This window comes from Faecalibacterium sp. AF28-13AC (assembly GCF_003478405.1).
GTDB lineage: Bacteria > Bacillota > Clostridia > Oscillospirales > Ruminococcaceae > Faecalibacterium > Faecalibacterium prausnitzii_E.
The window spans coordinates 8,907-54,630 of record NZ_QUFG01000015.1; the positions used below are offsets into that span (position 1 = coordinate 8,907).

A 45,724-nucleotide genomic window follows, 5' to 3' on the forward strand; every position below is an offset into this window, starting at 1 on the left:
CCCGGCGGGCGCTGCTTATTTATTATATGTTTTATTGTATCCAGAACGGTTCGCCTAAGCCGAGGGCCGCGCTGCACGCTTCTGACGTTCCTTTTCCCTGTACATCCGGTCGTCGGCTTCGCGGAGGAAGGCGGGCAGGTCTTCGACCAACGACTGCCAGAACGAGCCGATGGCTGCATCCACCTGATGGCGGACCAGTGCCGCCCGCAAAGCTTCCACCTGCTGTTCAAATTTTTCCTGCGTGACCGGGCAGCAGATGACCACGAACTCGTCCCCGCCAATGCGGCAAGCTTTACCGGGGAACACATCGTTCAGCGCATCCGCTGCACGGCAGATCAGGGCGTCGCCCGCTGCATGGCCGAAGCAGTCGTTGCAGCGCTTCAGGCCGTTGAGGTCCATGTAAATGCCGCCCACCTGTTTCAGCGCGTTCTCCTTCCCTGCCTCCAGCAGCTCCATATACCGGTTGCGGTTGTCCAGCCCGGTCAGGGTATCCCGATAGCTCAGGCGATACAGCTTTTCCTGCACCTTTTTCTGTTCCAGACTGTTGGTGACGAAGAACTGGATGGAGGACAGCAGCGTCGGGTCATGCGAATGCTCTCTGGGGTTATCGACGCCCAGAAAGCCGATGATGCGCGTTTCCCGCCGCAGTGGCACCGCCAGCAGGCGCTGCACATTCTGCTGCTGCATCATCGCATACAGCTCCGTGCCTTTTACCTGCCCGACATCCTCCATGAAATAGATCCCGTCCCGTTCAAAGGCCTCCAGCCAGGAGGCAATGATCTCCACCGGAACTTTCTGCAAGTTGTCCTTTTCGGCGCTCACACCATCCCGGACGAACTCGTGGGTATTCACAGCGATGCCGTTGGCTGCGTTCAGCTCATAAACATAGCTGCGGTCTGCACGAAAATAGTCATTGATGACACCCAGCAGGTCATGGGTCGCTTTGTCCAGATCGTGCCCGCCGCCGGAGAGCTTCTCGACGCAGCGGTTCAGCACCGTGGCGATGTCCAGCTTTTCCGACAGATGCGCCCGGCTCGTTTCCAGCCGGAGCATCTCTTCGTTCTGCTCCTTGATGGAGACCAGGAACATCAGGACCATCGCAACGCCAATGGCCAGATCGACCAGCGCCAGACCGTAGTGCACGATCTGGATCGAGATCGCGAGCAGCGGCAGCACCAGATAGGACCCCGTCGCCAGAAACATGCCCCGGCTGATGCGCGCCCGGTATTGCAGCAGCAGGCTGCCGTCCAGCGCCATGGCCACCACCGGAACGATCATGGAAATGGGATACCCTGCAGTGCGGTGGTAGACATTGGACGCATCGAACGTATAGTACAGCCCGGTGAACTGCGATACGATCACCAATGCAAGGCCCACACAGCAAATAGCCCGCACCACCTTCACCCGCTTGAGGGCTGCGTTTTCTTCCGGCGTCAGGAGCATTGCACAGATGTAATAGTGAAAAAACAGCAGCGTCAGCTCCACGAGGAAAAAGGGCGTCCCACCCATACACAGGCAGGACGCCCTTTCCTCAGAACCAGATCAGGACAGGATCATGCGGTCGTTTGCAAACTCGCCGCCGCTGGCGATCTGGAACTTGGCCAGCAGGTCGGAGACCTGCAGCTTCTTCTTCTCCTCCCCGGAGACATCGTAGATGATGTGGCCCTCGTACATCATGATGAGGCGGTTGCCGTACTTGATGGCATCCTTCATATTGTGGGTGATCATCATGGTGGTCAGGTGGTTCTCCTCCACGATCTTGGCCGAGAGGGTCAGCACCTTGAGCGCCGTCTTCGGGTCAAGAGCGGCGGTGTGCTCGTCCAGCAGCAGGAGCTTGGGCTTGTTCATGGTCGCCATCAGCAGAGTCAGCGCCTGGCGCTGACCGCCGGACAGCAGACCCACGCGGGCGGTCAGGCGGTCTTCCAGGCCCAGGTCCAGGCTCTTGAGCAGTTCGCGGTAGCGCTCCCGTTCGGCCTTGGTGATGCCGATCCGCAGGCCGCGCCGCTTGCCGCGCCGGGCGGCCAGAGCGAGGTTCTCTTCGATCTGCATGGTGGCGGCCGTGCCGGTCATGGGGTCCTGAAAGACGCGGCCGATGTAGGCGGCGCGCTGGTGCTCGCTCAGTTTGGTGACGTCGATGCCGTCGATTAGGATCTTACCATCGTCTATAGGCCAGACACCGGCCACCGCGTTCAGCATGGTGGATTTACCCGCACCGTTGCCGCCGATGACGGTAACGAAGTCGCCCTCGTTCAGCTTCAGGTTCAGCCCGTTCAGGGCCGTTTTCTCATTGACCGTGCCTGCATTGAAGGTCTTGGAGACATTCTGGATCTCAAGCATTTTTCGCACCCTCCTTCTTTTTTGCAGTCGGCTTTGCGAAGTACCGGCTCTTCCAGTAAGGCACCGCCAGGAAGATGGCCACCACGGAAGCGCTGAGCAGCTTGAGCAGGTTTGCGTCAAAGCCGAGGGTCAGCACCAGCTGGATGACGATGTAATAGATGATCGCACCCAGCGAAACGGACACCAGCTTGAGTGCAAAGTTCTGGAAGATGCGGCCAAACACGGCCTCACCGATGATGACAGCAGCCAGACCGATGACGATGGCACCGCGGCCCATGCTGACATCTGCAAAGCCCTGATACTGGCTCAGCAGCGCACCGGACAGTGCGACCAGACCGTTGGAGACGGCCAGACCCAACACCACATTGAAGCTGGTGTTGATGCCCTGTGCGCGGGACATGGCGGGGTTGGAGCCGGTGGCACGGATGCCGCAGCCCAGCTCGGTGCCGAAGAACCAGTACAGCACCCCGATGAGTACCGCCGTGACGAGGATGACCATCACGATGGGGTTGTGCAGGGCAAATTCCTTGACCCAGCGCAGCGAGATGAGCAGGTCGTACTTGTCCACATTGATGGACTGGTTGGCCTTGCCCATGATCTTCAGGTTGATGGAATAGAGGGCCAGCTGGGTCAGGATGCCGGCAAGGATGGCCGGGATGCCCATAAAGGTATGGAGCAGGCCGGTGACCAGACCCGTGGCAAGGCCCGCCAGCAGCGCCACGAAGAGCGCTGCCCAGACGTTCATGCCGGAGAGCAGGCACATGACGCAGACCGCGCCGCCGGTGCCGAAGGAGCCGTCCACGGTCAGGTCTGCGACATCGAGGATGCGGTAGGTCAGGTACACACCAATGGCCATGATGCCCCAGATGAGGCCCTGTGCACAGGCGCCGGGCAGCGCACCGGGCAGGTTGGCAAGTCTAGCAAGCAGTTCCAAAATAAAACCTCCAAACGATACACTTTTTTCGTTCCCGCGTTCATACGGGAACAGCGGAGAAGCGCATTTTCCGCTCTCCTCCGCTGTATTTTATCCGGTTTTCCGCAGCAGCGGAGCCTCTGCTCTGCCGCCCGCTGTGCGGATCACCCCTCGATGGCCTCGTAGCCTTCCGGAACGGTCAGGCCCAGGTCCTCGCAGATGGTCTTGTTGTACTTCTTGGTCACATCGGTGTACTCGATGGGCATCTCCGAAATGTCGGCCTCGCCGATCAGGATCTTAGCGGCCATCTCACCGGTGGTGTAGCCCAGATCGTAGTAGCTGATGGATAGGGTGGCCACGCCGCAGCCGGAGCAGATGCCCTCTTCACCGGCGAACACGGGCTTCTTGGCCGGGCGGCAGATGCCGTCGATGATGCCGGTGTTGGCAGCGCAGGTGTTGTCAGTGGGGACATAGACGGCGTCGTTCTCGTCCGCAGCCTTCTGGCAGACGGAAGCCAGGTCGTTGGAGTCGGAGAAGGAATACTGGGTGGCGGTGACACCGGCAGCCTCCAGATACTTCTGGACCTCATCCACCTGATACTGGCTGTTGGCCTCGGCGGAGCAGTAGAGCAGGCCGACCTTCTTGGCGTCGGGCAGCCACTCGGTGATCATCTCAGCCTGCTGGTCCAGCGGGGCCAGGTCGGAGGTGCCGGAGACGTTGCCGCCCACGGTGCCGTCAAAGTCGGTCAGACCCAGCGCCACGCCGTATTCGGTGACAGAGGTACCCAGAATGGGAATGCTGTTGGTGGCAGCCTGTGCAGCCTGCAGAGCGGGCGTTGCGTTTGCCATGATCAGGTCCACGCCTGCGGAGACAAAACCGTTGGCGATGGTGGCGCAGGTCGCGGAATCGTTCTGTGCATTCTGGAAATCGAACTTCACATTGTCGCCGAACTGCTCGGTCAGGGCATCCTCAAAGCCCTGCGTTGCAGCGTCCAGAGCGGCATGCTCGACCAGCTGGCAGATGCCGATGGTATAGCTCTTGCCGTCAGCTGCGGCCGAAGCGGCCGTGGAAGCCACAGACGAAGCCGTAGAGGAGGCTGCGCTGGAGGCGGAACCGCCGCAGGCAGTCAGAGCAGCAGCTGCGCCGCAGACAGCGGCAGCAGACAGGAACGAACGGCGAGTGATTTTACGCATAATGATTACTCCCTCAATTTCCATTCTGCGGCCACAGGATGCCGCAGGAAAGCGTTTTCTCAAGCGGTTTTTCACGTCCGCTTTACACTCGTGAAGTATAGCACATTTCCTGCCCGAATACAATCCGTCCGCAGCCCAAGTTATTGATGGAAGTAATTTTATCGTTCGATTTTTTCGATGGATTTATCAAAACGCACGTTCCTGCGCCGTTGCAGCGCGGACAACTTTTCGAGTTCCGTCTCCAGCCAGACGAGATTTTTCTCCAGTTGCGGCAGGAACGGCTGTGTGATCTCATATTGATAATAGAGCGCCTGCCACAATTTCTGCTGCATCCGCCGTTGGAAGACCGGTTCAAAGAGCGCTTCCAGCGCCTCCACCCGGTCTTCCAACGCAAGGCAGGTCTGCGCCCAGCGCACATCCGTCGCCTCCCGCGCCGGGACATCGTACCGGGCCAGATAGTCCCCCACCTTTGCCTCAAACACCTGCCCGCCGCAGCGGGTGGGCTGCAAAAAGTAGCCGACCTCCCCTTCCCTGGTGATCTCCTGTGCCAGCGGATAGAGCGCACAGACCAGCGGTTCCGCCTCATGGATGGCGCAGTGGTCTTCGGTCAGGAAAGGGCAGTTGTTCCCCTCCTCCCGCACCGGGGCCAGCCGCAGCACCGGCAGACGGCTCACCTGCCCGATGGACGCCTTGCAAAACGCCCGCGCCACCGTCCGCGTCGGCAGCCGCAGCCGCGCCGCGATCCGCCACAGATCGAATCCGGACAGCACGATGTCCTCCCGCCCCCGGCAGCAGTCCCCGCAGCCCGCGCAGGCAAACGAAAACGCCTCGTCCCGCCCCAGCAGCGGCACTTCGCGGGTAAAATCCACCCGCCCGCAGAGGTCAATCTGACTTTGTTTGAGCATCCTGGTTCTCCTCACTTCCGGTTTGACGGCCCGCCGGGGCCGTGCAGTTTTGGTTGGACTTGCTTCCAGCTTACCGCACTTTTCCGGAAATTACAACCATTTTCATCCGCTTCCCTTCGCCGCCTCACAAAACTCCTTGACAAACTCTCCAAAAAGAGGTAAACTAACAGCGTCGCAAATCATCTTGTCAATATGGGCCTATAGCTCAGTTGGGAGTGCAAGCGTATCGCTTTTGTGCCCCACAGAGTTGTGGGCATTCAAATGGGGAGTATGTCGGTTGGTCGCCCAACCGCGTCACGCCCCTAAATATGGGCCTATAGCTCAGCTGGGAGTGCAAGCGTTGCATTCCCGATCTGGTGTTATAGCTCATTTGCCCCCATTAGAAATTGGGTGCTTTTTTGTGGGCTCGTAGCTCAGTTGGGAGTGCAAGCGTATCGCTTTTGTGCCCCACGGAGTTGTGGGCATTCAAATGGGGAGTATGTCGGTTGGTCGCCCAACCGAGTCACGCCCCTAAATATGGGCCTATAGCTCAGCTGGGAGAGCGTTCGGTTCGCATCCGAGAGGTCAAGGGTTCGAATCCCTCTAGGTCCACCAATTTGCCGCATCGTTTTGTACGATGCGGCGTTTTTTATGCCTAAAAAACTTTGGCAGACCGTGCCGGGCTCCGAACCCTGAAGTCGGATGCGAACCGGGCGGGGTCATCCATGTACTTTTTGAAAATCCATCGGTTTCACGCTTCTTTCTTTGCATTTTGCAGAGTGCTGCGGGCAAGCGCATCGCTTTTATGCCCCCTTCTCGGAAATTTCTTCAAAAATTTCCGCACCATCGTAGGTTGACACAGCCTTGAGCTGTTCCACTTGGTTGAAGCTGGCGTTCAGGGTGATCGAGATTTCGTAGTCTTTTCGGACACGAATCTCCGTAATGAACTGCTGCAAGATAGCGCGGCGTTCATCGTGGTTGGCGGTGTCGTACACATCCGCCCATGTAAACAGCTCGTTGCAGATGTAGTTGCTGCGCTTTGCCGTTTTGGTGGCTTCTTCGTATTCTTCCTGTGCCTGCACGAGCTGCTTTTCCAGAGTTTCCAAAGTCTCTCTTGCCTCGGCTACCAGTGTGCCGAGCAGTTCTTTGTCCAAGGCACTTACGCCCCGGATGACGAGGATGGTTTCGGCTTTCAGGTCGTCCAGTTCTTTCTGCTTGCTTTCCAAGTCTTTCTGGATTTTCTTGACCTTCTTCTGGATGCGAGCGGCATCGTTGGTCTTGACCGATTCCAGCAGCTTCTTCCGGGAAACCTCCCGGAACTGTGCGAAGATCTGCCGGACAACTTCTTCTACAATGGAATCCAGCTTAGAAACACCATAGCCGGACTGCCCATCGCAGTCACCCGGATGCCGGATCTTATAAAAGCAGCTATACCGGGGCCGGACTTCTTTCACCGTATGCCCATCTGCGTAGGTGTGTGTCCGTCCGCTGCTGGTCAGGCTCAAGCGGTTGCCGCAGTGACCGCAGTAAACCAGCCCGGTCAACAGGGCTTTGGAGCTGGTGCCCAGTGAAGTGCCGCCACGCTCACAGGTGCGTGCCTGCCGCAGTTCCTGTGCCTGTTCGAACAGCTCTGGTTCGATGATGCGGAGCTGTGGGCATTCGGCCTCCACCGCACCGTTGATGAGGTATCCCGTGTATCCTTTGTTCTTGATCATCCGAACGATGCTGGTGTTGGGAATGTTTTTGTTGTTCCGTCCTACGACTCCCTGTTCATAAAGATAGTGGCTCAACTTCTGTGCGCCGTAGCCCTCGTAAACGTACTTGTGGAAAATCAGCCGGACGATCTCCGCTTCCGCTTCGTCAATCACAAGGTCGCAGACTTCTTGATTTTTCTTATTTACCCGGCCAAGCCGGACACGCTTGTAGCCGTAAGGCACAGTTCCGCCCGTGTAGTGTCCTTCCCCGGTGAGCTGTTCCAGCCTTGTCCGGGTTCGTACAGAGGTTTTCAGGCTTTCGCCGGATGCCTGCCAGTAGCGGATGTAGTTCATCAGCTTGTCCACATGGGTGTCAAATCGCTGCTGTCCCTCGTTCACGCTCCAGACTTCGATGCCCTGCTTCGTGAACCACTCTACGATAAAGGGCGTTTCATCATCACGGCGACCGAGACGGTCAAACATGAACACCAGCAGGATGTCAAACTTGCCCTCCATCGCGGCCTGTTGAATTTTCTGGAGTTCGTCACGCTCTTTGGCAGATTTTTTGAAGCCGGAAACGCCTTTTTCGGAAAATTCCTTGACGATCTCCCAGCCCTGACTTTCTGCAAAGTTGCGGCAGGCTTCTTTCTGCATGGGGATGTCGTCTTTCTCGACCTGTCCCTTTGTCGAAACACGGTATAAGGTATAGACACGTTTTTTCATTTCAATCTCTCTTTCTTTGAGTGAGAAAGGAAAAATCAAACGTGTTTCGTCCATATTTTGTTTTCAAGGTTCAGTTCGATTTTATCTTATCTCACGCATTCAAGGAACACAAGGATGTCAGGCAGCGGTGTGCCCTGCCGTGCGCAGGATGGTGGTTTGCAGCAGCTTCTGGATCGCATCCAGACAGTCCGTATCCGCAGGCGCATAGGTGATCTTGACTTTGCAGCCTTTGACGGAAAGAGTTTCAGATTTAGCGGTGGTATCGCAGATAGCGTTCATAGGCCTCCTTTCTCCATACCCATTCGTTCAGATCGAGCTGATAGAGCAGCGCATAATTGAGCCGAATGAGTTCCGGGATGCTCAACCGCCCCATCGGGCGGATCAGCCGTCCCTTGCTGATGGTCTGGACAGATTCTGCCAAGATCATAGAGGGCTGCAAAAAAGCCCGATTACCGTCCACAAGAACGTGGGCTTGGTGATCGGGCTTCTTTGCAGTATTTGATGTGACAGGCGCAACAATGAGGTTGGGCGAATAGCAGTTTGCGGTGTTGTTCTGCACCACGACCACAGGGCGGATACCGCCCTGCTCGGAGCCAAGGTGCGGCTCCAGATTGGCGTAGTAAATATCACCGCGCAAAAATTTTCGGTTGACTGGGATCATGCTCATCACCGCTTGCAGGGCAAATTGTGGGTACGGCCAGCACCGTTGTAGATGGACAGGATCTGTTTCATGTGGCGGTCTGCCACATTGCCAGTGTCGTTTTGTGCCAACCGGGTGATGGTCTTGGGATGCACCGTGCGCAGCCGACCAACCAGCCGCTCCCGGCTGTATTCGCCCTGATACAGAGCCAGAAAACGAGCCATGCCGTGCAGGATGCCAGACAGGAACGAATCCGAATCTCCATCCCACGCATCCACAAGGATACTCAGCATTTCCCGGTAAAGGGCAGCGCCGTAACTCTTGTAGATGTAGTAAGCCGAGCGGATGCAGTAGATTTTCCACGGGGCACGAATCCCATCCAGTGCAAAGCGGACACCTGTGTCCTCCGTTACCGAAACAAAATCGCAGGCGTTTTCTTCGTGTGCCACCAGTTTGGCACGAAGCTGTTCACCAGCGGTCAGTTCGCTGGAAATGCCTGTCTGCACAGCAAACAGCAGAGCTTCATGCTCTTTAGAAAGGCCGTAGAAGACCTTGCAGCGAATCGGGAGGTCACGCCCACCGTTGCACGTTTTCCGTGCCTCAATGGTGTTCTGACCATCAAAGACGAAGTAGCGGCCATCCCGGTAGCTGACCTTCGGCTCATTGGCGATGTACTCCGAAAAGTTTGCTGCGATTCGTGCAACCTTGCCCATGCGGAGCAGCCGCTGATATTCGGCGCAGGGGTTCAGCAGAACGCTGTCAACGTACCGCACCTCGAAGTTGCACTCCGGCAGGCTGGAAAGGTTCAGGTTAGAAAGCATCATAGCGTTTTCTCCTTTATTTTCAGAAGATACTGTACGGCATCTTCGGTCAAGTCATGAATGATCTTGCGGCAGTCCGAATCTTCAAAAACATCCGGGTATTCTTTGAAAATGCTATTCCAGCGGCGAATGAAGTCCTCTTTCGCACCCTGCACTTCGCACATCATCAGGGAACCGTTTGCAACGGCTCGTTCCTGATAGCGGTTGTCAATGGATGCTTTCAGAAAGGTTCTTTCTTCGGTAGTAAGCTGGCGTTGATGCCCTTGGATGCTTTTGCTGATTTCAGAAAGCGTTTGTTTTGAAGAAGTTGTTTCGGCTTTTCGGGGCTGACGTTCCTGCTTTGGCTTCCGCAATTCTGCAAGAGCAGCAGGAATTTCTGCCTTTGGCGTTTTTGCCAAGGCGGTGATTTCTGCATCCGTTGCCTTAATGCGCCCGGTCAAGATTTCTTCTCTTGCACCGGGGACTGCATCTTCCGCAGCGTCTACGCCTTTGGCATACTTCTCTGCTCTCTTTACGGTAGCCGCCCCAACGCCGTTTTGTGCGGCAATGCGCTCACAGGTGGAGAGCTGCTTTGCCCTCAATGGATCATTTTGAACCATTGAGGTGAACCGTCCGTTCTCATCGTGTGCCCGCTCTTTGGAGCCGCCCCGTGCCATCTTTTCGGATTCATACAGCTTGCCCATCAGAAACTTCTTCCGTTCCGGGTCGAGATTTCTGCGTCCAAGCTGGTTCTGGCAGATCCATGAAAGAGCCGCGTAACGGTTATCCAGTCCGATCTCCTGTATCTGGTAGGCGATGAACGGATGCTTCCGCAGGATGCGGTAGCGGGTATGCCCGTCCAGAATAAAGCCATTCCAGATGATAATGGGATTCAGCAGCCGCCCTTCGTGGAGAATGTTCTGCTCAAGCTGTTGTTCTTCTTCAAAATTCAGGGGCGGGATCTTGCCCTGAAACTCCGGGTCGATTTTAAGCGCATTCAGATTCATCATCGAAATGGCCTCGCTTCACATACTGCCCAGCGTTCTTATCGGGCTGTACATAATAATCGAAACCATAGCGAATCTGGCAGTAGGTGCAGACATCCTTGATCTTCTGCTTAGGGTCTGCGCGCCGGACGCGAACGCCCTTTGCCCCCTGAAAGGAATCCAGACAAATCGGGCAGAGGGTAGTCAAGCTGGCTTCGTCTACGCAGTTATTATAAAATCGACTCATATAGATTTCCTCCATATCGGTATTTTGATGGGAAATGTAAAACCACCAGCCAAGAAATCCTCAACTGGTGGTTTGAAAAACACTATTTTTCTCCTATTTGTCCTCGACACCCCGGAGGTGGGAACTTTTCGGCGGCGGATTTGCACCGCTCCATTGGCATCTCAGCCACCCCGTCTGCTTTCTGACCGGGCCGCGAATTACGGAAGTATCATTGTCTGGAAGTACCGAAAAGCTGCTTCTTCAATTTTCAAGGTACACGGTACAGTTTCGGACTTTTCGCCCCCCCTGTGAGGGGGCTGCCCTTGCTGTGACCATAGTGTACTTGAAAACTGAAGTTCTCGTTAGGAACCAGTAGTTCCGGTTTTGCCATTTTCACCGGAACCAATCGTTCCGGTTTACAACAGTAAAACGTTTGATCAAGCAGATTCGCCCAGCATTTCCAGCATAACAAGAATCCGCCGCTGCATTTCTTTCAGTTCTTTGCGGAGCATTTGCAGCTGATCTTGCAGTTCCTGCTCCCGCTGGGACGCAGACACACCTAAGACGATGTAGTCCAGCGAGGAGCCAAATCGCTCCCGCAGCTCCACAAAGAGGTCGACAGACGGAACTTTCTCACCCTTCTCCAGATTTCTCATGTAGCGGTCACTGATGTTCAGGTCGATGGCAAGCTGTTCTTGTGTCACTTCACGGTCTTTTCGGAGGTTTTGGATTCGTTCACCCGTTGCAGCAGGATCATAATACATCACTCCCTCCGTTTCTTCCGCCGGGAGTGGGCGGAGCTTCATCTCCCATGCCGGATACGGCCAGCACATGATTTTTCACCAACATGAAAATACAGTCGGCATCAGCACTATGATTTTTGGTGCGCTTTTTGACGTTGGAAACTTCCAGCAATCGAGACAGTCGGAAGTACCATGTGGTCATCTTGAACCACGGAAGCAAATAGGTCGATTTCATTATCAATAATCCTCCAGTTATTTTACGGAATGTGAGCATTCGGACAAAAAGGATCGTGGTGGCCCACGACACCTTGCCCTTAAAAGCGCAAAAACGCCAGCCTCCCATGGCGGGAAGCTGGCGCAATATTGCACATCGGCATGATTATGGGTTGTGAAGTAGAACAATTGTGCCGGTTTGTTGGCATTCTGGTCTACAGCAACAGACAGGCTTTTTTTGATGCGTTACCCCAATAAAAAATCACAGTTACCTCCACAAACGGCAACTGTGATCGAATAGCGCGTGAAATCGCCCGGACGAGTTACCGTTTTTTTATAACTCGACCGGGAAACGCAAAATCGGCACAATAGGACAAAATCGCGGGAACGATGATGTTATACCGCTCTTTCCGCAAGAACGATACAATACTATTGAGGTGATGATGATGCCGAATGCGGATGCAATCGCTCTGGGGATGCATATAAAGGCTGTCCGAAAAGCGATGAAAATGACACAAGAGCAACTGGCACTGAAAAGTAATGTTTCGGTGAAGTATATCGCCAATATTGAAAATGGAAAACAGAATCCTTCTTTTGACATTTTAAGTGCAATTCTCCATGTTCTGCCACTTTCCTTGGATTCGGTTATCAACCCGAACTTATCAGAAGCAGAGCGCGAATGTCGAGAGTTAGAATCGATTTATTTTGCTTGTCCGCCAGAAATGCGAAAAACGCTGTTGGATGCCACAAGGTCACTCGCAATCCATTTGACAGAACTTTCAGAACAGAACAAAAACACCTAAGCTGCCAGAGTGGACGTTACGCTTCTCTCTGGCGTTCTTTTGTCTGAATACGCAATATTCTAACAGGTCATTCAATAAAATCACGTGAAAAGCAAACGAATTACACAATAATTTTCTCGTAATCAGTCTCGTTGTGGATTTTGAACCTCTTTTTCAATGGCAAGATCATTTTCTAGCGTATCATATAGTTCTTGTGGGGTACGGCATAAGACTGCGTAGAAGTTGATAGGAGCACCCTCATTAAAAAGCCGTACATACCCCCATCGACATGGGAGAACCTCTAAATAGGATGCCGTTTGCAAAAAATCTTCAAACTCTCTCAGAACATCTTCGAAGGATTGCATCTTACCGCCTCCTAAAATCTTTTTTCTATATTTTAGAAAAGATTATTTCCGATTGCAAGGATGTCAATTTTTATCTATCCAGCTAACGATAAAAGCCATACTCAAGGTTTAAGTTACCCATTGAGTATGGCTTTTATCGTTATAAGGAATCTTTTTTCACTGAAATGTTCGGCATAAATTGGTAGCCGAGGTTGGAGATCGTTCGGATATAGACAGGTGCAGCTCTATCATCCTCGATTTTTTGCCGGATGCGTCCAATTGTATTGGTAACAGCAGTCAGGCAGCTTTCACTATCCTGATGCCACACGGCTTCAAATATCTGCTCTTTTGTAAACAATTGTCCCGGATGCCGTGCCATTAAACTTAAAACGCCATATTCGTAACGGCTCATGTACACTTCCTGTCCGTTTTTGAAAACACGACGGTGTTCTAAGTTTATTTCCAGACCGGGATAATTCAAAGTGTCTGGCGCAGCACGGTTCATTTCAATCCACTCAAAAATCGTCTGCTCTTGGGGAGGGCAGTGGCCCTTCGTGATACGAACAATAACTTCAATTTTTTGCATAGAATTCTTCTAGAATCTTTGGTGAACAACTTCTCACAGACATTTAATGCTCCGCATCGCATACGCTGAATTTTGTTAAGCAAGGCTCCATCCAGCCGCATTCTTTCGGATGTTGACAAACTCCTGATAAATGCCGGGCTGCTTCAAAAGTTCTTCGTGCGTGCCCTGCTGTGCAATCTGACCGTTGTCAATGACCAAAATCTGATCGGCATTCTGGATGGTATTCAGACGGTGGGCGATTACGAGAAGTGTCTTGCCCTTTACCAGTTCCGAGATGGCCTCCTGAATATAGCTTTCATTATCGGTATCAACACTTGCAGTCGCTTCATCCAGAATGACAATCGGTGCGTCCTTCAAAATGCAGCGGGCGATAGAGATTCTTTGCTTTTCGCCGCCGGACAGAGTAGCACCGCCTTCACCGATGACTGTCTGGAATCCATCTGACAGCGCCATGATAAAATCATAGCAGCGGGCTTTTTTTGCAGCCTCATAGACTTCTTCCTCGGTAGCGTCCGGTTTACCCATGCTGATATTGTTGTAAATGGTATCCTGGAACAAGTACACCCTCTGGAAAACCATGCTGATCTGTTCCATCAGTTCGGCGAGAGGTACATCCCGAATATCTGTACCACGGATTGTCACTTTGCCGGATTTCACATCCCACAGCCGCGCCAGAAGGTTCGCAATCGTGGATTTGCCACCGCCAGACGGTCCCACAAGTGCGGTCATGGTATTCTTCTGCATAGAGAAGCTGATGTTGTGCAGGACTTCCTTGTCCTGATAGGCGAAGCCCACATCGCTAAATTGTACTTCTGGCTGATCCGGCTGTGCCTGTGACAGAATATGTTGATTTCCGTTATCGGGAAGTTCGGGCTCATCCAAAACAGCTTCAATGCGGTCTAATGCGGCATTCATCACGGTCAGTCGGGTTGCTTCTCCATAAAGAGCTTTCAGAGGTCCAAAGAGATCAAAGACAAACAGCAGCACGCCCAAAAGATAAGCCAGGGAGAGTACGCCTTCCTGATGTAAAAAAACGGATAAACCGAAGATAGCGGCAATACCCACGCCATAGAGAATGTTTAAACCAGTGGTCCACGGTGTCATTTTCTGCTCAAACTTCGTATTGACATCCCTTGATTTTTTGAAGTTTTCCGTTAATTCGTCAGATTTTTCTCCGAGCAGATTGTAACTTTTGATAACCCCAATTCCTTCAGCAAAAGACAAGACCGCATCCGTCAAATTCTCGCTTTGGTTTTGACGCCCGACAGCCTCCTTGAAGGAAATCTTATTCATATATTTTGCAACCAGTGATGCCAGCAAGGTAATGATTACCGCAATCAGCCCAAGTCTCCAATCCAGTACGAACATAAAAACAGCTAAAACCAAAGTAGACAGCATATAGCTCATCATGTTGCCAATGGTACTCATAGAAACTTCCTCAATGAATACCATATCCGTACTGAGAACAGAGCTGATTTTGCCAATATTCCCCGATGTAAAGTAACCCATCGGCATTTTTCTTAAATGATTTCCCAACTCCATCCGTTTATCAGCAAAGATCATAAATCCAGCGGCACTTTGCAGACGGTCGCTCAAATAGTGAACCACTGTCTGAACCACTACAACAGCTAATAATCCAAGTCCGACAAACAGACAGGTCTTTCCAGTCAGCGTATTATCAGCAAACCCGGCCAAGACAATAAACGCCATGAAGATCGGCATTTTGGAGAGAATGGACTCGACAAATGCACATAGAAATGCAGCCTGAATACGGCTTTTATACCTCCCGGAGAGGTTCAGGATTCTTGAAATCAATGCAAACATTTATCTTCCCTCCTTTGCAGTAGATACTTTCCACTCGGCGCTGTCCTGAGCCGCTTTCCACAACTTTTGGTATTCTGGGCAAGCTTGAATCAGCTCCTGATGTTTTCCGGTTGCCACCATCTTTCCGTGATCCATAACGCATATTTGATCTGCGTTCATTATAGCGGGAAGTTTGTGAGCGATAACCACCAAGGTTTTTCCCTCCACCAGCTCCGCAATAGCAGCCTCCATTTTTTCCTCATTTTCTGGATCAGCATAGGCCGTGGCCTCGTCAAGCACTACAATCGGGGCATCCTTCAATATTGCCCGCGCCAGGGAAATTCGCTGGCGCTGCCCTCCGGAAAGCATTTTCCCCGCATCGCCCGCCATGGAGTGAATACCTTGCGGCAGCTTTTCCAGAAACTCCATACACTGGGCTTTCTTCGCCGCCTGCATTACTTCCTCATCGGTAGCATCCAAACGTCCAAGACGGATATTTTCCAGCAGGGAGGTGTTAAACAGGTACTGATCCTGAGCCACATAGGAAATGCGGCTGTTCAATGCCTCCAGGCTCATATCACAAAGTTTCTGCCCGCCAATGGAAATGCTCCCTTTCTGCGGGTCATAGTAGTGGATCAACAGTTTTGCAAGGGTGCTCTTGCCAGAACCGGATTCACCAACTAGGGCAGTTTTTTGTCCTGCTTGTGCCACAAAGGTAATATCGTGGAGGACTTCGTTTTCCGCTATTATCGGTTTCCCATCTGGGCCAGGCTGTGTCGTCTGATACGCAAAGGAAACATGATCGTAAGAAATGTTAAAATCCTGTCCGTGGAAATCATCCTCAGCAGCTTGCAGCGGTGCCGCATTTAACATCTGTTCAAGTGCCGTGATCTTATAATTCAGATTCGGAATCGTCTCCATAAAGCTCAGTGCTTTCAGGAGAGGAATCCCAATGCTGAGGGAAAGGCAGAGGACTAAAATCAAATCAGGTAAAGTGCTTATGCCACAGAGAACAAACCATGCCCCAAGAGGCAAAGTCAGAATAACAGTGCAGGGCAGCAGACTTCCGTATATCGCCATCCAGGGCCAGGCGGCCTTATACCATGCCAAGGTATAATCCCGATAGTCCGTTACATCCTTGCGGAAGTTCTCGTAAGATTCACTCTCCCGGTTGAAAACCTTGACAACCTCCATACCATTGATGTACTCAATGATCGTGTTGTTCATTTTCTGTGCAGACTGATAGTAGGGGCCCATGCGCTTCATTCCAACAGAGTACATAATGACCATGGAGAGCAGGCTGATCGGGATAGAGGCCAAAGACATAAGAGCCAGTTTCCAGTCCGCACAAAACATAGCAACATAAATCACCAGCGGAATCAGTAAATTTGCGATACCCTCCGGGACTGAATGAGCAAGGAGCAATTCCAAGCTGTCCACATCATCGACAAACAGCTTTTTGATTGTCCCTGTCCCTTTTTCCTCCACAATGCCAAGGGGAAGTTTCTCAAACTTCTCTTGCAGAGATACCCGCAGCCGGAACAATGTGTTATATGCTGCTTTATGAGAAATTGATAATCCCCATCCATATAAAACCGCCTGCAAAACAAGACAGATCAAAACCCCTATAACACGCAATAAAACAAATTCTGTCTCAACAGAATCGCCCATAACCAATGGTGAAATGACCTGATAGGCCAGCACAAAAGGCAGGACGCCCATAAGAACGCTGACCAGTACAACGACCGTGGCCACATACATATTTTTCTTGTATGGCCCTGCGTACTCAAAGATTTTTTTGAACATAAGCCCTCCTTATATTGAGCCGTACTGTCTGTGCTTCAAAAACAAGAGGCCGCCAAAGTAAAGCGGCCTCTTATCATTATCTTTCTGCCCAGTCAAGGCGGCCCTGACATTCATAATTTCTAAAATTCACTGGCGGATTCGGAAAAAATCCAAAACCTTTTTACTGCCGGATTCGTCCAATGGATAGCTTTCTTTTATTTGCCCTTTTTCCATATGGACTACATACGAACATCCCGCCATCACCAACTCCGGATCATGCGTAATAACAAGAAGCGTTTTGCCCTGATCCGCGAGTGACTTCAAACTCCGCGCAACTTCCCGCATATGTTTGAGATCAAGCCCGCTGGTTGGTTCGTCAAACACAATGATCTCCCGGTTACTCACAATGGCAGATGCGATCGCTACCCGCTGTTTTTGCCCGCCGGAAAGAGAAAGCGGGTGCCTGTCTTTATATTCCAGCAGATCAAACTGTTTAAGGATTTCATCTGCAACAGTTTCATCCTCGTTGTCCATGCTCAGAAGCACTTCATCCATCACGCTTTCGGTAAATAGCTGATGGCTGGTATCCTGCATTACCATGTAGCAATGTTTGAGCCGGGCTTTCCAATCAAGAGTTTTCCCGTCAACCTGCAAAAGGCCACACTTCTTTTCCAGTCCGCAAATACAGCGGGCCAGAGTAGATTTTCCAGCGCCATTCAGGCCGATAATGGCAATCGTTTCTCCAACAGGCAGTTCAGCACTCGGAATATGGAGGCTTTCCGGTTCCCGCTTTTTATACGCAAAGCAGAAATTTTGAAATTCCATCAGTTTAGCTGTATGCGCCTGATACTGATTCGCGGGTTTCAACTTCGAGAGAGAAAACGGCCGCAGCCCCATTTCTTTTCGAGTGCTATCCGATAAACTGTCAAATTCAGCAGGCGTGTATTCCCGTTCAATCTCCCCATCTTTTACATACAGCACACGATCTGCAAGATCGTGAAGGTAGTAAAGGCGGTGTTCTGCAATCAGAATTGTTTTGCCCTGCTTTTTCCAGAGGCTCAAGACCTGCCGCAGGTCATCAATAGCAGCCACATCCAGATTAGAAGATGGTTCGTCAAGGACCATAATTCCCGGTAGCAATACACTTGATGAAGCACAGGCTATTTTTTGCTTTTCGCCCCCGGACAGAGCAAACACGCTTCGCCCCATCAAATCTTCAATATGATAATCGGAAACTGTACGGTCAATCCTTTTCAGGATATCTTCTTGGGGATAGCCTAAATTTTCACAGGCAAAGGCTAATTCACTATCCGTATCCACGTTGAAAAACTGACTTTTGGGATTCTGGAATACAGATCCCACCATAGCAGCCAAGTCATAAAGCGGCGTATCTGATACGCTTTTTCCGTCCAGAAGGACATCGCCCTCTAAATTACCTTCGTAATAATGAGGCACCAGCCCGTTTACCAAACGGGTAATCGTTGTTTTCCCGCAGCCGGATTCTCCCGTGAGTAAAACAAATTCCCCTGTGTTTATGGTGAGATTGACATTTCTAATCCCTCCGCCGCTGGATTCTTCACCATAAGAAAAAGAAACATTTTGAAAATCTATCATGGCAAAATCCCTCCTGCGGAAATTATCGGGGAAGCAATCGCCCAAAACACTACAAAGCAACAAAACAAGATCAGCACCACATCGGCAAAATTGAATTTAAGCTGGCAAATGTTTGTGCGTTTGACAGGAGCGCCGAGGCCACGGGTAATTGCCGCAGCGGAAAGTTCCTCACCGATTTTCACGGAGCAGGTAATCATCGGGATCAGCTTATACTCCAATATTTTTGAAGTTTTTTTCCCTCCAAGTTTAATCCCACGCATTTTCATAGCGTCACTGATTGCTTCTGACTCCTGAAAGACAGTTGGAAAGAAGCGGAACATGACCGTTAAGGGGATCGTCACTTCTTTAGGCATATGGATTCTTTCCATGCCGGAAATCAATTCACTGACCGTTGTTGTTTTCACTGCATAGGCAGCAATCGCAACACTGGGAAGGATTCGGCAGAAGAATCCTGTTGTAAACAGAACGAGGAAATTCAATATCCCCGTAAGGTGCGGCAAAACATAAATTTGAACAGCAAAAAAAGCAGAAAACACAGCAATATAGCCCACAGCTTTTGCACATTGTTTCGAGGTAAGCAGCAATATAGCCGGAACCGTACAAAGAACAAGGCGGATCAGCCCCATAGCTTCTCCGCCTGTTCCACCCATGACAAAAATGCTTATGATGAAGATGAGCAACAGTTTTGTACGCGGATCGAGCCGTAGCCCTTGTTCTGTTTTTTTGCTGTGCAGAATTTCCCGCGCCATTATGCAATACCTGCACGCTGGAAGTGCTTTTTGCAAATGGCTTTCCCAATCATACCTCCGACAAGGCCAAACACAAAGCAGGCAACCAGCAGAATAGGCGCAATCCACATAGGCATATATGTATTAAGGGTAGCTGCATATTCAGCGCCGTATCCTTCAGTCAACATTACCATATAGCTTTCACGGTTCAGGAAAATGGGAGCAAAGTTGCCAAACACCCAGATGCTGAACACGCCGCAGGAAAGAACTGTACTCTTTGCACTTTTGTAGTCCGCCTTTTTCAGGATCACGTCGGCCAACAGGCCGCCAACAAGACCAGTTACCATAGTAAGATAGCCGTTGCCGAAGAACACCATGATTAGGCCAATCAGGAAACCCATGATTGCAGTCATCCCGAATTTTTTAGCCTTTGTAACATACAGCATATAGGGGATGCCGCCAATCAAAGGGCACAGCACCGCCATCAGCGGAATAAAAACGGGGATAAAGCCAAGCATCGCCACCAGCATAACAATCACGACATAGATGACGGTGTAGATGCCGATAGTAATTAAATCTTTTCCCTCAAGCCGGGAACTTTTTTTCTGGGAACTCATACCAGTATCCTCCTTATCTCTGAGAAAATGAAAATGTGGTGTAGTTAGCTTTTTCTAACCACACCACATATAATAGCAATTTGCGCCCACGATTCCACCCCAAAACCAATTTTATTCTACCCAAAATCAGTATTTTTGCGTTTATCCAATCGTAGCTTCTGCTTTATAGTTTTTCGGATTCACTCCGTATTTCCTTTTGAACGCCGCTGCGAAATTGCTTGCTTTTGAATATCCCACCAGTATAGCTACCTGGCTGACATTCAAATTACTTTCTAACAGCAGGCTTGCCGCCTTTTCTAACCGCTGGTCGATGACATACGCATGAACCGATGTTCCGAACAGGGAGGAAAAGCCCTTCGTCAATTTTGAAGTGCTGATATTGACCTGCCGCGCCAATTCCTCGCAGCTCGGAGCCAGGGCAAGCTGGCTGTCAATAATTCGCTTTGCCTCTATGATGGAATCCCGGTCACTTCTGGAAATTGCAACGTAGGTTGACGCGAGAATACTCAGCTCCAGGACCTCGCTCAAATATACCGACAGCAACTCAAAGACCTTGCTTTCCAGAAACAGGTATCCCAACCCGCCGCGATATTGCGTGAAGTCTTTCAGCTCCGCAAAAATGTGTTCCATATAGGGCGTGATATTCACCTTTGATATACCGTCCAATAATTTTTTCTGATAGACCTCAATCTCACCGGCCTCAAAGTAGTCATTCAGAATCTTATAGAAATAGGATAGAGGTATTTTCACATTTTTGAAAAGGAAATCGCTCTTTTTAGAATAGCACAGATATTCCATTTTCCCGTGGCCGCGATAAATACAGGATTCACCCTTTTGTATGCTGGCACTTTGCCGGTTGTCTGCAATATTCCAGGAAACGCCGTCATTGAAGCAGAACAGCATTTGTATGTATTCTTCACTGCTCACTCCCTGCACGTTCATATCCGAAAAGTAATTCATTCTCCAGTCTGAAACAACTGCTCCCTGTTTCGTGACGATCTGCGAAATCTGACCGGTTCCCATGTCTGTCGGAATATCTATGGTGATCGTCTGCGGTGAATTAGAGAGCAGATCACGATAAAGATTATTCATGTATTGATTTGTCATGTATGAGCGCCCTCCTTATGGTTAGCTAAAGCTAATAACAGTTTACAACACCAACCCGGAAAAGTCAATTTGTATTCCTTGTGTAGCCAGAGCCATGATGGATCACACCATGAATGGAGGTTCAGCCGTGGCCTTTTTCTGTTTTTCTTTGCGGATACAGCCATTTTACCCTTTCCAGATTGTAGTATTAGTAGAGGGAGAAATAGAAGGTAGGGTTTCGATAGCAAGCAGGGCAAGTTGGTACCAACTTGCGATTTTTGAATCGGATTTTTCAAATCTAAATTCAAAATGCTTGTTGGGCTGTGCCCAAACCCCTTTCGATCTGCATCGTGCCGATGCAGGCTGCGCGTTTGTTCCAAACACTTCTATAACAAAAAGGACAGCCTAGGACTCTCCCACAAGGAAGAATCCTAGGCTGTCATCGTTTATCGGGACTGTGCTTTTTCGGTGGGGTTCTTTTCTTCGGCAAAGAACAAATCTACGTTACGCTGCGCACGAAGAAGTTCCTGCATCTCGTCTTTCGCTTTACGGTAATCCGGGTAGGCTGCTTTCTTCTCTGTCAGCAGCTTGGAATATTCTGCGTCCAGTTCTTTCACTTTGGGGAGCTTTTTCAGGTCGGCTTCATTGAAAGCCGCTTTTGCGGCCTTGTGCAGTGTGATCTCCGCACGATGGCTTTCCAGAAACCGCTTGCTGTATCCGGCCTTGCGGTAGGCATCATAAGCAGGCCGGGTCTTGGCATAGTTGACAATGTGCGCTTTCAGCACCGCAATTTCTGCCATGCGTGTTTCTGCCGTCTTGATGGAACCGCCCAGCTCGTGATAGCGGGCAGTAGCAGCGTTCACGCGCTCCTGCATTTCCGCTACGCTGCCGATTTTCTTCTCCTGCAAGAAAATCAGCGTCTTGGACATTTCTTTCAGATTGTACTTTTTCGCCCACTGCGCATAGCCGCAGCTCTTGCCCTCGGCCAGCTTTGCCTGCACATCCACCAGAAGATTGAACGGTTTTTCTTTCACCGTCTGCTTCTGGCGCGGACGATGTTCGGCTTCTCCAGCAATCACAGCTTTCATTTCTTCTTCGCTGTATCCTGCACCCAGCGTTTTGAAGCGGATGAAGCGTTTCTGCCGCTTTCCCTTGACGGAAGTATATTTTCCGCGTTTGACTTCATAGCCCTGCTGCTCCAGCTTTTGCAGAAAATCTTCGTAGCCTTTAGGCTTGCCGGCCAGAATGGTGTCGATCACGCTGCATAGACGGTCACGATTGCTTTCTTTGGGCGGGTAGAGTGTCCGCTTTTGCCGTTCCCGGTAGGGCTTTGTTTCAATGACAGAAAGCTGATGCTCCAAGCAGATCAAGTCGCTCAATCGCTGCACGGCCAGCCCGGACAATAAAAAATCCCGGAATTTCCGGGTGCTGTCCAGTGCAGTGGAGTTGTAGATAATGTGGTTATGAATATGCTCCCGGTCTGTATGGGTGGCAACGATAAAAGCATATTTGCCTTTGGTAAACCGCATCGCAAGTTCGTAGCCCACCTTGTTGGCTTCCTCGGCGGTGATCTCACCGGGCTTGAAAGATTGCCGAATCTGATAGGCGATCACATCACTTTTCTGCCTACGACCCGTGGCAAGTTCATACTGCCGCTTGGACAGCATAAATTCTTCATCTACTGTTAGAGGGCTGCACTCGTAGCTGCTGACCAATTCGCCCCGCTTGGTTTTGTCTGGATTCTGCGCATAGTCCGTGCGGCTTTTCAAGCAGGCCACAACGGTTTTCCCCTTATTTTTGTGCAGCGCAATCAAACGTGTTGCGGCCATGTCCACCACCTCCCACAGTTTTATCTTTATAATATGTAGCCCCACAGCCGAAGCCGCAGGGCAAAAAATCAGAGGTCAGCCAGCCGGGAAAGAATCTGCTTGCCAATATCAATCAGTTCATCCAACCGAGTGCGCAAATCCTCCAAATCGGCGGCATAGACCTGACCGTTTTCATTGGCGGCTTTGGCATACTGGTTGAGATTGTTGCTGCACATTTGCAGGAGATAGGCCATGCGGCGCAGCTCCTGCAAATCGAGATGCAAACAGTAGCCATCCAGTGCCATCTTGCGCAGATAAGAACCGATGCTTAAAATGCCGCTGGATTCCATCTTCTTCCGAATCCGTTCCAGCTCCTGCTTGCTGACCCGGAAATGAAGCTGCTGGTCGCGGCGGTCATTCATCGGGCATCACCATCCTTGTCGAGATAGCTCTTGAACGGCTTGACGATTTCTGTTTTGTCTGCCTTTTCTTCCAGAGCTGCCAGCACCGAGGGGCGGCGAGGTTCATCCTCCCTTTCTTCCTCATCCTGCTCCGGCTCATGGTGCTTTTCGTCCACATCTAACTGGGCATTCAGTTCGGCAAGACGAGCCGACTTTTCAGCCAGTTCTTCTTCCTGCGGGAACGGCTTTTCCACTTCGATCTGCGCCGCCGCTTGCTGCTGTTTCAGCGTGGCCAGTTCATATTCAGCAGAAGTGATGCGTTCCGGGAAATCGTTCAGAGAATGATCCAGACGGATGATACAGCCAAGAGGGTCTTTGCCCAGTGCTACCGGGTATTTCCGCTGACCTTTCAAAAGAGCCTGATATTCGCTGTGGTAGGTGTCGAACCGCAACGACAGTTCAAAGCCGCGATAACTGCCGATCACTTTTTCCTCACTGTTAGGCAGCTCGGAGCAAGCGAGAAGAAGCCGCTCGCCAGCAGTCTTTTTTTCATCGTAGGCCACGCCCCTGATGGTCATGCCGCAGAATCCCTCTTGCACCTGTGGGTGTGCGGCGGCAAGTTCGGCATCCGATTTCACGCCAGCAATATAGGCGGTGGTTTCCTGAATGTCAGCCGGGAACTTTGTGAGCAGCTTATCTTCCAGACGGAACTTCTGGCTTTGGTGGTCGGCTTTCAGCACTTTCAGTTTCGCCACCTGCACATCCAAATCCATCTTTTCCTTGATGAGCGGATTTCCAGCACACAATGCCTTGATCTCTGCATAAGACAAAGCCTGTTCGTCCACATCATCGCAAGAGCGTACCGGGGATTTTGAAGTCATGATTTGGCTGATGAATCGCTGTTTATTCTCCAAAGTTTGGAACAAGTAGCTGTCAAAAGTTCCCTCTGTGACGTAGTTGAACACCTTGACTTCCTTATTCATATTGCCCTGCCGGATAATGCGTCCGTTGCGCTGGGTCATGTCGCTGGGCTTCCAGCCGACATCCAAGTGATGCACCGCCGCAAGCCGCTGTTGGACGTTTGTTCCGGCTCCCATTTTTGCGGTGCTGCCGAGCAGAATCCGCACATCGCCGGAGCGCACTTTGGAGAACAATGCGGCCTTTTTTGCTTCGGTGTCGGCATTGTGGATGAACTCAACTTCACTTTCCGGCACCCCGGCGGCGACCAATTTCTTGCGAATATCATCGTAGACATTAAAGTTGCCATCGTTCTTTGGTGTCGAGAGGTCGCAGAATAGAAGCTGCGTCAGCTTTTGCTCCTTGCCATCCGCCCAGATTTGCAGCACGTTCCGAACACAGGTGTTCAGCTTGCTGTTGGGGTCGTCCGGCAGGATGGGGTTCATCAGGCGAACATCCAGACCGATCTTTCGGCCATCGTTGGTGACGCACAGCATATTGTCCTCGGACGCATCCACCGTGCCGGAGTGGATTTTCGCAGCGCGTCTGCTCAGCTCCTGCACCATTTCTTTCTGAATCTCGGACGGTTTCGCTACCACGGTTTCAAACTTTGCATCCGGCACAGGCAGATGAAGCTGATCGCTGGTTTTAATGTCGGCAACCTCTTTGAACATCGACATCAGTTCCGGGAGGTTGAAAAACTTCGCAAATCGAGTGCGCGCACGATAGCCCGTACCCTCGGGCTGGACTTCGTCAAGAGGTTTTCGGTAATTTTTCTAAATTCATCAGGTTGTCTGCAAGGAAGTCCCTTGTGACCTCATGTCTGCACATATCCTTGAACATCTTTTCAATCGGCTTTTTGGCGGTTTCGGACTGCTTCACACACACAATAAAGGTGGTTTTACCAATCTGCACCGAATAACTCGAATTCTGATTCTCCATTCGATTTCTCCTTTTATCGTCACTTTTTGAATTTGGCTGGCAGACTGGCAACTGTGGGTGTACCATGATTTTCTTGCCAGCCAAATTTTTCTGCCAGTCAAATGGCTTATTCCATCCAAAAGACCTTTTTGCGGCCTTCCACGATCTTGCTTTTCAGGGCATCGCCCAGTTCCCGCTTGGCATCTCGGACAGTTCTGCCGGGGATGCCCCTTTCCAGTGCAGCCTTGTCGATGTCCTCGCTGAGCACCTGCTTTCCTCCGGCAAGCAGGGTGCAGATCAGGTCTTTGGCTTGCTGGGTCTTGGTTTCCCGCTGCGGCTCGATGCCGGACAGCATCTCGTCTGCGGTAATGTCATACTCGCCGACCCAGTGGAATCCACTTTCATCGCCCAGCGAGAACGCCAGCGATGCACCCGGCGGGGCAAGCGAACTTTTCTCATGGGTCAGGATTCGCATAGTCGGGTCGTGCTTCAGCTTGCCGATGAACATGACGCTGCGCACAGCGGCGGCAATGTCGATGGAGCCGAGACCACGTTGCAGGCTCTGCATCCCGGCTGCTTTGTTCAGGTGCCCAATCAGCAAAATAGCGCAGCCTGTTCGCTGCGCTACCTGTCCCAGCCGCATGAAGATGGGCCGGACTTCGTTTGCCCGGTTCATGTCTACATCGGCACCAAGATATGCCTGAATCGGGTCGATAATGACCAGTCGGGCGTTGTTCTCGATGATGGCTTTTTCAATTCGTTCGTCCGAAAGCGTCAGCTGCACATCGCTGTCGTCAATGACCAGCACCCGGTCAAGGTCTGCGCCGGCTTCGATCAGGCGGGGCTTGACCGTATCGCCCAGACCGTCCTCTGCGGTCTGGTAGATTACGTTGAAGGGTTCCATACGCTCCATGTTGGGCAGCAGCTTTCCATTGGTGCAGGCAGCGGCAAGGTGCATGGCAAAATAAGTCTTGCCCTCGCCCGGATTGCCTTGCAGAACACTGAGCTTTCCAAAGGGCAGATACGGTTTCCAGAGCCAGTCCACCGGGGTCAGCTCCACGTCGCTCATGCGGATGATCTTCACCGTTTCCGGTTTTGCCGGCTCTTTCAGCACGATGCTCTTGAAATAATTGCGGTTCGGAATCTCTGTCCGATGCACCAGAACATCGTTCCAATCCTTCATACAGGGCTGATCACGCTCATAGTTTCCGGCAGCAGAGCCGCCAGCCGCTTGCAGGCATCCTCTCCGGCTTTGTCAGAATCCAAACAGAGGAACACACGTTCCATGTCCGGGCGTTCAGAAAGGAACTGCTGCAATGCCTTTGCAGACACGCCGCCCAGTGCCAGATAACTGTGCTGCTGCCAGTTCTTTGGAAACAATTCGATGAAGGAAAGCAGGTCGATGGGGGCTTCAAACACCATCAGCTGCTTATCCGCACCACGGTGCGCAAACCCGAAAGACTTTTCTGACCCGGCTACGTCTTGCCGGAACTTCTCATAGATGCCTCGGCAGCTTGCATAGCGTGGGTGTCCGTCTGCATCCCGTCCGACAAACACCGCATTGTGATGGGTTGCATCCTCATAGATGTCACCGGTAGAAACAAAGAAGTTCACCAGTGACGGGCTGAGTTTCCGTTCCTGCGTCAGATAGTTCAGGATGTTGGCATTGGTGACATTTCGCAGCGGCAAGCGAAACGCAGGAGAGGGGGCGGGGGCGGCATCTTGCCGGCTCTCGCCCTGTTCTCCGGTCAACAGCTGCACCGCTTCAGGGAAGGACTTGCCGTAAAACTCCATCACAAAATCGACCGGATAGCCGCCTTTGCTCTGGCTGTGCCGGAACCATTTGTTTCCGCACACGGTCAGGCTGTCGTGGGCTTTCCAGCGGTATTCTTTTCCGCTGCGCACCAGCATTTCGCCCTGCGCACGGAGAAAATCTTCCAGATTGGCGGCGTTTGCACGGTCGATCTGGGCTTGCGTGTAGGTCATGTTCCTTCCTCCTTATAATTCCGGTGTGTTCTTCTGCTGCTCCGGTTTCTTCGGGGCGGCGGTGGCTTTGGCTTCATGCAGCTTTTTCAACACAGATTCCTTTTCCGGGGTCTTGCCGTCCGATGCGGAAAGCTGCTGCTTATTCAGCACCATGTCGATATACTTGCGGATATTTTTCAGCGCGGTCAGGTCGGGTTGCAGGGCTTCAAGCTGGCTGTGCAGCTCGGCGCTGCCCGATTGCAGCGCCGAAAATTCGGCATCCAATGCCGAAAAATCCACCGCTGTGCTGCCGTTCAGTTTCATCAGAGTGCGGACAGCTTTATTGAACGTGTCCAGTTCATCCTTGTGCTGGGCGGCGTAAGCATCCTTGGCGAGTTTGAAGTTCTTCTTTAGAAAGGCATCGTGGATGGGCTTCAGCTTGGCATGGATGGCAGCAGCATCCTTGATCTGGGCGATTGCCCGCATACGGTTCTCGTTCTGCTTCAGCTGCTTGCGAAACGGGGCGGCAGTCTGGCTCAGGTCTTTGATTGCGGCGTTCAAATCCTCGATGGTGTTCAGAGAATGAGCCTTCAGGTAGTCCACTGCCTGCCGAATCCCCTCAAAGTCCCGGACGGTGCATTTCAGTTTTGCCTTGCCAGACCAATCGCTGCGCTGCTCGTTGCGGAGGTTGAAGTAATCCACCAGTAAATCAGAAAGCGTGGGTTCTTTCGCCTTTTCCAGAGCGTCCAGAAGAATCTGCTTCTTTTCGTTCAGGTCTGCGATCCAGCGTTGCAGTCCCCGGATGGTGCTGCGGATGGACTGCATCAGGCTGTTGGCTGCACGAATGTCCCGGTTGAGATTTCCGAGAAAGGTTTCTATCCCACGTTTTTCCATCTGGTGAGCAGCGGGGCCGAGATGCACGGTCGGAATCTGCTGCACTCCCTGCCGCTCGAATGAGCGGAGGTCAACACGTTCCGGTCTGCCAGCGGCTTCAAGGTAACGGTTGGTAACAACTTCCCAACCATGCCGCCAGACCTCGGCGTACTTCTGGTCGTTCCAGTCCACCGTGTTTTCCTTGTGGCACTTCCAGTTGCCAGAGGGGAGCTGAATGCGCTCACCGTTTTCGTCAAGGTCGTATACCTTTCGGGCTTTTGGGAGCCACCTGCCGTGTTCATCCATCGCCCGGAGCGTCAGCAGAATGTGGGCGTGTGGGTTGCCATCTCCTTTGTCGTGGATGGCAAAGTCAGCAATCATACCCTTGGAAACAAACTGCTCATTGCAAAATTCTTTGAGCATGGGAAGATACTGGTCTTTCGGAACTTCTCTTGGAAACGCCAGCACGATGCGGCGGGCAAGCTGGGAGTTCCATTGATTCTCCACGGCCTCCACGGCGTTCCAGAGGGTGGCACGGTCTGCATATCCGGGCAGCGCATTAGGTGGAAGCATAATTTCGGTGTGGACAAGTTCTTTTTTCTTGTTGTAGAATTTTGTTTTCTGGTCGTATTCGCTGAACAGCCGTTCGCCGCTCTGGTAAGCGGCCCCGGCAACAGCGGACTGCCCTTGGCTGCGTTTTACGATGGAAATTTTGAAGTGCGGACACGGAATCGGAATCACCTCCAAACAAAAAGACCGCCCAGCAAGATAGCTCTTGTTGAACGGTCGGAAATCGTATTCGGTTTTGCTCGCCGCCTTGGAACGAAGTGCTGTGCACATCGGGGCAAGGCGGGAGCCGCAAAAGGATAGCTGCAAAGCAGCGCAAGGAAAATGCAGTTTTCCTTGGGATGGAATCGGGCTGGCGCACAAACGCCAGCTTCGATTTCATCGAGCCGTCTGCAAGACCGCAATTTCACCGGAACGGTGTATAATTGCGCCCTTTATTCTAAAGGGTTTTGGACGTTGCTGCGTTCGTGAACATCATGCACCATCTTTGCAAGTGCCAGCACGACTTCCGGTTGACGGAACGAGATCTTCAAAAGCTCCATCACCTGATCATCGGTCAGCTCTCCCGGACAGACCAGAAAGCTTTCCAGCATTCCGGCACGGGTGCAAAGACGATGCACACGCTCTCTCCGGTTCAGCTCTGACATCTGGCGTTCAAGGATTTTCTCCCGGTGCTGACAAGAGCGCAGCTTCTGTTCTGCTTTGGCTTTTTCGCTGCGGAGGTAGGCAAGGTCGGTTTGGGGTTGGGTCATGGCATCACGCTCCTTTTTCAAAAACTTTTATTCGTTTACAAACATTTTATAATTCATATTTACCGCCTTGTATTCTTTGAGATAACGAATATAATACGTCTAGGAGAATAGATAAATAATTGAAAAATGATTGCTATATTTGCTGTTAGGAGGTGAGCATAATGAATGCAAAGATACTGATTGCTGATGATGAAAGCGATATTGTTTCTATGCTCGGTAACTTTTTTGAAAGCAAGGGCTTTCGTGTCCTGCCCGCTTTCAATGGTGCAGAAGCACTAAAGCAAGTGGAAAAACAACCGGATATTATTTTGCTTGACATCAATATGCCCGGAACAGACGGGTTAGAAGTTTGCAAGCGTATCCGTGATCACATATCCTGCCCGATCCTTTTTCTGACTGCCAGAATCGAAGATACAGATAAGGTAAAAGGCTTTGCTGTTGGCGGTGATGATTATATTGTAAAGCCCTTTTCCCTCGTAGAGCTTGATGCGCGGGTACGCGCTCACCTGCGCCGGGAAGCACGACACAATTTTGAAGCACAAGTCAAGTTTTCCGGTGATTTGACGATTGACTATTCAGAACGTTGCTTGTTCTTTGGCGATAAGCGTGTCGGTCTTGCAAAAAGGGAATTTGATATTGTGGAACTGCTTTCTCAAAATCCAGGACAGATCTTTGATAAAGAACGGATTTATGAGCGTATTTGGGGCTATGACAGCGAGGGGGACAGCAGTGTTGTAGCAGAGCATATCCGCAGAATACGGTCCAAAATCGCGGCATACACCGACCGCATATATATTGAAACGGTTTGGGGGTGTGGATACAAATGGGTCAAGTAAATTGCCGCAAGCACTATTTATCTCTCCGAAAAAGCCTTGTTCTCTATGTAATTGCCTTTGTTGTACTCGCAGTCTTTCTATCCGTAACGACTTTTTCAATCTGTGATGGTGCTGCCGAGGGTATCAGCGCATCTTATCCTCCGTCCGGCGAAAAATATTATTTGACAAATGAGCAGGGGGAACAGTTGGGCGACGGCGCTTACATCGGGACAGTGCCCGTCCCGATGTCTAAAGAGGACGAGCGTACCATTGCGCTACTGGAGAAACTTCCCATTGTTGCAACTCCTATCTATTCTGCATTCTGTATTATCGCGGCTGCGCTGCTATTTTACAGAAACAGGCTGAAAAAGCCGCTTGCGGAACTGCGGACTGCTTCTGAAAAAATAGCGAACAATGACTTGGACTTTTCAATCGACTATGATAACAACGATGAATTGGGACAGCTTTGTGCGTCCTTTGAAATCATGCGGACAACCCTTGCGGACAATTTCTCTAAAATGTGGCGGCAAGTTGAAGAACGAAAAGCACTCAACGCCGCTTTTGCTCACGATTTGCGTACCCCTCTGACGGTACTAAAAGGCTATAACGAAATGCTGCAAACCAGCGATAATTCCCAAACGAGGGAAACCGCCGCCACAATGGGAAAGCATATTTCCCGTATGGAAAACTATGTAAGCAGTATGAGCAATCTTAGGCGTATGGAAGATACGCAGCCAGAGTACAAGTTGATTGACTTGCAACCATTGGTATCTTCTTTGTATGATAGCGCAAAAATCGTTTGTGCGAAAAATGCAAAAGAGTTGATTTTACAAAATCATATACCCAATTCACAGTTGCCTCTTGATAGCGCATTTGTTTCACAGGTCAGCAATAACCTGCTCGCCAATGCGGTTCGATATGCCCAGACTACGGTAACAATATCTTTTGCCTTGCATGACAACGGCTTGTTGCTTTCCGTATCAGACGATGGGAAGGGTTTTGACAAAAGCAGTCTGCAAAAAGCCACCAGTCCATATTACACAGAGGAAAGCAACCATTCCGAGCATTTTGGACTGGGGCTGTATATTTGCAAGCTGCTTTGTGAACACCACAACGGCTATTTGAAGATCGAAAATACTGCATTCGGGGCAAAGGCATCTGCCTACTTCAAATCTCCTGCCTTGTAGATAAAAAGTAGATGTTTTCCCTCTATACTCTCCATGAAAACACATGGAGAGTATTTTTTACTCCCTATGGAGAAAGGGGCTTTTTATGGAATTAAAAACGATTGGGCTGACAAAAAAGTTCGGTTCCAAAACCGCCGTGGACAATTTGAATATCACCTTAACAAATGGCGTCTACGGCTTACTGGGTGCAAATGGTGCAGGGAAAACAACGCTTATGCGGCTGCTCTGCAATATCCAAAATCCTACTTCCGGGAGAATTCTGCTTAACGAGAAAAACATTGTGGGGCTGGGTGAACGCTATCGCAATCTTTTAGGCTACTTGCCGCAGCACTTCGGATATTACCCCGATTTTTCAGCGTATGACTTTCTGCGCTACGTTTCTGCTCTAAAAGGCTTGGACGAAAAGGCGGCGCGGAAGAAGTCAAAAGAACTGCTGGAAGCAGTAGATTTATCAAAGGAAAGTAAGCAAAAAATCAAAACTTTTTCGGGAGGCATGAAACAGCGTTTAGGGATTGCACAAGCCATGCTTAATGACCCTCATATTTTGATTTTAGATGAGCCGACGGCGGGGCTTGACCCGAAAGAACGCGTCCGTTTCCGCAATTTGATCAGCGCCTTTTCCAAAGACCGCATTGTGATCCTGTCTACGCATATTGTTTCCGATGTGGAGTTTATTGCGGAGGAAATCATCATGATGAAATCCGGGCAAATCATTCACTTTGGAAATCCGCAGGAGATCACTTCTGAAATCGACGATCAAGTGTGGGAATGTACGGTTCCGACTGCCTATGCGGAAAAATATGCGGCTGCCTACAACACAAGCAACTTGCGAAACACCAGCGAAAACCAGACGATTTTACGAATCATTGGAGATCGTCCGCCGATGGAAAACGCAGTAAGGGTGCAGCCTACTTTGGAAGATCTGTACCTGTTCTATTTCAAAGGGGGCTGTGAAGAATGAAAAAACTGATTCTTTTTGAACTGCGGAAAGTGTTTTCAAAGCGTTTGGCGCTCATCGCTCTAATTGGAATTATCCTGTTCTCTGCCTTGCTATCCTTTTCCACCTTTCAAAACAAATATGCGTTTGACCAAAATATCGGTGAAGGTACTGGCAAAACAGCAGTAGAAATCGACAAGGAAATTGCAGCGAAATATGAAGGAATCCTGACAGACGAAAAGGTGCAGCAAATAATGTCTGATTTTGCACCGACATCAGATTTACATGGCTTGAGTGCAATCTATGTTTATCAAAACGCCATGCAATCGGCAGTCTTTTCACGGTTTTCTGATAAAGAGGGAAATTGGAACGGATTAAGTGTTTCTGATGTGTTTGGCAATGAAGAAATCAAAATTGGCTATGTAGATGGTTGGCTTTCAACAAGTAAAAACATGGTGCGTTTTTTTATCGCGCTTGCTCTTGCGGTTATCATCATGCTTGCTCCGATTTTCTCCGGCGAGTATGAAGGCGTTGACAATATCATATTGACAAGCAAATACGGCAAAACCAAATGCACTACTGCAAAGGTAGCAGCGGGTATTCTTACCGCCATTCTCACTACTGCGCTGGTTGCGGCTTTTAACTTGCTTCTTGCTCTTATCTTTTACGGAACGGAAGGGCTAGATTGTAGTATTCTATTCGCTCCCAGCGACTATGTAGAAGGGTTTATTTCTTTTAATATCACTTGTGGAACATTACTCAAATATCAAATCCTGTTGGCCTTTACCTGTACCCTCAGCGTTACTGGAATTACACTGTTCCTATCTGCAATCAGTAAAAATCAGATTGTAGCTTTGGTTGCGGCGATAGCAATTTTTCTGTTCCCAGTTTTGCTGCCAATCACAGAAGCAAATCCGTTGTTCCGATTGGTTGGACTTCTTCCTATCTATCATGCACTGGCTATTTCGCTCCTGTCGGTGGAACAAATGAGTAACGGTATGCTGTATGCGATATGGGCAATCCCGGCAGCACTACTCTTTTTGGGAGTTGGTGCAGGTATTTCTCGCCGTGTATTTGCCAAGCACCAAGTTTCATAAATATGGAATGATCTACCGGACGACGGCAAAAGAAAAAAGCCGTCGTATAGCAGACATATCCGCGCGCCCATTTTGAAGCGGCGGCTCAATTTTCAGAGCCGCCGCTTCTTTGTGTTTACACAAACCAATGATGACTTGCAGGGATACGGTAGCCGATTGGAAGTTGTTTTACCATAGCAGATCAGTTATCGTTTTCAGGAGACCCGCACGGGCTGGATAGCCAGTGCGGCACCCCTGACCTGATACGTTACCCCGCCAGCTTCGCCCCTTGCCTTCCGCTGGCACACCTCCGGGTGCTGCGTTGCAAGGGCATCAAGCTGCTTTTGCAAGGCGGGATTCAGCGTAAATACGCTGCTTGTCCCGTCCTCGCTGGCGTAGATCATGGTTTCCAGCTTAAACATCGTCAATCAGTTCTTCCTCCTCAGATTCGTCAAAGATGGTCGGTCCCCAGTCCTCGTCCTCCTCGATGTCCTGCATCAGGAGCCGCATATTGGTGTAGCACTCCATCTCGGCACGGACAAAGTAGAACATCTGGTCGTACCAGTCTGCCAGCGTTTCATCCTCCAGCTTCCGGCAGAAATCAAGCACCAGCTTGTTCTGGTCGGGATTAACCGTCAGTCCGGCAACCTCGTACAGCCGCTTGCGGGTCAGCTCCAGATCGGCGCAACCATAGGTGTAGAGCAGCTTCTTTTCTTCAAACGTCAGTTTCATAGGCGTGTACCTCCGTATCAAAAAGGGCCTGCCGTGTGCAGACCCGATGTAACGAAAAGACCGCCTTGCAGTCGTGCAGGGCGGTCAAGGGAACTCAGGATTGGAGAAAGTCCCTGAGTTCATCACCGAAATAGGAGATTTTTGCGATGAGTGCCATCGCTATGTAAGGCAGGGTGAAAACGACAAATCCGGTTATCAGCATCTTCAGCACTTCGCCGCCGTCTGCCAGCTTCATGACCCAGCTTGCCAGCGCTACAAAGAAGAACAGCCCCGCCAGCAGATTCGTCAGGATCGTGGAGAAGGTCGTGAGGAAGATGCCCACCCACTGCGCCAGAATCAGCAGCAGAAGCAGCGGGAGAAGGGCAAATTTCAGCATCCATTTCAGCACAGCCATTGCGGGCACCTCCTTATACAAAAATCAGCTCGGTCTTGATGATCTCCTCCGCACGGTTGCGGATGCTGTTCATCCGGCGCACCCATTCCAGTTGATTCTCGGCTTTCAGGGCTTCAGTCACGCCCTCGGCTTCCTGCATCTGCCGGATGATTAGGGCAAGCTGTTCTTCGGCCTGTTTATCCAGCTTGGCAAGGTAGTTGCCTAGTTCACCGGACAGGACAAGCTGGTTGTACCGGACGGGATGCTGCTCCTTCAGGTACCTCTTATGTAAGCGGCCCCACCGCCCGGTGGGGTTCCGCTCTGCCGGGGCTGTTGCGGTAAGGTTCGGCAGATAGTAGTCGTTGACAAGAGTGTAGTCCAGACCGTTGTTGCTGTCGTGGAGCGGATTCTTTAAGGTAGTCATGCTGCATTATCCTCCTTTGGTTTCGGCGTTGGTGTTGCTTCTGGGTCAGGTTTTGGATTTCCTTTTTTCTTGTGATAGAATTCCAAGGTTTTCTTGTTGTGGTTGATTCTCCTGCACTCATCGGAACAAAATTCCTGCTGGCTGTGTGTAGGCCAGTAGGAATGACCGCACACGGCACAGGTGCGTTGCCGGTAGTAATGATCTCCTCTTTCGGCTTCTCTATCTGCTTTCTTTTGCGCCTGTCTTGCCTGATTCCAGCATTCCCTTGAGCAGAAAAGCTGTCGGTTGCTCGTAGGTGTAAACATCTTCCCACAGTGCGGACACGTTTTGGTTTTAATGATCTCGCCACCGTTTTTAGCGATTTTCTTTGCTTTTCGCTTTTCTCGATAGGCTTTTTCACGTTTGCGCTGCTTTTCCATGCGCTGCCGTTCTTCCTGCTCCTTCTGCGCTTTCAGTTCGGCAAGTTCTTCCTCGGTATAAGCAATATCGACTTGACCGACATAGTTGAAATAAATGTCAACTTTTTGTGTGCGGGCATTGCCTGCACCCTCGGCTTCATAAACAACGATTTTATCGACAAGTTCGTTAAACATTGAATCGGAGATTTCTGTTGGATTTTTGCACTTGCGAATCAGCGAAATGAAATGCCGAATATCAGCAGAACTTGATTTATCTTCGGCAATTTCGGATTTCATCGTTTCCATCTGCGATTCCAATTCTGCTTGCTCGCTATCATACTGTGCCATCAGCTGCTTGTACTGTCGTTCGGGCAATAGTCCAGACATAAGATTTTCGTACAGACTACGAATAAGGGCAGAAAGCTCATCATAGCGTTTTTGGCAACGTTTCAATTCTGATTGATTCTGCTTCGGCTTTTCTTCACGTTTCTCTTTCCAAAGGGATTGCAGTTCCAAAGCGAAGGTTTCTTCATCTTTTAGAACAAATCTCGAAAAGCGTTTGACCGATGCCAATATCAGGGCTTCAACATTATCGGCACTGATTGAATGGGCAGTGCAGCTATTCACCCGACTTGCATATCCACCACAACGATAAGAATATTGAGTAGACCCATCCTTTTTACTGTAGTGTGTTTGCAAGGTCAATCTTCTGCCGCAATCGGCACAATACAGATACCCGCTTAAACGGTTGGTGTGCGTTCCCCAAGCAGAAGCACGATTCACTCGGCATCTGCGTTTCTGAACACTATCCCAAAGTTCTTGCGGTATAATCGGTTCATGCGTGTTCTGGAAAACATACTGTTCATCTTCGTCTGTTTCTTTTCTCTTGTGAAGTTTGAAATTTGTGCTTACAGATTTTCGTAAAACAGTGCGTCCCAGATATTCCTGCCGACCTAAAATTGTTCTTACGGAGGAGGTGCCCCACAGGTACGGATCGGAGAACTTTATCCCATTGTACTGCTCTGGGTGATATTTCTGTGCGTATGCAGCAGGAATCAGGACTTTATCCTCTGTCAATAGTTCTGCGATTGCCCGTGGGCTTTTTCCTTCGTTCGCAAGAAGAAAAATGCGCTTTACGACTTCGGATGCCACCGGATCAACAACAAGTGTCTGCTTGTCGTTCGGCAAACGGTTATATCCATACGGAATAGAGCCGCTGCAACGTTTTCCATCTTTCATCCGGGCATCGAACACAGCCTTGATTTTATTACTCGTGTCTTTGGCATACCATTCGTTCATAATGTTCAAAAACGGAGCAAAATCATTGTCTGAAGCATTGTTGCTGTCGATGCTGTTGTTGATTGCAAGGAATCGGACATTTTTCTGTGGGAACAGAACTTCCGTATAAAAACCGACTTGCAGATAATTTCGTCCTAAGCGGCTCATATCCTTCACAATAAGCGTTTCGACATTTCCTGCTTCTACCTCTTTTATTAGAGATTGAAAGCCGGGACGATTGAAATTCACACCTGAAAAGCCATCATCTGTAAAATGGCGGATGTTCTTGAAGCCGTTCTTTTGGGCGTAATCTTCCAGATATTTCTTTTGGTTGGTGATGGAATTCGATTCACCAGCAAGATCATCATCTCTTGACAAACGCTCATAGAGTGCGGTAATTTTTGGTGTTTTCGGCATTTGTTCTACCTCCTTTCTTATGGAATCTTTCAATTTAGGACAATCACGTTTATCGTCCTATTAAAGTATAGCCCTCCGGGGCAAGTTCAATGGCGGTGGTGGTTTCACCAAAAGTAGATGCCCAGCAGTCGAAGTGTGTCAGCCCTTTTTGCTGGAGTGTGCCATATTGCAGATAGCGCATGACCGTGTACAGCTCCGACATGGAGTTGCTCACGGGCGTTCCCGTAGCAAACACCACGCCGCGCCCACCTGTGATCTCATCCAAGTAGCGGCACTTTCCGAACATATCGCTCGATTTTTGCGCTTCACTTGTAGACAAACCAGCGACATTGCGCATTTTTGTCGTGAGGAAAAGGTTCTTGTAAAAATGGCTCTCATCCACAAAAAGCCTATCCACGCCCAACTGCTCAAAGGTGATAACATCATCCTTTCTCGCATCGGAGCGTAGCTTTTCCAGCTTGATTTCCAGCGTTTTGCGTGTCTTTTCCATCTGCTTGATGCTGAAATTTTCGCCAGCAGTGGCTTTCAGTTCGTTGATGGCGGCAAGCGTTTCATCAATCTGCTCCTGAATAATGCGTTCTTGCCGCTCATAGGACAACGGGATGCGCTCAAACTGTGAATGACCGATGATGACCGCATCGTAGTCCCCAGTCGCAATTCTAGCACAGAATTTTTTGCGGTTGGCGGTTTCAAAGTCCTTTTTTCGAGCCACCAGCAGCTTGGCATTGGGGTATAGGTGCAAAAACTCTGCCGCCCATTGCTCCGTCAGATGATTTGGCACCACAAAAAGACTTTTCTGACACAGCCCCAGCCGTTTGGCTTCCATTGCGGATGCTGCCATCTCAAACGTCTTTCCGGCTCCCACTTCGTGTGCAAGCAGCGTATTACCACCATAAAGCACATGAGCGATGGCGTTACGCTGGTGTTCCCGGAGCGAAATTTCCGGGTTCATACCGACAAAGTGGATGTGGGAACCATCGTATTCGCGCGGTCTGTTGCTGTTGAACAGTTCGTTGTACTGCTTCACCAGTGCAATGCGCCGCTGGGGGTCTTGCCAGATCCAGTTGGCGAAAGCATCTTTGATTACCTGCTGTTTCTGCTGCGCCAGCATGGTGTCCGTTTTGTTCAGGACGCGCTTCGGTCTGCCTTCTTCATCTTCAATGGCATCATAGATGCGCACATCTTTCAAGTTGAGCGTATCTTCCAGAATCTTGTAGGCATTGGCGCGGGATGTGCCATAGGTTTCGGTGGAGGTAATGTCGCCTCTGCCCATAGCCGACTTGCCCTCAATGCGCCATTCTGCGGTATAGGGAGAATATCTCACTTTAACTGCATGACGCAGATAGTAGGGAATCTGGAAAGTTTCTGCCATAAACTTTTGGATGATCTCCGGCGAAAGCCATGTTGCACCCAGACGTACATCAATCTCAGATGCTTCAAGGTCTTTCGGCTGCGCCTTTTCCAATGCGGTGACGTTGACTGCAAACTCCGGGTTGGTTTCGGCGGCAAGCTGTGCCATGCGCAGTTTTGCCCGGACATTGCCGGACAAGTATTCATCCGCCATTTGCCAGCCCGCTTCTGGGTCAGTAGGGTCTGTGCCGGGGTCTTTGAAAATTACGCCGGATAGTTCGCTGGTGATTCGCTCATAGTCGCCGGGAGTGCCGAGCAGCTCTGCCATATAGGGCAAATCCACCCGGCCACGCTCTCCGATGGAAATTGCAAGTGCTTCCGTGGGAGTGTCCACGCTGGTGACAGTACGTTCCGGGCGAATGGTGCGTTTGGTGAACATCGCCGCCTTGCTTTTGAGCTGCCCCTGATCGTCCAGATTTTCCAGAGAACACAGCAGATAGTAAGAAGAATCCTGCTCAAATAATCTGCCGTTTTTGCGGTCATTCAGCAAGCCGTATTTTGCAGAAAAGGCATCGTAGGCGGCATTCAGCTTTTCCTGCGTAGCCTGAATGTCGGCATCCGGGGAGTCGTTTAGCTGCTGGTCAATCAACTCATTGACGATTTGCCGCAGCTCCACCATCCCGGTCACACGGCCTTTGGCGGTGTCGGAAAGCTCCACCTGTGTCATAACAGAATTTTCGCGGTAATACACTTCACCGTCAACCACGGTGTAGGAGAAGTTCTTCACATCCGGGTCAGCAGGGAGAATGTGTCGCTCATTTTCTGCATCCGCAATATCTGGTGTTTCGACCTCAACTTCCGTGTACAGTCCCTCAATATGCTGGATAGCTTCGGCAAGCTGGTCTGCCAGCACTGCACCCTCAATGGGGCGCACGGTGCATTCCTCATGGCCATACTGGGTGCTTTCGGTGGTCAGTTCGCCCAGCACCATCTCCGGGTGGTCTACAAAATAGCTGTTGATGGTAAAGCCATCTTCCGTTTTGCCGAGCTGTATCCAGTCCGGCTCATGGTCGATGGGGCGGTCACGTTTTTGCAGGAAGATAATGTCGCTGACGACATCTGTTCCTGCATTTGCCTTGAACGCAGTATTCGGTAGCCGGATAGCACCCAGCAGATCAGCACGTTCGGCAATGTGCTTTCGGGCAGAAGAATCCTTGCTGTCCAGCGTGTAGCGGCTGGTGACGAAGGCCACGATGCCGCCCGGACGCACTTGGTCGATGGCCTTGGCGAAGAAATAGTTGTGGATACTGAAACCGAATTTGTTGTACGCCATGTCGTTTACCCGGTACTGGCCAAAAGGAACATTACCCACGGCAAGGTCATAGAAATCGCGGCGGTCGGTGGTTTCAAATCCGGCAACTTTAATGCTGGCTTCTGGGTAGAGTTTTTGCGCAATGCGGCCTGTGATGCTGTCCAGTTCCACACCGTACAGGCGGCTATCCTGCATGGTGTCCGGCAGCATACCAAAAAAGTTGCCAATGCCCATGCTCGGCTCCAAAATATTGCCGCTGCGGAAGCCCATGCGCTCCACAGCATCATAGATGGCACGAATCACGGTGGGGCTGGTGTAGTGGGCGTTCAGGACGGAGCCACGGGCGGCGGCGTACTCATCTTCGGAGAGCAGTCCTTTCAGTTCGGCGTACTCTTTTGCCCAGTTGCCCTTGTCCGGGTCAAAGGCATCCGGCAGACCGCCCCAGCCGACATACTGTGATAGAATTTCCTGCTCTTCGATGGTGGCTCCACGGTGTTCCTGCTCCAACTGGAACAGGGTGCGGATAGCTGCAATGTTCCGGGCGTATTTCTGTTTTGCACCGCCCTCGCCCAGATGATCGTCCGTAATGCAGAAATTTCCAGCAGCTTCCGGCACAGGTTCGGCATTCAGGGCTTCGTCTGCGGCGGCTGCATCCGGGAATGTCTGCCATTCGCCGTTGACCTCCACAGAAATAGGCAGCTTGTCCAGTGATTCATCAGACGTAGGCTCATCCCGTCGCAGACTGTCCTCGAACTGCTGTTTGTTCAACACCTCGTTGCTCCACGAATAGCCCTGCGCACTGGTGTCGATGCGCACATCGGTTTCACCAACATAGCCGACCTTTCCCTCGATGGTTCGGGTAGGCAGTTCAACAACGACATCATCCCCGACCTTATAATCGACTGCTTTTTCGGGAGCGGTGTCAAGAGCTTCGTCTTGCTGTTCGTACAATTCCCGGACAACAGACAGCGGTTCTTCCCGAAAAATCGGCACCCGCATATCGGCCAGTGCCATATCCTGCAAAGAAACTTTGCCCTTATCAAAGTCCACCCTATCAATCCGAAATTCACGGCTATCCATATTGATAATGGAACCAATGGGAAGATAGTCCTCTTTGCGCAGATGCTTGGTCTGATGGTGAGTGCCATCTTCGTTTAACCCGGCAAGATAGACATTATTGCCCGCAGACCATAATTCTTTTGACTTTCTTGCCCATAAGCGAGGAGAAAAGCCTGTGACCTGAGCTTCGCCCAGCGCGGTGTCTCTCGTGAACAAAGCACTGTTGATGATTTTGGTAACTTTAGCGGCATCTTCTCCATAAAACATAAAATTGCCACCTGCTTCAAATCCAACGAGAGTGTCCGGGTACTGTTCCTTTAATGCCGTGTATTCGGCAGCACTGGCGGCGTTCAGCTCAAGGGGGAAGTCAATGGTTCTTTTCTCTTTATCCGACAGATAGCGGTCAGACTGAATCATCAGGTCGATATATTTTTCGACCTGATTCCAGCGGAGAAGCACTTTCTGATGGTCTGGATAGTGTTCAAACGTCAGCCCCTTGCTGTCATGATCGAGCCAACCATTGCTTCCGTCCAGATAGGTGTGCGAGGAGCCGCCGGGTCCGTTTGAGGCATATTCTTTCGCAAGAGCTTTTGCCCGGAGTTTTCGGTCAGGCTGGAGCTGATAAATTTTCCAGATGCGAAGTTTGCTGTTTTCAAAGTTAGAACCTCTCCGCAGCGCGTTTTCGATCTCAGCCTGTGACAAAGAGAAAGCGGAGGGCGATTTTTCGCTCTCCGCTTGGTCGATGGATTCAATTTGTTCAGCTTCGGTGGGAATGTGTGCATCGAAGAAACTTAGCTGTAAATCAGCTCGTTCATCACCAGTTCCTCGGCCTGTGCTTTCAGGCTGTTCATGTGCTGCACCCACTCCATCTGATACTGCTCCTTGTTCGGAGCCGGGTTCTGTTTCAGCAACTCCTGCATGGTCTGCCGCATCCGGCTCTCTGCGGTTTGCTCCACCTCCAACAGGTGCGGATGCAGAGTTCCCGACAGAAGCATCGAGTTGTACAGCACCGGGCGATGCTTCATCAGGTAAGTCCGGCGCAGTCGCCCGTACTTGCCCAGTGTTTTCTCCTGCCGGGGCAGGGTCAGGTTCGGGAGCTGATAATCCCCGATGGTCGAGTAGGTCACGTTCCTGCTGTTCATATTCATACTGGCTCCTTTCTACATTGCGGCGGCGGATTGTCGTCTTTACGGTTCTTTCGATGTTGCGCAGCACATCCCGGCTGCACTCGCTGACTGCGGTGCCCAACGCATACACGGCGGCAGGAGTGGAAAAGGAGAAGATGGCCTGAAAATCGTCCCGGTCAAAATGTCCTTCCGGCTCAAAACCGCATCGTTCAAGGACAGCATAGGTGATGCTGATTGCAGCGGCACTTTTGAACTGGAACTCCTGTCCGGCTTCATCATAATCCATCAGAAGAGAGCCGTCAACGATGTCGAGAATGTCACCGCTGTTGTTATCCCAATAGGAATCCACCAGTTTGCCGCAAATGTCTGCGATTTGCTGGGTGATTCGTTCATGCCGGATGCCGTACTCTCTAGCGAGCATTTCCGACACAGGCTGAACCAGATCGGGGCCGAGCTGCCATACTTCCGGATCACGCGAATTACGCCGTACTCCAGTGTCGCTCACATCGAAAACGTAGTGCAGACGCGGAACACTGCTGGACTGGTCTAACAGAGCGATGCCTTTGGAGCCACGCCGGACATAGCGGTTCATGCGGTCATTCCAGAGGTCGAAACTGGCGCAGGCGGTGGCATCAGGCCGCTGGGCGTAAATCATAAGCTGGTCGGCAAAGTTGTACTTGTACAGCCGGGATGCTGTGGTCAGGTAGTCCGTCCAGTTTTCCCAATACCGGGTCAGTTCCTTTGCCGTTTGCTGGGCAAGGTTGAGGTATTCTTGCGTTTTATTTGGCATTGCGTTCCTCCTTTCGATTTTAGGATATAAAAAGAGCGACCTTTGTAAAGGCCGCTCTCAGGAAAATAGCGTTCGGATGTATCGTGATTTCCAATAAATTAGTAAAATTAAAAGGATTTAGTCGGAATTTTGCAACAATCTCTTATACCAGTCGATTTCATAGCAATTCTCAAACGAATTTGTGGCGCGGCCTAATATTCCTTGAACATTTCCTTTATAAATATTCTCCACAACGTTACTTGTGGTTTCAGCAGCGATTCCAACCAATAAGCCAATAGTTCCGCGTAGATAATTTTCAGAAATAATAATCTTTTTGCCTTCCAAAAGAGTACTTTGAGGATTTTCTCTTATATATTTCTTGTCAACTCTACCGGAATTATGGATTATGGCATTTCGTCTTCCTAAAATCTCACTATATAGAGAAATGGCTAAACGGTATTTGGAAGAAAAAAGTGTTCCCAACTCTAATTTGCACTTATCTTTCAAAAACACATCAGCAGGGTTTCCATAGAAAATACTTCGGACCTTTTCTTCAGCAAGCGTGTCAATCATTTCGTCACGCGTGCTACAACTTAAAATCAATTGGAATGCCTTAGAGGTTTCGGTTTCAGAATCAGATCCCTTCATCTTTTGAGGATAGTCTATAAACACAACCTTAGCTAAAGAGGAAATATATACTTCAAACCGCCCAACAGAATTGATGAAATGACTTCTTGAATTGCCACCGCTCAAAAACCTAGTTTGCATTCCGCCAGCATCAACAATAGTTTTATGCAATACACTGTCACTTAATAGGCTATTAAACTCAAAAGGTTCTTTAGTCGGCTTTCTTATGCAATGATTCAAGTAAGCATACTCTTCCCACTCATTATACATATCTTGTCGAAAGATACGATACTGATTGTGTATTTGTTGGACTTTAACTAAATCCATCTAAAACCTTCCTCCTTCATTTACTATATGTGATGCTACTAGTATATCACATATTTGAGGGAAGAAAAGATATTCATACTACTTATTGGCCATAAAAATTCAGTCGAGCGGAAATTCCAGCTCGGCAAACTCGGCATCGGTCATAAGTTTCAGCTTTTCAATGACCTGTTCGGACAGTTCTCTCAGGGCAGTTTCATCAGGCATCAGGTAACACTGCATCAGCCGCAGCTCCTGCATCAAACCCGGCCGGGAGCCGGAATTGTAGAGCATCATCAGCGTCAATTCTTCGCCATTAAAGTTCATGAGCATCCCTCACTTTCCGGCACCCAACGGGGCTGCACTCCGGGGCATCGCATTTTTCTTTTGCGCCAGCCAGTGAAGCCAGCTTTTCCAGCGTGGAAGGGCGGCTGTTTAGCCCCAGTTCTTCGGCTTCGGCGGCTCTGTCCATGATAAAATCGTAGTCCTGTATCAGCCGCCGACCTTTTTCCATGTGATGTGCTTCCAGAATTTCTTCCCGGACTTCCTGAATCGTCAGCTCCGGCGCGTCGATCTGGCCGCTGTCCATCACAGAGTAATCGCTGTGATAGAGGGTGTAATCCCAGCCATCGTCACAGGACTGGATGGCAATATAGCCTTTTCCGCCTAGTTCCCATGCACCTGTTTCATCCTGTGTCTGGATTTCCGGGTAATAGCTGGCTCCATTGCGCTCCATGACCTCGGCAAACTGGCAGATGTGGAACATATCGCCCAGTCCACCAACATCAAAATGATACTCGTCCCAATGTTCCAGCCGTGTTGTGAAACTTCGGCCATCCGGGTAGTCCACCTGAATCACACTGCCATTGGGAACACGGTATAAGTCCTTGTAGTTGCTGTCGATGAGCCGCACATCATTCATAGTAATGGACGGATCTTCCCAGATACGCCGCTTGCGAATGCCGGAATCCGGGATGTTGTCGAGGATTCTCACACTTTCAAGCTGGATAGCCCTGCGAGGATCATCGGATAGCTCAAAAAGGAACCAGTTCCGGGCGGCAGGAATAGCATTTCTGCCATCGGGCGGCAGATGCTCAAAGGGAATCTGTCCCTTTTCCAACGGCAACAGGGTCAGCTTGTCATAGGTGGCGTAGCCAACGCCGGAAGTATTTTCCCGCAGATGCAGGTATTTTTCGTTGTTCAGCAGATAAACGGCTTCATCCTGTACCCTCATCAGCGGCCACCCTCAAATTCCAGCGAAAACTTGCTGCGACCATCGGCTTCGGTAGACAGCAGGACAGTGGCATTGTATACCTTGCCCTTGGCACTCTTGCAGTCCTTCAGACGGACGCGGCCATCCCGCAGCAGCTTGTCGGCCACATGAGCATCCAGCCGTTTACCCAACCTCTTGAAGAAAGCATTGTCTTTCCACAGCACGAAACGGCAGGGATTGGATTCACAAAACCAGCCCTTTTCACGTTCCACAACAGATTTGCCACAGTTCGGACAGACACCAATCACTTTATTTTTCATAAGCACATTCGCTCCTTTCACGGCCTCGGTGGTGTTCACCAACGAGGAGATCATATCTTTGATTTCAGTCATAAATGTTTCCGACTCCATCTCGCCGCGCTCCACGCACAACAGTTTTGTTTCCCAGTCGGCGGTCATTTCCGGGGATTGGATTTCTTCGGGCATTACGGTAATGAGGGCTTTTCCCTTATCCGTGGGCAGCAACACCTTGGTCTTTTTGCTGCCCTTGCGCTCCAGAAAGCCCTTCTGCACCAGCTTTTCGATGGTAGCGGCTCTGGTGGCAGGAGTGCCGATGCCCTGACGCTCCACGCCCTCCGGCATACTGTCCGCACTGGCGGTTTCCATAGCGTGCAGCAGGGTGTCCTCTGATACATTTTGTCAAGGTGGTTTTAAGAAATTTTCCCGCAATCGTTCATAATAAGCCGCTTGATTTTATCGCTCATAGTTTCCTTGCTGGTGGTGCTGAAGTGGATTTTCACCCGATAGGTCGTGTTTCCGATTTTCTTCACAATATCGGGCTGTTCTGCTTCCTTTACGGTCAGAGGGGAAGCGGTTGCGGGGGTGCTGCGGTTGCTGGTGTCGTTGTTCATAGGCTCTCCTTTCCATGAGAAAAGCCCCATGCGGTCATACATGGGGCGGTGGTTTTGAGGTTGAAGTGGCGAAGTGGCGAAGTGGCAAGGTATCTGGGTTTTGCCACTTGGATTTTGCCAGTTCACTTTTTTAGGGCGTGATACCATGCTGCGCCGATACGCTTTGAGGTAATGCGCCCGTCAAGGTTTTTCTTTGCCGCCCGGACAGTACGGGCAGAAATCCCCGCGTCGGCTGCGGCTTTCTCTATGTCCTCGCTGGCAAGCTCTTTTCCGTCTGCCAGTAGGTCAAGTATCAGCTTTTCAGCCTGTTCGGTTTTGGTGGCGTTGTTGCCGCCCGCGCCGGATAGCAGTTCGTCGGCGGTTATATCATATTCGCCTATCCACTCAAAGCCTGTTTCCGGGTCAAGGCAAAAGGCAACGGGCTTTCCCTCCGGCGCAAGGGAAGATTTGTCGTGAATGATAACGCGCACATTCGG

Annotated in this window: 42 protein-coding genes, 1 tRNA gene and 4 pseudogenes; 6 read left to right on the forward strand and 41 right to left on the reverse strand. The window is 50.6% G+C overall.

Translation table 11 applies throughout. The annotated features are described in order from the left end of the window. Positions 1-54: 54 nt before the first annotated feature. The 5 genes from DWY95_RS15505 to DWY95_RS15525 form a co-directional block, all read right to left on the reverse strand. Complete coding sequence (locus DWY95_RS15505) at positions 55-1,509, reverse strand: GGDEF domain-containing protein (protein ID WP_118554191.1); 1,455 nt, start codon at positions 1,507-1,509, stop codon at positions 55-57. Between the two features lie 33 nt (positions 1,510-1,542). Continuing rightward, a complete protein-coding gene (locus DWY95_RS15510; protein WP_118554192.1) occupies positions 1,543-2,337 on the reverse strand; it encodes an ABC transporter ATP-binding protein in 795 nt (264 codons plus the stop codon). Continuing rightward, positions 2,330-3,271 (reverse strand): ABC transporter permease, encoded by a 942-nt coding sequence (locus DWY95_RS15515; RefSeq protein WP_118554193.1) that lies wholly within the window; start codon positions 3,269-3,271, stop codon positions 2,330-2,332. The genes DWY95_RS15510 and DWY95_RS15515 overlap by 8 nt, the downstream gene beginning before the upstream one ends. A 143-nt stretch (positions 3,272-3,414) precedes the next feature. Further along, entirely contained in the window at positions 3,415-4,443 is a 1,029-nt protein-coding gene (locus tag DWY95_RS15520; protein ID WP_118554194.1) for an ABC transporter substrate-binding protein, read from the reverse strand. Positions 4,444-4,601: 158 nt separating this feature from the next. Beyond that, on the reverse strand, positions 4,602-5,348 hold the full coding sequence (locus tag DWY95_RS15525; protein ID WP_118554195.1) for a YkgJ family cysteine cluster protein: 747 nt from the start codon (positions 5,346-5,348) through the stop codon (positions 4,602-4,604). A gap of 518 nt (positions 5,349-5,866) precedes the next feature. Here DWY95_RS15525 and DWY95_RS15530 point away from each other — a divergent pair. Then, positions 5,867-5,942: transfer RNA gene (locus tag DWY95_RS15530), tRNA-Ala, on the forward strand. Between the two features lie 188 nt (positions 5,943-6,130). Here the strand turns inward: DWY95_RS15530 and DWY95_RS15535 are convergent. From DWY95_RS15535 to DWY95_RS17145, 8 genes are all read right to left on the reverse strand, one after another. Beyond that, the gene (locus DWY95_RS15535; RefSeq protein ID WP_118554196.1) at positions 6,131-7,744 is read right to left on the reverse strand and encodes a recombinase family protein; all 1,614 of its coding nucleotides are present in this window, start codon (positions 7,742-7,744) and stop codon (positions 6,131-6,133) included. Between the two features lie 117 nt (positions 7,745-7,861). After that, complete coding sequence (locus tag DWY95_RS17140; protein ID WP_158577575.1) at positions 7,862-8,023, reverse strand: hypothetical protein; 162 nt, start codon at positions 8,021-8,023, stop codon at positions 7,862-7,864. After that, complete coding sequence (locus DWY95_RS15540) at positions 7,995-8,411, reverse strand: type II toxin-antitoxin system PemK/MazF family toxin (protein WP_227619302.1); 417 nt, start codon at positions 8,409-8,411, stop codon at positions 7,995-7,997. The genes DWY95_RS17140 and DWY95_RS15540 overlap by 29 nt, the downstream gene beginning before the upstream one ends. Beyond that, positions 8,411-9,208 (reverse strand): DUF6551 family protein, encoded by a 798-nt coding sequence (locus DWY95_RS15545; RefSeq protein ID WP_118554197.1) that lies wholly within the window; start codon positions 9,206-9,208, stop codon positions 8,411-8,413. Before DWY95_RS15545 ends, DWY95_RS15540 begins: the two co-directional genes overlap by 1 nt. Next, entirely contained in the window at positions 9,205-10,194 is a 990-nt protein-coding gene (locus DWY95_RS15550) for a hypothetical protein (protein WP_118554198.1), read from the reverse strand. Before DWY95_RS15550 ends, DWY95_RS15545 begins: the two co-directional genes overlap by 4 nt. Then, positions 10,172-10,417 carry a hypothetical protein gene (locus tag DWY95_RS15555; RefSeq protein WP_097783479.1) on the reverse strand — a complete coding sequence of 82 codons (246 nt, stop codon included), beginning with the start codon at positions 10,415-10,417 and terminating at the stop codon, positions 10,172-10,174. Before DWY95_RS15555 ends, DWY95_RS15550 begins: the two co-directional genes overlap by 23 nt. A gap of 416 nt (positions 10,418-10,833) precedes the next feature. After that, the gene (locus DWY95_RS15560; protein ID WP_158577576.1) at positions 10,834-11,160 is read right to left on the reverse strand and encodes a helix-turn-helix transcriptional regulator; all 327 of its coding nucleotides are present in this window, start codon (positions 11,158-11,160) and stop codon (positions 10,834-10,836) included. Further along, positions 11,150-11,374 carry a hypothetical protein gene (locus DWY95_RS17145; protein WP_158577577.1) on the reverse strand — a complete coding sequence of 75 codons (225 nt, stop codon included), beginning with the start codon at positions 11,372-11,374 and terminating at the stop codon, positions 11,150-11,152. Before DWY95_RS17145 ends, DWY95_RS15560 begins: the two co-directional genes overlap by 11 nt. A gap of 418 nt (positions 11,375-11,792) precedes the next feature. On the opposite strand from DWY95_RS17145, the gene DWY95_RS15565 reads away from it, so the two are divergent. After that, entirely contained in the window at positions 11,793-12,155 is a 363-nt protein-coding gene (locus tag DWY95_RS15565) for a helix-turn-helix transcriptional regulator (protein WP_118554199.1), read from the forward strand. 122 nt (positions 12,156-12,277) lie between these two features. Here the strand turns inward: DWY95_RS15565 and DWY95_RS15570 are convergent, their stop codons facing one another. The 15 genes and pseudogenes from DWY95_RS15570 to DWY95_RS15645 all read right to left on the reverse strand — a co-directional run bounded on the left by DWY95_RS15570 (position 12,278) and on the right by DWY95_RS15645 (position 28,941). Continuing rightward, positions 12,278-12,499: a hypothetical protein gene (locus DWY95_RS15570; protein WP_015564162.1), complete on the reverse strand. Its 222-nt coding sequence runs from the start codon at positions 12,497-12,499 to the stop codon at positions 12,278-12,280. A 139-nt stretch (positions 12,500-12,638) separates the two neighbouring features. Next, on the reverse strand, positions 12,639-13,064 hold the full coding sequence (locus tag DWY95_RS15575; protein WP_097793460.1) for a response regulator transcription factor: 426 nt from the start codon (positions 13,062-13,064) through the stop codon (positions 12,639-12,641). Positions 13,065-13,139: 75 nt separating this feature from the next. Beyond that, entirely contained in the window at positions 13,140-14,888 is a 1,749-nt protein-coding gene (locus tag DWY95_RS15580) for an ABC transporter ATP-binding protein (RefSeq protein ID WP_118554200.1), read from the reverse strand. Beyond that, a complete protein-coding gene (locus tag DWY95_RS15585) occupies positions 14,889-16,673 on the reverse strand; it encodes an ABC transporter ATP-binding protein (RefSeq protein WP_118554201.1) in 1,785 nt (594 codons plus the stop codon). It lies immediately after the preceding gene. A 126-nt stretch (positions 16,674-16,799) separates the two neighbouring features. Continuing rightward, positions 16,800-18,266 carry an energy-coupling factor ABC transporter ATP-binding protein gene (locus DWY95_RS15590; RefSeq protein WP_118554202.1) on the reverse strand — a complete coding sequence of 489 codons (1,467 nt, stop codon included), beginning with the start codon at positions 18,264-18,266 and terminating at the stop codon, positions 16,800-16,802. Further along, positions 18,263-19,015, reverse strand: coding sequence for an energy-coupling factor transporter transmembrane component T (locus DWY95_RS15595; protein WP_118554203.1), 753 nt, complete (start codon positions 19,013-19,015; stop codon positions 18,263-18,265). Before DWY95_RS15595 ends, DWY95_RS15590 begins: the two co-directional genes overlap by 4 nt. Then, the gene (locus DWY95_RS15600) at positions 19,015-19,611 is read right to left on the reverse strand and encodes an MptD family putative ECF transporter S component (RefSeq protein ID WP_097776306.1); all 597 of its coding nucleotides are present in this window, start codon (positions 19,609-19,611) and stop codon (positions 19,015-19,017) included. Before DWY95_RS15600 ends, DWY95_RS15595 begins: the two co-directional genes overlap by 1 nt. 141 nt (positions 19,612-19,752) lie before the next feature. Next, entirely contained in the window at positions 19,753-20,718 is a 966-nt protein-coding gene (locus DWY95_RS15605) for an AraC family transcriptional regulator (protein ID WP_097776305.1), read from the reverse strand. Between the two features lie 425 nt (positions 20,719-21,143). Then, complete coding sequence (locus tag DWY95_RS15615; protein WP_118554205.1) at positions 21,144-22,526, reverse strand: relaxase/mobilization nuclease domain-containing protein; 1,383 nt, start codon at positions 22,524-22,526, stop codon at positions 21,144-21,146. A gap of 68 nt (positions 22,527-22,594) precedes the next feature. Then, positions 22,595-22,927 carry a plasmid mobilization relaxosome protein MobC gene (gene mobC, locus DWY95_RS15620; protein WP_118554206.1) on the reverse strand — a complete coding sequence of 111 codons (333 nt, stop codon included), beginning with the start codon at positions 22,925-22,927 and terminating at the stop codon, positions 22,595-22,597. After that, entirely contained in the window at positions 22,924-24,537 is a 1,614-nt protein-coding gene (locus DWY95_RS15625) for a helicase C-terminal domain-containing protein (protein ID WP_243082852.1), read from the reverse strand. The genes mobC and DWY95_RS15625 overlap by 4 nt, the downstream gene beginning before the upstream one ends. 79 nt (positions 24,538-24,616) lie before the next feature. Then, positions 24,617-24,805 carry a transposon-encoded TnpW family protein gene (locus DWY95_RS15630; protein ID WP_097779733.1) on the reverse strand — a complete coding sequence of 63 codons (189 nt, stop codon included), beginning with the start codon at positions 24,803-24,805 and terminating at the stop codon, positions 24,617-24,619. Between the two features lie 106 nt (positions 24,806-24,911). Then, positions 24,912-26,770: pseudogene (locus DWY95_RS15635) on the reverse strand (AAA family ATPase). A gap of 12 nt (positions 26,771-26,782) precedes the next feature. Next, positions 26,783-28,363 (reverse strand): MobQ family relaxase, encoded by a 1,581-nt coding sequence (mobQ, locus tag DWY95_RS15640; RefSeq protein WP_243082854.1) that lies wholly within the window; start codon positions 28,361-28,363, stop codon positions 26,783-26,785. 260 nt (positions 28,364-28,623) lie between these two features. Further along, positions 28,624-28,941, reverse strand: a complete 318-nt coding sequence (locus tag DWY95_RS15645; RefSeq protein ID WP_118554208.1) for a DUF3847 domain-containing protein — start codon at positions 28,939-28,941, stop codon at positions 28,624-28,626. Between the two features lie 161 nt (positions 28,942-29,102). Here DWY95_RS15645 and DWY95_RS15650 point away from each other — a divergent pair, with 161 nt between their 5' ends. The 4 genes from DWY95_RS15650 (at position 29,103) to DWY95_RS15665 (ending at position 32,977) form a co-directional block, all read left to right on the forward strand. Next, positions 29,103-29,777 carry a response regulator transcription factor gene (locus DWY95_RS15650; RefSeq protein WP_055192417.1) on the forward strand — a complete coding sequence of 225 codons (675 nt, stop codon included), beginning with the start codon at positions 29,103-29,105 and terminating at the stop codon, positions 29,775-29,777. Next, positions 29,765-30,943: a HAMP domain-containing sensor histidine kinase gene (locus DWY95_RS15655; RefSeq protein WP_118554209.1), complete on the forward strand. Its 1,179-nt coding sequence runs from the start codon at positions 29,765-29,767 to the stop codon at positions 30,941-30,943. Before DWY95_RS15650 ends, DWY95_RS15655 begins: the two co-directional genes overlap by 13 nt. Before the next feature lie 85 nt (positions 30,944-31,028). Further along, on the forward strand, positions 31,029-31,904 hold the full coding sequence (locus DWY95_RS15660) for an ABC transporter ATP-binding protein (protein WP_118554210.1): 876 nt from the start codon (positions 31,029-31,031) through the stop codon (positions 31,902-31,904). After that, complete coding sequence (locus tag DWY95_RS15665; RefSeq protein WP_118554211.1) at positions 31,901-32,977, forward strand: ABC transporter permease; 1,077 nt, start codon at positions 31,901-31,903, stop codon at positions 32,975-32,977. Before DWY95_RS15660 ends, DWY95_RS15665 begins: the two co-directional genes overlap by 4 nt. Positions 32,978-33,171: 194 nt before the next feature. Here the strand turns inward: DWY95_RS15665 and DWY95_RS15670 are convergent, their stop codons facing one another. The 13 genes and pseudogenes from DWY95_RS15670 to DWY95_RS17255 all read right to left on the reverse strand — a co-directional run. Continuing rightward, positions 33,172-33,378 carry a hypothetical protein gene (locus DWY95_RS15670; RefSeq protein WP_118554212.1) on the reverse strand — a complete coding sequence of 69 codons (207 nt, stop codon included), beginning with the start codon at positions 33,376-33,378 and terminating at the stop codon, positions 33,172-33,174. Beyond that, a complete protein-coding gene (locus DWY95_RS15675; RefSeq protein ID WP_118554213.1) occupies positions 33,371-33,688 on the reverse strand; it encodes a hypothetical protein in 318 nt (105 codons plus the stop codon). The genes DWY95_RS15670 and DWY95_RS15675 overlap by 8 nt, the downstream gene beginning before the upstream one ends. A gap of 94 nt (positions 33,689-33,782) precedes the next feature. Continuing rightward, the gene (locus tag DWY95_RS15680; RefSeq protein ID WP_118554214.1) at positions 33,783-34,082 is read right to left on the reverse strand and encodes a CD1845 family protein; all 300 of its coding nucleotides are present in this window, start codon (positions 34,080-34,082) and stop codon (positions 33,783-33,785) included. A 13-nt stretch (positions 34,083-34,095) separates the two neighbouring features. Continuing rightward, positions 34,096-34,485, reverse strand: a complete 390-nt coding sequence (locus DWY95_RS15685) for a TnpV protein (RefSeq protein WP_118554215.1) — start codon at positions 34,483-34,485, stop codon at positions 34,096-34,098. Beyond that, positions 34,482-36,578 (reverse strand): recombinase family protein, encoded by a 2,097-nt coding sequence (locus DWY95_RS15690; protein ID WP_118554216.1) that lies wholly within the window; start codon positions 36,576-36,578, stop codon positions 34,482-34,484. The genes DWY95_RS15685 and DWY95_RS15690 overlap by 4 nt, the downstream gene beginning before the upstream one ends. A gap of 70 nt (positions 36,579-36,648) precedes the next feature. Next, positions 36,649-40,716: pseudogene (locus DWY95_RS15695) on the reverse strand (SNF2-related protein); the annotation flags it as partial. A gap of 374 nt (positions 40,717-41,090) precedes the next feature. Then, complete coding sequence (locus DWY95_RS17470) at positions 41,091-41,447, reverse strand: TnpV protein (RefSeq protein ID WP_223474521.1); 357 nt, start codon at positions 41,445-41,447, stop codon at positions 41,091-41,093. Between the two features lie 886 nt (positions 41,448-42,333). Next, a complete protein-coding gene (locus DWY95_RS15700; protein WP_118554217.1) occupies positions 42,334-43,149 on the reverse strand; it encodes a hypothetical protein in 816 nt (271 codons plus the stop codon). Positions 43,150-43,248: 99 nt separating this feature from the next. Continuing rightward, positions 43,249-43,452 (reverse strand): transposon-transfer assisting family protein, encoded by a 204-nt coding sequence (locus DWY95_RS15705; RefSeq protein ID WP_118554225.1) that lies wholly within the window; start codon positions 43,450-43,452, stop codon positions 43,249-43,251. After that, complete coding sequence (locus tag DWY95_RS15710; protein WP_158577578.1) at positions 43,442-44,359, reverse strand: LPD16 domain-containing protein; 918 nt, start codon at positions 44,357-44,359, stop codon at positions 43,442-43,444. Before DWY95_RS15710 ends, DWY95_RS15705 begins: the two co-directional genes overlap by 11 nt. After that, a pseudogene (locus DWY95_RS15715) lies at positions 44,359-45,018 on the reverse strand (DNA topoisomerase); the annotation flags it as partial. The gene DWY95_RS15710 and the pseudogene DWY95_RS15715, both read right to left, overlap by 1 nt. 29 nt (positions 45,019-45,047) lie before the next feature. After that, positions 45,048-45,248, reverse strand: coding sequence for a transposon-encoded TnpW family protein (locus DWY95_RS15720; RefSeq protein WP_165858276.1), 201 nt, complete (start codon positions 45,246-45,248; stop codon positions 45,048-45,050). A 122-nt stretch (positions 45,249-45,370) separates the two neighbouring features. Beyond that, positions 45,371-45,724, reverse strand: a pseudogene (locus DWY95_RS17255) (topoisomerase); the annotation flags it as partial.

Excerpts from the sequence above, each read along its gene's own strand:
- DWY95_RS15505 (WP_118554191.1), bottom strand. The coding sequence starts at position 1,509 with ATGGGTGGGACGCCCTTTTTCCTCGTGGAGCTGACGCTGCTGTTTTTT.
- DWY95_RS15510 (WP_118554192.1), bottom strand. The coding sequence starts at position 2,337 with ATGCTTGAGATCCAGAATGTCTCCAAGACCTTCAATGCAGGCACGGTC.
- DWY95_RS15520 (WP_118554194.1), bottom strand. The coding sequence starts at position 4,443 with ATGCGTAAAATCACTCGCCGTTCGTTCCTGTCTGCTGCCGCTGTCTGC.
- DWY95_RS15525 (WP_118554195.1), bottom strand. The coding sequence starts at position 5,348 with ATGCTCAAACAAAGTCAGATTGACCTCTGCGGGCGGGTGGATTTTACC.
- DWY95_RS15535 (WP_118554196.1), bottom strand. The coding sequence starts at position 7,744 with ATGAAAAAACGTGTCTATACCTTATACCGTGTTTCGACAAAGGGACAG.
- DWY95_RS17140 (WP_158577575.1), bottom strand. The coding sequence starts at position 8,023 with ATGAACGCTATCTGCGATACCACCGCTAAATCTGAAACTCTTTCCGTC.
- DWY95_RS15540 (WP_227619302.1), bottom strand. The coding sequence starts at position 8,411 with ATGAGCATGATCCCAGTCAACCGAAAATTTTTGCGCGGTGATATTTAC.
- DWY95_RS15545 (WP_118554197.1), bottom strand. The coding sequence starts at position 9,208 with ATGATGCTTTCTAACCTGAACCTTTCCAGCCTGCCGGAGTGCAACTTC.
- DWY95_RS15550 (WP_118554198.1), bottom strand. The coding sequence starts at position 10,194 with ATGATGAATCTGAATGCGCTTAAAATCGACCCGGAGTTTCAGGGCAAG.
- DWY95_RS15555 (WP_097783479.1), bottom strand. The coding sequence starts at position 10,417 with ATGAGTCGATTTTATAATAACTGCGTAGACGAAGCCAGCTTGACTACC.
- DWY95_RS15560 (WP_158577576.1), bottom strand. The coding sequence starts at position 11,160 with ATGTATTATGATCCTGCTGCAACGGGTGAACGAATCCAAAACCTCCGA.
- DWY95_RS17145 (WP_158577577.1), bottom strand. The coding sequence starts at position 11,374 with ATGAAATCGACCTATTTGCTTCCGTGGTTCAAGATGACCACATGGTAC.
- DWY95_RS15565 (WP_118554199.1), top strand. The coding sequence starts at position 11,793 with ATGATGATGCCGAATGCGGATGCAATCGCTCTGGGGATGCATATAAAG.
- DWY95_RS15570 (WP_015564162.1), bottom strand. The coding sequence starts at position 12,499 with ATGCAATCCTTCGAAGATGTTCTGAGAGAGTTTGAAGATTTTTTGCAA.
- DWY95_RS15575 (WP_097793460.1), bottom strand. The coding sequence starts at position 13,064 with ATGCAAAAAATTGAAGTTATTGTTCGTATCACGAAGGGCCACTGCCCT.
- DWY95_RS15580 (WP_118554200.1), bottom strand. The coding sequence starts at position 14,888 with ATGTTTGCATTGATTTCAAGAATCCTGAACCTCTCCGGGAGGTATAAA.
- DWY95_RS15585 (WP_118554201.1), bottom strand. The coding sequence starts at position 16,673 with ATGTTCAAAAAAATCTTTGAGTACGCAGGGCCATACAAGAAAAATATG.
- DWY95_RS15590 (WP_118554202.1), bottom strand. The coding sequence starts at position 18,266 with ATGATAGATTTTCAAAATGTTTCTTTTTCTTATGGTGAAGAATCCAGC.
- DWY95_RS15595 (WP_118554203.1), bottom strand. The coding sequence starts at position 19,015 with ATGGCGCGGGAAATTCTGCACAGCAAAAAAACAGAACAAGGGCTACGG.
- DWY95_RS15600 (WP_097776306.1), bottom strand. The coding sequence starts at position 19,611 with ATGAGTTCCCAGAAAAAAAGTTCCCGGCTTGAGGGAAAAGATTTAATT.
- DWY95_RS15605 (WP_097776305.1), bottom strand. The coding sequence starts at position 20,718 with ATGACAAATCAATACATGAATAATCTTTATCGTGATCTGCTCTCTAAT.
- DWY95_RS15615 (WP_118554205.1), bottom strand. The coding sequence starts at position 22,526 with ATGGCCGCAACACGTTTGATTGCGCTGCACAAAAATAAGGGGAAAACC.
- mobC (WP_118554206.1), bottom strand. The coding sequence starts at position 22,927 with ATGAATGACCGCCGCGACCAGCAGCTTCATTTCCGGGTCAGCAAGCAG.
- DWY95_RS15625 (WP_243082852.1), bottom strand. The coding sequence starts at position 24,537 with ATGTTCAAAGAGGTTGCCGACATTAAAACCAGCGATCAGCTTCATCTG.
- DWY95_RS15630 (WP_097779733.1), bottom strand. The coding sequence starts at position 24,805 with ATGGAGAATCAGAATTCGAGTTATTCGGTGCAGATTGGTAAAACCACC.
- DWY95_RS15645 (WP_118554208.1), bottom strand. The coding sequence starts at position 28,941 with ATGACCCAACCCCAAACCGACCTTGCCTACCTCCGCAGCGAAAAAGCC.
- DWY95_RS15650 (WP_055192417.1), top strand. The coding sequence starts at position 29,103 with ATGAATGCAAAGATACTGATTGCTGATGATGAAAGCGATATTGTTTCT.
- DWY95_RS15655 (WP_118554209.1), top strand. The coding sequence starts at position 29,765 with ATGGGTCAAGTAAATTGCCGCAAGCACTATTTATCTCTCCGAAAAAGC.
- DWY95_RS15660 (WP_118554210.1), top strand. The coding sequence starts at position 31,029 with ATGGAATTAAAAACGATTGGGCTGACAAAAAAGTTCGGTTCCAAAACC.
- DWY95_RS15665 (WP_118554211.1), top strand. The coding sequence starts at position 31,901 with ATGAAAAAACTGATTCTTTTTGAACTGCGGAAAGTGTTTTCAAAGCGT.
- DWY95_RS15670 (WP_118554212.1), bottom strand. The coding sequence starts at position 33,378 with ATGTTTAAGCTGGAAACCATGATCTACGCCAGCGAGGACGGGACAAGC.
- DWY95_RS15675 (WP_118554213.1), bottom strand. The coding sequence starts at position 33,688 with ATGAAACTGACGTTTGAAGAAAAGAAGCTGCTCTACACCTATGGTTGC.
- DWY95_RS15680 (WP_118554214.1), bottom strand. The coding sequence starts at position 34,082 with ATGGCTGTGCTGAAATGGATGCTGAAATTTGCCCTTCTCCCGCTGCTT.
- DWY95_RS15685 (WP_118554215.1), bottom strand. The coding sequence starts at position 34,485 with ATGACTACCTTAAAGAATCCGCTCCACGACAGCAACAACGGTCTGGAC.
- DWY95_RS15690 (WP_118554216.1), bottom strand. The coding sequence starts at position 36,578 with ATGCCGAAAACACCAAAAATTACCGCACTCTATGAGCGTTTGTCAAGA.
- DWY95_RS17470 (WP_223474521.1), bottom strand. The coding sequence starts at position 41,447 with ATGAATATGAACAGCAGGAACGTGACCTACTCGACCATCGGGGATTAT.
- DWY95_RS15700 (WP_118554217.1), bottom strand. The coding sequence starts at position 43,149 with ATGGATTTAGTTAAAGTCCAACAAATACACAATCAGTATCGTATCTTT.
- DWY95_RS15705 (WP_118554225.1), bottom strand. The coding sequence starts at position 43,452 with ATGAACTTTAATGGCGAAGAATTGACGCTGATGATGCTCTACAATTCC.
- DWY95_RS15710 (WP_158577578.1), bottom strand. The coding sequence starts at position 44,359 with ATGAGGGTACAGGATGAAGCCGTTTATCTGCTGAACAACGAAAAATAC.
- DWY95_RS15720 (WP_165858276.1), bottom strand. The coding sequence starts at position 45,248 with ATGAACAACGACACCAGCAACCGCAGCACCCCCGCAACCGCTTCCCCT.